This window comes from Massilia rubra (assembly GCF_011682065.1).
GTDB classification, from domain to species: domain Bacteria; phylum Pseudomonadota; class Gammaproteobacteria; order Burkholderiales; family Burkholderiaceae_D; genus Telluria_A; species Telluria_A rubra.
On record NZ_VUYU01000032.1, the window covers coordinates 1 to 55013 of the forward strand.

Annotated in this window: 56 protein-coding genes (1 of these 56 running past the window's edge); 29 read left to right on the forward strand and 27 right to left on the reverse strand. The window is 64.7% G+C overall.

Annotated features, from left to right (window positions below; all coding sequences use genetic code 11):
- Window positions 1–172 precede the first annotated feature (172 nt).
- Window positions 173–838, reverse strand: coding sequence for a transposase (locus F0185_RS29385; protein ID WP_229477260.1), 666 nt, complete (start codon window positions 836–838; stop codon window positions 173–175).
- 276 nt (window positions 839–1114) lie between these two features.
- Here F0185_RS29385 and F0185_RS29390 point away from each other — a divergent pair, with 276 nt between their 5' ends.
- The 8 genes from F0185_RS29390 to F0185_RS29425 all read left to right on the forward strand — a co-directional run bounded on the left by F0185_RS29390 (window position 1115) and on the right by F0185_RS29425 (window position 11779).
- Window positions 1115–2794 carry an amidohydrolase gene (locus F0185_RS29390; RefSeq protein WP_167231209.1) on the forward strand — a complete coding sequence of 560 codons (1680 nt, stop codon included), beginning with the start codon at window positions 1115–1117 and terminating at the stop codon, window positions 2792–2794.
- Window positions 2795–2926: 132 nt separating this feature from the next.
- Window positions 2927–4639: a urocanate hydratase gene (hutU, locus tag F0185_RS29395; protein WP_167231212.1), complete on the forward strand. Its 1713-nt coding sequence runs from the start codon at window positions 2927–2929 to the stop codon at window positions 4637–4639.
- Between the two features lie 41 nt (window positions 4640–4680).
- A complete protein-coding gene (gene hutH, locus F0185_RS29400; protein ID WP_167231215.1) occupies window positions 4681–6231 on the forward strand; it encodes a histidine ammonia-lyase in 1551 nt (516 codons plus the stop codon).
- 58 nt (window positions 6232–6289) lie between these two features.
- Window positions 6290–7078: an N-formylglutamate deformylase gene (hutG, locus tag F0185_RS29405; RefSeq protein WP_167231218.1), complete on the forward strand. Its 789-nt coding sequence runs from the start codon at window positions 6290–6292 to the stop codon at window positions 7076–7078.
- Window positions 7079–7086: 8 nt separating this feature from the next.
- Complete coding sequence (locus tag F0185_RS29410) at window positions 7087–8460, forward strand: formimidoylglutamate deiminase (RefSeq protein WP_166887487.1); 1374 nt, start codon at window positions 7087–7089, stop codon at window positions 8458–8460.
- Complete coding sequence (locus F0185_RS29415) at window positions 8457–9041, forward strand: HutD/Ves family protein (RefSeq protein ID WP_167231221.1); 585 nt, start codon at window positions 8457–8459, stop codon at window positions 9039–9041. The genes F0185_RS29410 and F0185_RS29415 overlap by 4 nt, the downstream gene beginning before the upstream one ends.
- 3 nt (window positions 9042–9044) lie before the next feature.
- A complete protein-coding gene (gene hutI / locus F0185_RS29420) occupies window positions 9045–10268 on the forward strand; it encodes an imidazolonepropionase (RefSeq protein ID WP_167231224.1) in 1224 nt (407 codons plus the stop codon).
- Between the two features lie 17 nt (window positions 10269–10285).
- Window positions 10286–11779, forward strand: a complete 1494-nt coding sequence (locus F0185_RS29425) for an ABC transporter permease/substrate-binding protein (protein ID WP_167231227.1) — start codon at window positions 10286–10288, stop codon at window positions 11777–11779.
- 240 nt (window positions 11780–12019) lie between these two features.
- On the opposite strand, the gene F0185_RS29430 is transcribed toward F0185_RS29425, so the two are convergent.
- From F0185_RS29430 to F0185_RS29440, 3 genes are read right to left on the reverse strand one after another with little or no spacing between them, the layout of a single operon-like run.
- Window positions 12020–12511 carry a GNAT family N-acetyltransferase gene (locus tag F0185_RS29430; protein WP_166887478.1) on the reverse strand — a complete coding sequence of 164 codons (492 nt, stop codon included), beginning with the start codon at window positions 12509–12511 and terminating at the stop codon, window positions 12020–12022.
- Entirely contained in the window at window positions 12508–13476 is a 969-nt protein-coding gene (locus F0185_RS29435; protein ID WP_167231230.1) for a DMT family transporter, read from the reverse strand. The genes F0185_RS29430 and F0185_RS29435 overlap by 4 nt, the downstream gene beginning before the upstream one ends.
- Before the next feature lie 50 nt (window positions 13477–13526).
- Window positions 13527–13973, reverse strand: coding sequence for an Mpo1 family 2-hydroxy fatty acid dioxygenase (locus F0185_RS29440; RefSeq protein WP_167231233.1), 447 nt, complete (start codon window positions 13971–13973; stop codon window positions 13527–13529).
- 79 nt (window positions 13974–14052) lie between these two features.
- On the opposite strand from F0185_RS29440, the gene F0185_RS29445 reads away from it, so the two are divergent.
- The 8 genes from F0185_RS29445 to F0185_RS29480 all read left to right on the forward strand — a co-directional run bounded on the left by F0185_RS29445 (window position 14053) and on the right by F0185_RS29480 (window position 20010).
- Window positions 14053–14607, forward strand: a complete 555-nt coding sequence (locus tag F0185_RS29445) for a DNA-deoxyinosine glycosylase (protein WP_167231236.1) — start codon at window positions 14053–14055, stop codon at window positions 14605–14607.
- Between the two features lie 185 nt (window positions 14608–14792).
- Window positions 14793–14951 carry a hypothetical protein gene (locus tag F0185_RS29450; protein ID WP_167231203.1) on the forward strand — a complete coding sequence of 53 codons (159 nt, stop codon included), beginning with the start codon at window positions 14793–14795 and terminating at the stop codon, window positions 14949–14951.
- Between the two features lie 89 nt (window positions 14952–15040).
- Window positions 15041–15217, forward strand: a complete 177-nt coding sequence (locus F0185_RS29455; protein ID WP_166887463.1) for a hypothetical protein — start codon at window positions 15041–15043, stop codon at window positions 15215–15217.
- 69 nt (window positions 15218–15286) lie between these two features.
- On the forward strand, window positions 15287–16285 hold the full coding sequence (locus F0185_RS29460; protein ID WP_167231239.1) for an ATP-grasp domain-containing protein: 999 nt from the start codon (window positions 15287–15289) through the stop codon (window positions 16283–16285).
- Window positions 16282–17166 (forward strand): SDH family Clp fold serine proteinase, encoded by an 885-nt coding sequence (locus F0185_RS29465; RefSeq protein WP_167231242.1) that lies wholly within the window; start codon window positions 16282–16284, stop codon window positions 17164–17166. Before F0185_RS29460 ends, F0185_RS29465 begins: the two co-directional genes overlap by 4 nt.
- Window positions 17163–17684 carry a MauE/DoxX family redox-associated membrane protein gene (locus F0185_RS29470; RefSeq protein ID WP_167231245.1) on the forward strand — a complete coding sequence of 174 codons (522 nt, stop codon included), beginning with the start codon at window positions 17163–17165 and terminating at the stop codon, window positions 17682–17684. The genes F0185_RS29465 and F0185_RS29470 overlap by 4 nt, the downstream gene beginning before the upstream one ends.
- Window positions 17684–18250 (forward strand): TlpA family protein disulfide reductase, encoded by a 567-nt coding sequence (locus F0185_RS29475; RefSeq protein ID WP_167231249.1) that lies wholly within the window; start codon window positions 17684–17686, stop codon window positions 18248–18250. The genes F0185_RS29470 and F0185_RS29475 overlap by 1 nt, the downstream gene beginning before the upstream one ends.
- Complete coding sequence (locus F0185_RS29480; RefSeq protein WP_370664088.1) at window positions 18247–20010, forward strand: ABC transporter ATP-binding protein; 1764 nt, start codon at window positions 18247–18249, stop codon at window positions 20008–20010. The genes F0185_RS29475 and F0185_RS29480 overlap by 4 nt, the downstream gene beginning before the upstream one ends.
- On the opposite strand, the gene F0185_RS29485 is transcribed toward F0185_RS29480, so the two are convergent.
- From F0185_RS29485 to F0185_RS29500, 4 genes are all read right to left on the reverse strand, one after another.
- Window positions 20007–21617, reverse strand: coding sequence for an alkaline phosphatase D family protein (locus tag F0185_RS29485; protein ID WP_167231252.1), 1611 nt, complete (start codon window positions 21615–21617; stop codon window positions 20007–20009). The two genes, F0185_RS29480 and F0185_RS29485, sit on opposite strands and share 4 nt — an antisense overlap.
- 72 nt (window positions 21618–21689) lie before the next feature.
- On the reverse strand, window positions 21690–22256 hold the full coding sequence (locus tag F0185_RS29490; protein ID WP_167231255.1) for a cysteine hydrolase family protein: 567 nt from the start codon (window positions 22254–22256) through the stop codon (window positions 21690–21692).
- A 44-nt stretch (window positions 22257–22300) separates the two neighbouring features.
- Window positions 22301–23488, reverse strand: coding sequence for a tetratricopeptide repeat protein (locus F0185_RS29495; RefSeq protein ID WP_229477261.1), 1188 nt, complete (start codon window positions 23486–23488; stop codon window positions 22301–22303).
- Window positions 23489–23703: 215 nt separating this feature from the next.
- Window positions 23704–24570 (reverse strand): HDOD domain-containing protein, encoded by an 867-nt coding sequence (locus F0185_RS29500; protein ID WP_167231258.1) that lies wholly within the window; start codon window positions 24568–24570, stop codon window positions 23704–23706.
- 343 nt (window positions 24571–24913) lie between these two features.
- On the opposite strand from F0185_RS29500, the gene F0185_RS29505 reads away from it, so the two are divergent.
- Window positions 24914–25492 (forward strand): DNA-3-methyladenine glycosylase, encoded by a 579-nt coding sequence (locus F0185_RS29505; RefSeq protein ID WP_229477262.1) that lies wholly within the window; start codon window positions 24914–24916, stop codon window positions 25490–25492.
- 17 nt (window positions 25493–25509) lie between these two features.
- On the opposite strand, the gene F0185_RS29510 is transcribed toward F0185_RS29505, so the two are convergent.
- Both F0185_RS29510 and F0185_RS29515 read right to left on the reverse strand, forming a co-directional pair.
- A complete protein-coding gene (locus tag F0185_RS29510) occupies window positions 25510–27225 on the reverse strand; it encodes a methyl-accepting chemotaxis protein (protein WP_167231261.1) in 1716 nt (571 codons plus the stop codon).
- A 58-nt stretch (window positions 27226–27283) separates the two neighbouring features.
- Window positions 27284–27739 (reverse strand): cache domain-containing protein, encoded by a 456-nt coding sequence (locus tag F0185_RS29515; RefSeq protein WP_167231264.1) that lies wholly within the window; start codon window positions 27737–27739, stop codon window positions 27284–27286.
- 243 nt (window positions 27740–27982) lie between these two features.
- Between F0185_RS29515 and F0185_RS29520 the strand changes: the two genes are divergently transcribed.
- Window positions 27983–29410 carry a KamA family radical SAM protein gene (locus F0185_RS29520; RefSeq protein ID WP_167231267.1) on the forward strand — a complete coding sequence of 476 codons (1428 nt, stop codon included), beginning with the start codon at window positions 27983–27985 and terminating at the stop codon, window positions 29408–29410.
- 226 nt (window positions 29411–29636) lie between these two features.
- On the opposite strand, the gene F0185_RS29525 is transcribed toward F0185_RS29520, so the two are convergent.
- Window positions 29637–30092: a cache domain-containing protein gene (locus F0185_RS29525; RefSeq protein ID WP_167231270.1), complete on the reverse strand. Its 456-nt coding sequence runs from the start codon at window positions 30090–30092 to the stop codon at window positions 29637–29639.
- A 308-nt stretch (window positions 30093–30400) separates the two neighbouring features.
- On the opposite strand from F0185_RS29525, the gene F0185_RS29530 reads away from it, so the two are divergent.
- The gene (locus tag F0185_RS29530; protein WP_167231272.1) at window positions 30401–31780 is read left to right on the forward strand and encodes an MFS transporter; all 1380 of its coding nucleotides are present in this window, start codon (window positions 30401–30403) and stop codon (window positions 31778–31780) included.
- A gap of 96 nt (window positions 31781–31876) precedes the next feature.
- On the forward strand, window positions 31877–33220 hold the full coding sequence (locus F0185_RS29535) for a PQQ-dependent sugar dehydrogenase (RefSeq protein WP_167231275.1): 1344 nt from the start codon (window positions 31877–31879) through the stop codon (window positions 33218–33220).
- Here F0185_RS29535 and F0185_RS29540 read toward each other — a convergent pair.
- Genes F0185_RS29540 through F0185_RS29555 form a run of 4 tightly spaced genes read right to left on the reverse strand, consistent with a single transcriptional unit; the run spans window position 33217 to window position 37386 of the window.
- Window positions 33217–33567, reverse strand: coding sequence for a hypothetical protein (locus F0185_RS29540; RefSeq protein WP_223164602.1), 351 nt, complete (start codon window positions 33565–33567; stop codon window positions 33217–33219). The genes F0185_RS29535 and F0185_RS29540 overlap by 4 nt on opposite strands.
- On the reverse strand, window positions 33552–36059 hold the full coding sequence (ctaD, locus tag F0185_RS29545) for a cytochrome c oxidase subunit I (RefSeq protein ID WP_167231281.1): 2508 nt from the start codon (window positions 36057–36059) through the stop codon (window positions 33552–33554). Before ctaD ends, F0185_RS29540 begins: the two co-directional genes overlap by 16 nt.
- A complete protein-coding gene (locus tag F0185_RS29550) occupies window positions 36056–36994 on the reverse strand; it encodes a cytochrome c oxidase subunit II (protein ID WP_370664089.1) in 939 nt (312 codons plus the stop codon). Before F0185_RS29550 ends, ctaD begins: the two co-directional genes overlap by 4 nt.
- Window positions 36995–37005: 11 nt before the next feature.
- Entirely contained in the window at window positions 37006–37386 is a 381-nt protein-coding gene (locus F0185_RS29555; protein WP_370664090.1) for a c-type cytochrome, read from the reverse strand.
- A 93-nt stretch (window positions 37387–37479) separates the two neighbouring features.
- Between F0185_RS29555 and F0185_RS29560 the strand changes: the two genes are divergently transcribed.
- The 3 genes from F0185_RS29560 to F0185_RS29570 all read left to right on the forward strand — a co-directional run bounded on the left by F0185_RS29560 (window position 37480) and on the right by F0185_RS29570 (window position 41052).
- Window positions 37480–38331: a c-type cytochrome gene (locus F0185_RS29560; protein WP_167231289.1), complete on the forward strand. Its 852-nt coding sequence runs from the start codon at window positions 37480–37482 to the stop codon at window positions 38329–38331.
- Between the two features lie 75 nt (window positions 38332–38406).
- Window positions 38407–39258 (forward strand): fumarylacetoacetate hydrolase family protein, encoded by an 852-nt coding sequence (locus tag F0185_RS29565; protein WP_167231292.1) that lies wholly within the window; start codon window positions 38407–38409, stop codon window positions 39256–39258.
- Between the two features lie 204 nt (window positions 39259–39462).
- Window positions 39463–41052, forward strand: coding sequence for a hypothetical protein (locus F0185_RS29570; RefSeq protein ID WP_167231295.1), 1590 nt, complete (start codon window positions 39463–39465; stop codon window positions 41050–41052).
- A 17-nt stretch (window positions 41053–41069) separates the two neighbouring features.
- Here the strand turns inward: F0185_RS29570 and F0185_RS29575 are convergent, their stop codons facing one another.
- Entirely contained in the window at window positions 41070–42392 is a 1323-nt protein-coding gene (locus F0185_RS29575) for an aspartate aminotransferase family protein (protein ID WP_167231298.1), read from the reverse strand.
- A 271-nt stretch (window positions 42393–42663) separates the two neighbouring features.
- Here F0185_RS29575 and F0185_RS29580 point away from each other — a divergent pair, with 271 nt between their 5' ends.
- Window positions 42664–43077 (forward strand): carboxymuconolactone decarboxylase family protein, encoded by a 414-nt coding sequence (locus F0185_RS29580; protein WP_441295232.1) that lies wholly within the window; start codon window positions 42664–42666, stop codon window positions 43075–43077.
- 49 nt (window positions 43078–43126) lie between these two features.
- Window positions 43127–43894: a hypothetical protein gene (locus F0185_RS29585; RefSeq protein ID WP_167231301.1), complete on the forward strand. Its 768-nt coding sequence runs from the start codon at window positions 43127–43129 to the stop codon at window positions 43892–43894.
- 67 nt (window positions 43895–43961) lie between these two features.
- On the opposite strand, the gene F0185_RS29590 is transcribed toward F0185_RS29585, so the two are convergent.
- Window positions 43962–44213 carry a hypothetical protein gene (locus tag F0185_RS29590; protein ID WP_167231304.1) on the reverse strand — a complete coding sequence of 84 codons (252 nt, stop codon included), beginning with the start codon at window positions 44211–44213 and terminating at the stop codon, window positions 43962–43964.
- A gap of 46 nt (window positions 44214–44259) precedes the next feature.
- A complete protein-coding gene (locus F0185_RS29595; protein WP_167231307.1) occupies window positions 44260–45021 on the reverse strand; it encodes a hypothetical protein in 762 nt (253 codons plus the stop codon).
- A 375-nt stretch (window positions 45022–45396) separates the two neighbouring features.
- Between F0185_RS29595 and F0185_RS29600 the strand changes: the two genes are divergently transcribed.
- Window positions 45397–45855: a hypothetical protein gene (locus tag F0185_RS29600; protein ID WP_167231310.1), complete on the forward strand. Its 459-nt coding sequence runs from the start codon at window positions 45397–45399 to the stop codon at window positions 45853–45855.
- Between the two features lie 220 nt (window positions 45856–46075).
- Here F0185_RS29600 and F0185_RS29605 read toward each other — a convergent pair whose 3' ends face one another.
- The 8 genes from F0185_RS29605 to yjgA all read right to left on the reverse strand — a co-directional run bounded on the left by F0185_RS29605 (window position 46076) and on the right by yjgA (window position 51056).
- A complete protein-coding gene (locus F0185_RS29605; RefSeq protein ID WP_167231314.1) occupies window positions 46076–46345 on the reverse strand; it encodes a hypothetical protein in 270 nt (89 codons plus the stop codon).
- A gap of 54 nt (window positions 46346–46399) precedes the next feature.
- Window positions 46400–47161: a hypothetical protein gene (locus F0185_RS29610; protein ID WP_167231317.1), complete on the reverse strand. Its 762-nt coding sequence runs from the start codon at window positions 47159–47161 to the stop codon at window positions 46400–46402.
- Window positions 47162–47426: 265 nt separating this feature from the next.
- Entirely contained in the window at window positions 47427–47624 is a 198-nt protein-coding gene (locus F0185_RS29615) for a hypothetical protein (RefSeq protein WP_054268373.1), read from the reverse strand.
- A gap of 48 nt (window positions 47625–47672) precedes the next feature.
- Window positions 47673–48773 carry a saccharopine dehydrogenase family protein gene (locus F0185_RS29620; RefSeq protein ID WP_223164601.1) on the reverse strand — a complete coding sequence of 367 codons (1101 nt, stop codon included), beginning with the start codon at window positions 48771–48773 and terminating at the stop codon, window positions 47673–47675.
- A 10-nt stretch (window positions 48774–48783) separates the two neighbouring features.
- A complete protein-coding gene (locus tag F0185_RS29625; protein ID WP_166887388.1) occupies window positions 48784–49050 on the reverse strand; it encodes a hypothetical protein in 267 nt (88 codons plus the stop codon).
- An 80-nt stretch (window positions 49051–49130) separates the two neighbouring features.
- A complete protein-coding gene (locus F0185_RS29630) occupies window positions 49131–49799 on the reverse strand; it encodes an alpha/beta hydrolase (protein ID WP_167231323.1) in 669 nt (222 codons plus the stop codon).
- On the reverse strand, window positions 49796–50458 hold the full coding sequence (gene mog / locus F0185_RS29635) for a molybdopterin adenylyltransferase (RefSeq protein ID WP_167231326.1): 663 nt from the start codon (window positions 50456–50458) through the stop codon (window positions 49796–49798). The genes F0185_RS29630 and mog overlap by 4 nt, the downstream gene beginning before the upstream one ends.
- Window positions 50436–51056, reverse strand: a complete 621-nt coding sequence (gene yjgA, locus F0185_RS29640) for a ribosome biogenesis factor YjgA (RefSeq protein ID WP_167231329.1) — start codon at window positions 51054–51056, stop codon at window positions 50436–50438. Before yjgA ends, mog begins: the two co-directional genes overlap by 23 nt.
- Before the next feature lie 92 nt (window positions 51057–51148).
- Here yjgA and pmbA point away from each other — a divergent pair, with 92 nt between their 5' ends.
- The 3 genes from pmbA to F0185_RS29655 all read left to right on the forward strand — a co-directional run bounded on the left by pmbA (window position 51149) and on the right by F0185_RS29655 (window position 54667).
- Window positions 51149–52501, forward strand: a complete 1353-nt coding sequence (gene pmbA, locus F0185_RS29645; protein WP_167231332.1) for a metalloprotease PmbA — start codon at window positions 51149–51151, stop codon at window positions 52499–52501.
- A gap of 354 nt (window positions 52502–52855) precedes the next feature.
- Complete coding sequence (locus F0185_RS29650) at window positions 52856–53941, forward strand: TRAP transporter substrate-binding protein (RefSeq protein WP_166887374.1); 1086 nt, start codon at window positions 52856–52858, stop codon at window positions 53939–53941.
- A gap of 78 nt (window positions 53942–54019) precedes the next feature.
- Window positions 54020–54667 (forward strand): glutaredoxin family protein, encoded by a 648-nt coding sequence (locus F0185_RS29655; protein ID WP_167231335.1) that lies wholly within the window; start codon window positions 54020–54022, stop codon window positions 54665–54667.
- A 67-nt stretch (window positions 54668–54734) separates the two neighbouring features.
- Here F0185_RS29655 and F0185_RS29660 read toward each other — a convergent pair whose 3' ends face one another.
- On the reverse strand, window positions 54735–55013 hold the final stretch of the coding sequence (locus F0185_RS29660) for an OmpW/AlkL family protein (protein WP_167231338.1). It continues 336 nt past the right edge of the window; 279 of the gene's 615 nt are visible here — the last part of the coding sequence; its start codon lies off the right edge, out of view — the gene reads right to left on this strand; it ends in the stop codon at window positions 54735–54737.

The window sequence follows — 55013 nt, forward strand, 5'->3', positions numbered from 1 at the left end:
GTGCCGGCGACGGTGAGCCCGGCGTCAAGACGATTTGGAAAGGGCTAAATCAAGTGCACGCCTCGGCAGAAACACTGCGCGCCCTACGCGATGGCTTGGGCTGACGGACTTATGTATAAGGGAATGCTTATAACCGGGGTCAGAGCATTTATTGGAAATGATTGTCCGCAGACTAGTCCTGACGCGGTCCTCTTCGCCGTGGCATTACATCGTTTTCGCTGGCAATCGCCATCTGATCAATGAACTCCTCGCTTCCAAAAACGGCGTTCTGATGAGTCGCATGGCGTAGCTGCTCGACCATTTCCCACGGCATTTCTTCCTCGAACAGTGCGCGATACCTGAGTTCGCGTTCGAGCCGCTCGGCTCCGAGGGCATCATAGAGGATGTGTGGTTCGATAATATTGTTTCTTTCTCCGTACGCGTTCGCTTGATAACTCGACCACCGATAGTCCAGCGGGTGAGTCGCCATGCCAGCCCGCACTGGGTTCAATTCGATGTAGCGTTGACATACAAACAAATATTGAGCGTCCTGGACCAGGCACGACCGATATCGTCCCTCCCACAGCGTCCCGGTGCGGCTACGACGCCGATTGACATACGGAACGTAGCGCTCCCCCAGCGCCTTCATCATGATGGCGGGCGATGAGCATGACTGCGGAGATACCAGTAAATGCACATGGTTGGTCATCAGTACATATGCATGCACACGACATCCTGCCTGCTGCGCGGAAAGACGGAGCATGTCGAGATACACAAGATAGTCCGCTTCAGTAAAAAAGCAGGGCAGGCGATTATTGCCTCGTTGAATGATGTGAAGCGGGATGTCGGGGACGGTCAAGCGGGGTCTGCGCGGCATAAGGCACTCATGAAAGAAGGTTGGGCATAAACGGGCTCAATCAGCGTATCGCTTGAGGCGGCTCGACTATGGTGTTGCATCAATTGGGTGCGACTTTATTGCTAGTTAAAGCTCTGACCCCGGTGGAAACAAGTGCATGCAATCGAGAATTTAGTTGCTAATAAAAGCTCTGACCCCGGTGGGAGCGCGGTCAAGCAACAAGTTGACGACCAGGCAAAGCGCGCTACACTTTGGTCTTGCCCACCGAATGGAGAAATGATGCGCCCGATCCCTTTGCAGTGCTGCCTCGCCATCCTCGCCGCCCTCGGGGCGCTCGCGCCGGCGCAGGCGGACACCGTCCTCGATAACGCCAACGGTTATACCCTCAACAGCCGCAATGAGCTGCTGCGCTTCACTTCCCTGGCGTTCGACGACAAGGGCCGCATCCTGGCCGTCGGCAGCGCCGCCCATACCCGCGCCAAGGCGCCCAAGGCGCGTCATATCGACCTGCAGGGCAAAACCGTCCTCCCCGGCCTGATCGACGCCCACGGCCATGTATTCGGCCTCGGCGAGATGCTCACCCAGCTCGACCTGGCCGGCAGCGCCACCCTGGCCGACGCCCTCACCGCGGCCACCGCGTACGCCCGCGCCAATCCCTCGCACGCCTGGCTGCGCGGCCGCGGCTGGAACCAGGAAATCTGGAAGCTGGGCCGCTTCCCCACCGCCGCCGAACTCGATGGCGCCGTCGCCGACCGCCCCATCTGGCTCGAACGGGTCGACGGCCACGCCGGCTGGGCCAACACGCGCGCCCTGCAACTGGCCGGCGTCACCAAAGACACGCCCGACCCGGCCGGCGGAAAAATCGTGCGCGACGCCGACGGCAATGCCACCGGGGTCCTGATCGACGCCGCCCAGGACCTGGTCGCCAAGGTCCTGCCCAGGCAGTCCGACGCCCAGGCCCGGGTGGTCCTCGAGCGCGCCCTCAAGCAGATTGCGCAAATGGGCCTGACCAGCGTGCACGATGCGGGCATCAACGTCAGCCAGGATGCGCTCTACCGCAGCTACGCCGACCAGGGCAAGCTCACCGCCCGCGTGTACGGCATGATCGGCGACGCCGGCGCCGACTTCGACCAGCTCTCGGCCAAAGGCCCGCTCAAGACCTATGCCAACGACCTGTATGCGCTGCGCGCGGTCAAGCTGTATTCGGACGGCGCCCTGGGCAGCCGCGGCGCCGCCCTGATCGCCCCCTACAGCGACGAGCCCAAGTCGCACGGCCTGCTGTTCCGCCAGGACGCGGATATCTACGCAATGATGGACAAGGCCATGCGGCGCGGCTACCAGGTCAACGTGCACGCCATCGGCGACGCCGGCAACCGCCAGATCCTGGATGGCTACCAGCAGCTGATCCCACGCTACAAAGGCAAGGGCGGCGCCGCGCTGCGCCACCGCATCGAGCACGCGCAGGTCGTCGCCCCGGCCGATATCGCGCGCTTCAAGACCATCGGCATCGTGCCGTCGATGCAGCCGACCCACGCCACCTCCGACATGAACATGGCCGAACAGCGCGTCGGCCCCGAACGCATCAAGGGCGCCTACGCCTGGCGCACCTTCCTCAAGCAGGGCTCTCGCATCGCTTGCGGCTCGGACTTCCCGGTCGAGTCGTCCAACCCCTTCTTCGGGATCCACGCGGCCGTCACGCGCCAGGATGCGGCAGGCCAGCCGGCCGCCGGCTGGTACCCCAACGAGGCCATGACGCTCAAGGAAGCGCTGCGCTGCTTCACGCTCGACGCGGCATACGCCGGCCACCAGGAACAATCCACCGGCTCGCTGGAAAAGGGCAAGTGGGCCGATTTCATCGTCGTCGACCAGGACCTGTTCGCCATGCCGGCAGCCGATATCCACAAGGTCGGCGTGCTGCAAACCTGGGTCGCAGGGCGCCAGGTGTTCAAGAAAGAGTAAGCCTGGAAGGGGGCGTTCGCAAGCGCGCATAAATGATTTGACTTGGTTGTATATACAACTTAGACTTTGAAGCTGCACGGGGCGCGTGGCGCTTGCGCACGCGCCTGCCCCTAAACTCTTGAAGGAGATGCCATGACCACCGATCCGACCAGTTTCGATGATGATCCCCGCTTCGACGCCAGCCGCACGATCCGCGCCCCGCGCGGCACCGAACTGGCTTGCAAAAGCTGGCTGACGGAGGCGGCCTACCGCATGATCCAGAATAATCTGGATGCGGAGGTGGCGGAAAATCCCAAGCACCTGGTGGTCTACGGCGGCATCGGCCGCGCGGCCCGCAACTGGGCCTGCTACGACCAGATCCTGGCGTCCCTGCGCGAACTGGAAGACGACCAGACCTTGCTGATCCAGTCCGGCAAACCGGTCGGCGTGTTCCAGACCCACCCCGACGCGCCGCGCGTGCTGATCGCGAACTCGAACCTGGTGCCCAAGTGGGCCAACTGGGAGCACTTCAATGAACTCGACCGCAAGGGCCTGTTCATGTACGGGCAGATGACCGCCGGCAGCTGGATCTATATCGGCACCCAGGGCATCGTGCAGGGCACGTACGAAACGTTCGCCGAGGCAGGCCGCCAGCATTTCGGCGGCGACTGGGGCGGACGCTGGATTCTCACCGCAGGCCTGGGCGGCATGGGCGGCGCGCAGCCGCTGGCGGCCACCTTCGCCGGCGCGGTCTCGCTCAATATCGAGTGCCAGCAAAGCAGCATCGACTTCCGCCTGCGCACCGGCTACCTCGACAAGCAGGCCACCGATATCGACCACGCCATGTCGCTGATCGCCCAACACACGGCGGCGCGCGAAGCGGTGTCGATCGGCTTGCTGGGCAACGCGGCCGATGTGCTGCCGGAGCTGGTGCGGCGCGCCAAAGCGGGCGGCCTGGTGCCCGACATGGTGACCGACCAGACCTCGGCGCATGACCTGATCAACGGTTACCTGCCGCGCGGCTGGACGGTGGAACAGTGGAAGGCCGCCCAGAAGGACCCGGCGCAGCACGCGCGCCTGACCGCCGAGGCGGCGTCGTCGTGCGCAGTGCACGTGCAGGCCATCCTCGACTTCCACGCCATGGGCGTGAAGGCGGTCGATTACGGTAACAACATCCGCCAGGTTGCCAAGGACCAGGGCGTGGCGAACGCCTTCGACTTCCCCGGCTTCGTGCCGGCCTACATCCGCCCGCAGTTCTGCGAAGGGCGCGGTCCGTTCCGCTGGGTGGCGCTGTCGGGCGATCCGGAAGATATCTACAAGACCGATGCCAAGATCAAGGAGCTGTTCCCGGAACAGAAACAGGTGCACCACTGGCTCGACATGGCGCGCGAGCGCATCGCCTTCCAGGGCCTGCCGGCGCGCATCTGCTGGCTGGGCCTGGGCGAACGCCACATCGCCGGCCTGGCGTTTAATGAAATGGTGCGCACGGGCGAGCTGAAAGCGCCTATCGTCATCGGTCGCGACCACCTCGATACCGGCTCGGTCGCCAGCCCGAATCGCGAAACGGAAGCCATGCGCGACGGCACCGACGCCGTCTCCGACTGGCCGCTCCTGAACGCGCTGCTCAATACCGCCGGCGGCGCCACCTGGGTCTCGCTGCATCACGGCGGCGGGGTCGGCATGGGCTACTCGCAGCATTCGGGCGTGGTCATCGTGGCCGACGGCACCGACGCCGCCGCCAAGCGGCTGGCGCGGGTGCTGGTCAACGACAGCGGCTCGGGTGTCATGCGCCACGCCGACGCCGGCTACGAGACGGCGGTGGCCTGCGCCAAGCGCAATGGCCTGAACCTGCCGATGCTTCCGTAACGGGCAACATTCCGACCCACGCATATCTGACCAGAGCAAACATGAACACGACTTCGAACCAAGGCTGGACCCTCACTCCCGGCGCCATGAGCATGGCCGACCTGCGCGCCGTCTGGGCCGCACCGGGCGCGCTGACGCTGGCGCCATCGGCTTACCCGGCCATCCTGGCCTCGGCCGCGGCGGTCGACGCCATCGTCGCCAAGGGCGACGCCGCCTACGGCATCAACACCGGTTTCGGCATCCTGGCCAAGACCCGCATTCCCGACGAAAAGCTGGAAGAACTGCAGCGCAACCTGATCCTGTCGCACTCGGTCGGCACCGGCGCGCTGTTGTCGGACGCGGTGGTGCGCCTGATCGTGCTGATGAAAATCGGCAGCCTGGCGCGCGGCTTTTCGGGCGTGCGCCCGCTCATCATCGACACCCTGATCGCGCTGTACAACGCCGGCATCATGCCCGCCATTCCGGCCAAGGGCTCGGTCGGCGCCTCGGGCGACCTGGCGCCGCTGGCGCACATGACGCTCGCCATGCTGGGCGTGGGCCAGGTGCGCGTCAATGGTGAGTTGATGGAAGCGGCGGATGCCCTCAAGGCGGCCGGCATCGCGCCGGTGGTGCTCGGCCCCAAGGAAGGCCTGGCGCTGATCAACGGCACCCAGGTCTCGACCGCGCTGGCGCTGCATGGCTTGTTCATGACCGAGCGCTTGCTGGAAGCGGCCATGGTGGCCGGTTCCCTGTCGCTGGACGCGGCCAAGGGCAGCGATGCGCCGTTCGACGCGCGCGTGCACGCAGTGCGCGGCCAGCCGGGCCAGATCGCGGCCGCCGCCATCTATCGCCAGCTGGTGGCGTCGAGCGCGATCCGCGCTTCGCACCTGGTCGGCGACGAGCGCGTGCAGGATCCGTATAGCCTGCGCTGCCAGCCGCAGGTCATGGGCGCGATCATGGACTTGATCGCGAACGTATCGCGCACCCTTTTGATCGAGGCGAATGCCGTGACCGACAATCCGCTCATTTTCGCCGACACCGGCGAGATCATCTCGGGCGGCAATTTCCACGCCGAGCCGGTCGCCTTTGCGGCCGACACGCTGGCGCTGGCGATCGCCGAAATCGGCGGCCTGGCCGAGCGCCGCATCGCGCTGCTGATCGACGCCACTTTATCGGGCCTGCCGCCATTCCTGGTGCGCGAGCCGGGCGTCAATTCGGGCTTCATGATCGCCCACGTCACCGCCGCCGCGCTGGCGTCGGAAAACAAGTCGCTGGCGCATCCGGCCAGCGTCGACAGCCTGCCCACCTCGGCCAACCAGGAAGACCACGTCAGCATGGCGACCTTCGCGGCGCGCCGCCTGGACGAGATGGCGCACAATACGGCGGTGATTGTCGCCATCGAGCTGCTGGCGGCGGCGCAGGGAATCGATTTCCATCGGCCGCTCACCTCCTCGCCGCACCTGGAGCACGTGCACCAGCAATTGCGCCGGAAGGTGCCGTTTTTCGATGCCGACCGCTTCTTCGCGCCCGATATCGAGGCGGCGCGCCAGATGGTGCTGGGCGGCGAATTGAGTGCGTCCTGCAAGGCGCTGTTCGCGGGGCTGTACGCTTGACTTGGTAATCAGGCCAACTAAGCAGGCCAACATGCAAAAAAAGTAAAGGTGGGCGATCATGGATTTTGACTTCAAGGCGGGCAGTATTCCTTTGCTGGTGTCGATGCCGCACGTGGGCACCGATATCCCGGACGACATCGCCGCGCGCCTGTCGCCCGACGCGCTGGCCCGTCCCGACACCGACTGGCACCTGGCCCGCTTGTACGGCTTCCTGGGGGAGATGGGCGCCTCGACCCTGGCGGCGCGCTGGTCGCGCTACGTGATCGACCTCAATCGCCCGCCCGAAGACACCAACCTGTATCCGGGGCTGGACACGACCGGGCTTTGTCCGGTCGATACCTTCGCCAACACGGCGCTGTACCAGGATGGCCGCGAGCCCGACGAGCACGACGTGCGCGGACGGCTGGTGCGCTACTGGCAGCCGTATCACCGCCAGCTGCGCGGCGAAATCGACCGCCTGCTGGCGCTGCACGGCAAGGTGGTGCTGTGGGATGCGCATTCGATCGCATCAAGGGTGCCGCGCTTTTTCCAGGGCCGCCTGCCGGACCTCAATTTCGGCAGCGCCCAGGGCACTTCCTGCGCGCCCGGACTCGAACATGCCGTGGTCGGCGTGGCGCAGGCGCAGGACCGTTTTTCGGTCGCCGTCAACGGCCGCTTCAAGGGCGGCTACATCACGCGCCACTACGGCCAGCCCGACGTCAACGTGCACGCAATCCAGCTGGAGATGTGCCAGGTGCTGTACATGGATGAAAGCGCGCCGTTCGCCTACCGGCCGGAGGTCGCGGCCGAGGTCCAGCCGCTGCTGCGCAAGCTGGCCGAAGCGGCCGTGGGATGGGTGCGCGAATGAGCGAGCCGATGAGTGAGCCGTCCGCCCTGTTCGCGCGCCACGCCTTGCTGGCGCACGGCTGGGAGAGCAACGTCCTGCTCGAATGGGATGCGGGCGGCACCTTGTTGACGGTCGCGCCGGGCGCCGTGCACGCCGGCCAGCCCTTGGCCGACATCGTCTTGCCCGGCATGGTCAACCTGCATTCGCACGCTTTCCAGCGCGCCCTCGGCGGCCTGACCGAAACCGCCGGCGACGGGCCGGACAGCTTCTGGACCTGGCGCCAGCTGATGTACCGCTTCGCGCACAACATCACGCCCGAGCATATCGAGGCCATCGCCGCGCAGCTGTTCTCGGAATGCCTGCGTCATGGTTACACGTCGGTGTGCGAATTTCATTACGTGCAGCGCGACCAGGCCGGGGCGCTGTACGCGCGCCCGGCGCAAACGGCCGAACGCGTGGTCGCCGCCGCGCACATGACCGGCATCGGCGTGACCATGCTGCCGGTCCTGTACAGCTACGCCGGCTTCGGCGACAAGCCGCTCGCGCCCGAGCAGCAGCGTTTTCGCAGCGATACCGCCGACGTGCTGCGCATCGTCGAGGCGCTCGAACCTTTGCGCGGCAGGCAGGTCGAAGTTGGCGTGGCGCCGCATTCGCTGCGCGCCGCGTCGCTGGGCCAGATCGGCGAGCTGCTGGCGGCGCTGCCGGCGGGCCGTCCGCTGCACATCCACATCGCCGAGCAGCAGGGCGAAGTCGAACAATGCCTGGCGGCGACCGGCCAGCGCCCCGTGCGCTATTTGATGGATAACGTCGCGCTGGACGCGCGCTGGTGCCTGGTGCACGCCACCCACCTGGACGATGGCGAAGTCGCGGCGCTGGCCGCCAGCGGCGCCGTGGCCGGCCTGTGCCCGACCACCGAGGCCAACCTGGGCGACGGCCTGTTCCCGCTCGCGCCGTTCCTGGCCGCCGGCGGGCGCATCGGCATCGGCAGCGACAGCCACGTGTCGCAGTCGCCGGTGGAGGAGTTACGCTGGCTCGAATACGGCCAGCGCCTGCTGCACCAGAAGCGCAACGTGGCGGCCTCGCCAGCGCAGCGCCGCGTGGGCGACTTTTTGTGGCAAAGTGCCTTGCAGGGCGGCGCGCTGGCCAGCGGACGCCCGGTGGGCGTGCTGGCGGCGGGCAAACGGGCCGACCTGCTGGTGCTCGACAGCGAGCATCCGAATCTGGCCGGTATCGGCGCGGACGATGTGCTGGGTAGTTTTATCTTCTGCGGGAACGACAATCTGGTCAGGGATGTGATGGTGGGCGGCCGCTGGGTCGTGCGCCATCGCGAGCACATTGCGCAAACGGCGATTGCGCAGCGCTACAAACAGACCATCGCCCAACTGCGCAAGCTACGACCATGACGATCCTGATTCCCTACGCCAGCCTGGTGGCGTCCCCGTGGAAAAACGGCGGCGGCAGCACCACCGAAATCGCGCTCTCGCCGCCGCACGCGGGGCTCGACTCTTTCGATTGGCGCATCAGCCTGGCCACCATCGCCAGCAGCGGGCCGTTCTCGGTCTTCGAGGGCATCGACCGCACCCTGGCGCTGGTCGACGGCCCGGGCGTGACGTTCGATATCGAGGGCGACGGCCGCTTTGTGCTCAGCGACGAGGAGCCGGTGCTCGAATTTGCCGGTGAAGCGCAGGTTGTCGCCACCGTCGGCGCGCAGCCGACCACGGACTTTAACGTCATGACGCGCCGCTTGCGTTGCTCCCACCAGCTGGGCAGGCGCAGCCTGTCGGGCATGTCCGGTTTTGCCACGCGCGCCGACCTGACCATCCTGTTCCTGGCCGAAGGCGACAGCCTGGAGGTGAGCAGCGACGATGAACGGTTCGGCATGGTGCGCTACGATGCGGTGCTGTTCGATAGCGACGCCACCTGGACGCTGGAAGCGGGCCAGGCGACGATCTTCATCGTCGATATCTACTTTCACCAGGACTAGCCGATGTTCGTCTACGACACGCTGTTTACCAATGTGCACCTGGCCACCATGGAGCAGGGTTACGGCGAATTGCGCGACAGCGCGGTCGCGGTGCATGAAGGCCGCATCGCTTGGCTCGGGCCGCGCGCCAAAGCGCCGCCGGCGAAAACCGTGCACGATGGCGGCGGCTGCTGGCTCACGCCCGGCCTGGTCGACTGCCACACCCACATCGTCCACGCCGGCAACCGCAGCGACGAATTCGAGGCGCGCCTGAACGGCGCCACCTATGAAGACATCGCCAACGCCGGCGGCGGCATCATGTCCACCGTGCGCGCCACCCGCGCCGCGTCCGAAGACGAGCTGCTGCGCCAGAGCCTTCCGCGCGTGGCCAGCCTGCTGGCCGAAGGCGTGACCACGCTCGAAATCAAGTCCGGCTACGGCCTGACGTTGGACGACGAAGCCAAGATGCTGCGCGCGGCGCGCCGCGTGGCGCACATGCTGCCGGTCGCCGTGTCGGCCACCTTCCTGGGCGCGCACGCGCTGCCGCCCGAATTTGCCGGCCGCGCCGACGACTATGTGGACGAGATCTGCCAGCGCATGCTGCCGCAACTGGCGGCCCTTGGCCTGGCCGACGCGGTCGACGCCTTTTGCGAGCGGATCGGCTTTACCAATGCCCAGACCGAGCGCATTTTCGAGGCCGCGCGGCGCCACGGCATGCCGGTCAAGCTGCATGCGGAGCAGTTGTCGGACCAGGGCGGGGCCGAGCTGGTGGCGCGCTTCGGCGGACTGTCGGCCGATCACCTCGAACATCTGAGCCTGGCCGGCATCGACGCCATGGCGGCGGCCGGCACGGTGGCGGTGCTGCTGCCGGGGGCGTACTACTTCCTGCGCGATACCGTGCAGCCGCCGGTTGCCGCCCTGCGCGCAGCGGGCGTGCCGATGGCGGTGGCCACCGACTGCAATCCCGGCACCTCGCCGCTGACATCGATCCTGCTGGCGATGAACATGGCCTGCACCCTGTGGCGCCTGACGCCGCAGGAGGCGCTGGCCGGCGCCACCATCCACGCCGCGCGCGCGCTCGGCATGGCGACCGAGATCGGCTCGCTGGCGGTGGGCAAGCGCGCCGATTTCGCGCTGTGGGACATCGCGCGCCCGGCCGACCTGTCGTACGCGATGGGCTTGAACCCCTGCCGCGCTGTCGTCAATGCGGGCGTGCTGCGCAAACCGGTGGTAAGCTTGCCCGATTAATTTGTCGGGAGAGTGCCGTGCGCACCTTTTTTGCCACGGCCTTGCGCTGGCTATCTGTCTTTACGCTGCTTCTCGGGGGCGCCGCCACGGCGGCCGGCGGCGACACCCTGCGCGTCGGTTCCAAGCGCTTCACCGAGTCGTACATCCTGGGCGAAGTGCTGACCCAGACCGCAGCGACCCAAGGCAAGGCCGAACACCGCCAGGGCCTGGGCAATACCGCCATCGTGCTGGCCGCGCTGCAGGCCGGCAGCATCGACGTGTATCCCGAATATCGGGGCACGATCGAGCTCGAAATCCTCAAGAACAGCAGCCCCGGTTCGCTCGAGCAGATGCGCGCCGCCTTGAAACCCATGGGCCTGGGCGTGGCCGTGCCGCTCGGCTTCAACAATACCTACGCGCTGGCCATGCGCGCCGACAGCAAGGATATGGCGAGCCTGTCGGACCTGGCGCGCCAGCCGGGGCTCCAGCTCGGCCTGTCGCACGAATTCATCGGCCGTGCCGACGGCTGGCCGGGCCTCAGGCAGCGCTACGGGCTGCCGCACACGCCGCGCGGGCTCGATCACGGCATCGCCTACGAGGCCCTGGCGCAGCGCCAGGTCGACCTGATCGACATCTATTCGACCGACGCCAAGATCCGGCAATATGGCCTGCGCGTGCTCAAGGACGACCTGGGGTATTTTCCGCGCTACGACGCCATGCTGTTGTACCGGCTCGACGCGCCGCAGCGCTTTCCCGGGCAGTGGGCCGCCATCGCCAAACTGGAAGGGCGCATCACGGCCGAGCAGATGATCGCCATGAACGCGCAAGTCGAACTGGAAGGCAAGACCTTTGCCGCCGTGGCCAAGAACTGGCTGGTCCCGGCCAGTGCTGCGCACGGTCCCGCGCGCGGGGGCCTGATGAGCAAGATGTTCGACGCCGGCCTGTGGACCCTGACGCGCCAGCACGTGCTGCTGGTGCTGGCGTCGGTGATCCTGGCCTGCCTGGTCGGCATTCCGCTCGGGATCGTGGCCGCTTTCGCGCCACGGCTGCGGCAAACGGTGCTGGCGCTGGCCGGCATGCTGCAAACGGTGCCCTCGCTGGCCTTGCTGGCGATATTGATTCCGCTGTTGGGCATGATCGGCACCGTGCCGGCGTTAGTCGCCCTGTTCGTCTACGCGCTGCTGCCGATCGTGCGCAATACCTGCACCGGCCTGTTGGGCGTGCCGCAGGGCTTGCGCACGGCGGCGCAGGCGCTGGGCCTGGGCCGGCGCGCTATCTTGATCGATGTCGAACTGCCGCTGGCGCTGCCGGTGATCCTGGCCGGCATCAAGACGGCGGCGGTGATGAGCGTGGGCACCGCGACGATCGCGGCCTTTATCGGCGCGGGCGGCTTTGGCGAGCGCATCACGATCGGCCTTGCGCTCAACGATAACGATATGCTCCTGGCCGGCGCGATTCCGGCGGCGCTGCTGGCTTTGCTGACGCAGGGTTTGTTTGAAGCGGGAGAACGCTTGATCGCGCGCCGCAATTAGTGTTGCGCGCTTGATCCGCCAGCGCTGTGGTTTGCGCCGCGTCAAAGGCGCCGTTTCGGAGAAGGTAATAATTGCTTACAACAAGTTACGTAACTAAACAGAGGTAAGCAATTGTAAAGCCCGGCCAGTTCGCTGCAAGCGGCAACTATAGTGAAGCCGTAGATTGTCTCCAGTCTCCCCTCCCCATTCTAAAAAAATGGGTTTGCCCACGGTGATGTTATCCCGTGGGCTTTTTCTTTTTCAGGCCGCCGCAAGCTTGCCCAGCGCCTCGCCGTCGACGCGGCAGATACGCCAGTCCGGCAAGATCTGCGCACCCACGCTCTTGTAAAAGTTGATGGCGTTCTCGTTCCAGTCCAGCACCGACCATTCGAACCGTCCGCACTCGCGTTGCAGCGCCAGCTGCGCCAGCGCGGCCAGCATCTGCTTGCCGTAGCCCTTGCCGCGATGAACTTGTTTGACGTACAAGTCTTCCAGATACAGGCCCTTGCGCGTGAGGAAGGTGGAAAAATTGTGGAAGAACAAGGCGAAACAGGCGACTTCCTCACCCTCGACCCCGACCAGCGCTTCGCACGATGGACGCGGGCCGAACAGGGCGTCGTGCAACTGCGCTTCGGTGGCCACCACCAGGTGTTCGAGTTTTTCGAACACGGCCAGCTCGACGATCATGCCGTAAATGTGGGCGACGTCGGACGGCTGCGCCGGGCGGATGCTGAAATTGTTATCGGTAGTCATGGAACCTCGGGAATGGCGGCCAGGCTCGCTGCTGGCGCGGGTTGGGTTGAAGCGGAAGAGGGCGCGGACGCCGATACGGCCGGCGCGCGCAGTGCCCAGGCGACACTGGCCAGGCACACGGCCATGCCCAGCCATTCGACCGGGCCGGGCCGGTAATGTTCGAGCTGGATCGACAGCAGCACGGAAATGACGGGTGTTACCACGCCGATGTACACGGCTTTTGCCGAGCCGATGCGGTTGATCAGGGTGAAGTAGGCGTTGAAGGCGATCACCGAGCCGAACAGCGACAGGTACAGCAACGCCATCCAGTAGCGCGGCGCGGCCGGCAGCACGAATGGCTGGCCGCTGGCGAGCGCCCAGGCGGCTACCATCGAGGTGCCCCAGAACATCGACCAGGCCATGGTCAGCATCAGGTTCGACGATTGCTCGCGCACCTTGGCTACCACCACCGTGCCGGCCGAGCTGGCAATGGTGGCGACCAGGGCCAGTACCAGGCCGAGCAGGAAGTGGCCGCTGCCGCCGCCGGCGATTTCTTTCCAGGCGCCGGCAATCGAGTTGAAGAACAGCATCGTCACGCCGACGATGGCGATCAGGCCGGCGGCCCAGGTGCGCCAGGAAATCGGCGTGCCGAAGGCGATGCGGCTGCAGATCGGGGTCCAGAACACCATCAGCGCGAACAGCACCGCCACCAGGCCCGACACCAGGTATTGCTCGGAACCGTAAGTGCACACGTACGACAGGGCAAAGGTGAAAAATCCTTGCAACATCACCCAGCGCTGGGCGCGCCATGGCAGGCGCAGCTTGTCGCCGCGCACCAGGCACCAGGCGAACAGGGTGGCCGAGGCCAGCCCGAAGCGGTACACCACCGACACTGCGGGCGCGACTTCGCCCAGCTGCAAGGTGATGGCAAAAAAGGTGGAGCCCCAGATCAGGGCCGCGATCGCGAAGAGGAGTGGAGATGACATCCGGAAAGTATACGGTGATTCGCAACTTTCTGCCCGCCAGCCTCAATCGGCTACCAGGCCAGGTTGAGGCGCCGGTACAGGAAGCTCAGCACGAACAGCGGGCCGATCAGCAGGAAGCGCAGGTCGTCAAAGAACGATGGCTTTTTGCCCTCGATCTTGTGGCCGATGAACTGCCCGATCCAGGCCAGCACGAAAATGGCCAGCGACAGCGGCAACACGGTGGCCGGCGGCATCAGGCTGAGCAGGCCGAGCATCAGGGCCGACATGGCCAGCATGCCGGCCGCAAACGGTTTTGATAACTGGAAGTAATAGCACAGCGACAGCACGGTGACGGCCACGGCCGCGAACGGGTGGATCCACCAGATAATGCCGAGCAGGGTGAACACGATCACCGGCACGCAGACGAAGTGAATCAACTCGTTGGTGTGGTTCAGGTGGCTTTCGCTGTATTTGGCGAGCAAGGTGTCGATGGCGCGCGGCTGGTTAGCTTGGTCCATGGGAGTCTCCGGATTTTGTTGTTGTGGTTGGCTTGCCGGACGATTCTACACCTCTCTCGCGGGCTGCTAGAATCGCGGCATGAACGATTTTCAGCTTGCCAATGTCGAAGCGGACGAGGCCACGCTCAAGCACTGTTTTGCGCCGGTGGTCGATGCGCACACCCGCATTCTTGTGCTCGGCAGCCTGCCGGGCGAGCGCTCGCTCGCGCAGCAGCAATATTATGGCAACCGCCAGAACCGCTTCTGGGCGCTGATGTCGGAAGTCACCGGTGTCGACCTGGTGGCGTTCGATTACGAGGCGCGCCTGGCGGCTTTGCTAACGCACGGCATCGGCCTGTGGGATGTGGTGGCGCAGGCCCGCCGCGAGGGCAGTCTGGACAGCCAGATTCGCGGCCATGTCGGCAACGACCTGGCGGGGCTGGTGCAGAGCCTGCCGCAGCTGGCAACGATTGCATTCAATGGCGGCACGGCGGCGCGGCTGGGAATGAAGGCGCTGGGCGAACTGGCGCGGCGCTATCGCATCGTCAACCTGCCGTCGAGCAGCCCGGCCTACACGGCGCCGTATGCCGATAAATTGCTGGTGTGGCGGACCTTGGGGGATGAGGTCAGTCCCCAGGCGAGCAGCCCGGCATAGTCCATGCCCGCGCGCTCGCAGCAACGAGCGTCACCGATGATGCGATTTGCATTAACCATAGAATAATATTTATCTTGACGCAAGTTTGGCATGCGACTAGGATTTCCTTGCCGCTCTAAGCGGTACACCGTTGGATTGAATTTCGCTATTTTTAGAGAGATACGAAAATGAAAAATCAAAATGGAATGAAAACGTTCGCGTTCAAGCTGGCCGAGAAAAAAACCAAAGAAGCAAAACCGGCGCCGCAGTGGCAAGCGCGCGAAGGCGTCTCCACTGCCGGCTGCTCCGGTCCCGATGCACGCGGCGACCGCCGTCCGGGCCGCGACAACGGCATCTATTGCTGACAACGTCGCTGGATAACAAGCCTTGCTCGTCGCAGGGCTTTTTTTATCCATATCGCTGTCCTCCACGTCACTTTTTGAAAGATCGGTCCATGGAAAAGCAAGAGAACACCAAGTTGTTTGCCTTCAAACTGGCTGAAAAGAAAGCCAAACAAGCCAAGCCAGCCCCGCAATGGAAACTGCGCGACGGCGTCGCCAGCGCCGGCTGCTCCGGCGAAGACCAGCGTGCAGATGGGTACTGGGGCCGCGATCTCGGCGTATGGTGCTGAGCGCCTGACACCCGGGCAAGCCCTGCTCTTTCGGGCAGGGCGTTTTCCGTTACATCTTCAAAGCGGCATATGGCGAAAAAGGTTCTGATTGTCAGTAACAGCGCCGACCTGCACGTCGACCTGCTCATCCCCATCCTGCAAGCGAAAGGATGCGCGGCCTTCCGCATCGACCTCGATGCTTTCCCGCGCGATTACCAGAGCGCCCAATGGTTTGCCGCGGGTAGCCTGCGCCAGTGGATCCGCCACCTGCCCTCGGGCGTGTCGCTCGACCTGGCCGAAGTAGGCGCGATCTGGAGCCGCAAGCCGGCCGAATTCGGTTTTCTCAGCCCCGACCTCGGGGTCCAGGAACGCCTCTTCGCCAGGGCCGAAACCGAGCAGGCGCTGTTCGGCATGCTCTACACGCTCGACTGCTTCTGGATGAGCCATCCATTAGCCCTGCGCGGCGCCATGTGGAAGGGCGAGCAATTGCAGCGCGCCGCGCGCATGGGCTTTCGCATTCCCGCGTCGCTGACGACCAATTCACCCGCCGAAGTGAAAGCCTTCCGCGCCAGTTTTGATGGCCCGATGATCTTCAAGGCCCTGTCCAGCCCCAATCTCGGGGGCGAGGACCTGGCCGACGATGAGCGCGTGGCGCAGGGCATCGGCACCACCGTGGTCGACGATGCCATGTTCGATCAACTGGACTCGGTCGGCGAACTGGCCTGCCATTTTCAGGAGTACATTCCCAAACGGTACGAACTGCGCGTGACGATCATCGGCGAGCGCGTGTTCGCGGCCAGGATCCATTCGCAGGACGACCAACGCACCGCCATCGATTCGCGCGACATGTCGGCCGATATCCTGTACGAGGCGACTGTCTTGCCGGACGCGCTGCGCGAGCGCTGCCTGGCGTTCGTGCGCAGCTACGGACTGGCCTACGGCGCGCTGGACCTGATCGTCACGCCCGATGACGAGATCGTTTTCCTGGAAAATAATCCGGTCGGCCAGTTCCTCTACATCGAGCAGTTGATTCCCGCATTGGCCATGCTCGACGCGCTGGCCGACCGACTTGTCGAGGAGTGCGCATGACCCAGTCACACCGTTTCCCAGTGCGTGAGCAGATCAAGGAGATCGAAGCGCTGCGCGACAGCCGCGTGCTGGTGTTGGCCGCCTCCAACCTGGACATGGAGATCCTGCCGACTCTATATGAACAGTGCCGCGCAATCGGCCGGGTGGCGCGCCTGGACGTGGTGCTGCAATGCCGCGGCGGCATCGTCAACGCGGCGCGCCGCATCGCGCTGCTGCTGCGCCAGTTCAGCGAGCACTTGGCGTTCATCGTGCCGTATCACTGCGAATCCTCGGCCACCATCCTGGCGCTGGCGGCCGATGAAATCATCGCCGGCGACCTGGCCATGTTCTCGCCGATCGATCCGCACCTGCATGGCGGGGCCGACGACGACAGCGCCGCCTCATCGTTCTCGTGCCAGGACATCAAGATGTTCGGCGCCATGAGCGAGGAGTGGTTCGGCGTCAGTTCCGACGAAGCGCGCCTGCAGTCGCTCGGTCTTCTGTGCAACAGCATCTTTCCGCCGACCCTCACCGCGTTTTACCGCAGCACCGAGGAAGTGATGCGGATCGGCGAAGAACTGCTGCGCTTTCACATGCCCGACAAACCCGAGGCCACGCGCCAGGACGTGGTCAAGGAACTGATGTTCGGCCATTACTCGCATAACTACGCGCTCACCGGCGAGGAGCTGGCAAAACTGGGGTTGAACATCCGGCGCGAAGCGCAGGTCGAGGAATGCGCCTGGCGCATATCGCGCGTGCTGCAAACGATTGTCGGCGGCGGCCTGCGCGAATCGGCCGAGGCGCCGTGGAACGATGTGCTGCTGGCCACGCGCGACGGCGGCATGCTGCGCGAACATCGCAGCGGCGGCTTCCTGCCGCGCTGGAGCAAGCTGGCCGTATGAGCGCCGCAGCCTACCTCGCGGAGATCATCCGCTTCTTCACTGCCTTTTTGCTCGTGTGCGCCGCCATCGGCAAATTGCGCACGCTGTCCGCATTCACGCATAACCTGGTCGAGTCGTTCGGCGTGAAGCGGCAGGCGTCGGCGCTGCTGGCGCCCGCCGTCATCGCGGCCGAGGCGCTGCTGGCGGGCCTGATCCTGGCCGGCGGCGGCATCGGCCGCATCGGCATGGCGGCCGCCCTCGTGCTGTTCGTCGTGCTGACGGCGCTCGTCGGCTACCGCTACGTGGTCGAAGGCAGCGTCAAATGCAGCTGCTTCGGCGAGAGCGAACGGCCGGTATCGGGCTACGACTTGCTGCGCAACGGCTTGGTCATCGCCGCCATCGGCGCCTGCCTTGCATTGCCCGGCGGGGCCGTTTTCGGCAAAAAGGAAAGCGTGCTGGCCGCCGCGCTGGCGACGATTGCCACGATCGGCGCCATCGGCTTCCACGATCTTGCCCGTACCCTGAAGCGGAGCGCGTGATGGATAGCGACGTCCTGGCCGTCATCCTGCTGCTGCTGGCGTTGAGCGTGGCGCTGAACCTCAAGCTGTCGTTGCAGCTCTTGAAAGTCGTGCATCATCTCAGCGCGGCCGCAAAGGCGGCATCGATCCTGCCGCTGGGCGAAGCGCTTGACGCCTTTAGCGGCAAACGCCTGGCCGACGGCGCGCCTCTCACGGTGGGCGATGACGGCCAGCCGGCGGTGCTGCTGTTCCTCTCCAGCGCTTGCCCCAAATGCCGCCACAAGCTGCCCGAGATCGAACACCTGGCGCCGCTGGCGCGCGAAGCCGGCGTGGCGCTCTGGCTGGTCAGCCTGGAGCCGGGCTGGCGCCTGCGCCGCTTCCTGCAAGCGACCACGCTGGAAGGCAGCACCGTGCGCGTCTCCGGCGCCGACTACGGCATGCTCAACCCGCTCATGTCTTCACCTTCGTACCTGTTCGTCAGCCAGGCCGGCACCCTGGACGCGCGCGGCATGATCGGCGACGACGACTGGCGCAGTTTTTGCGAACAGATGGACGAGATGCCGACGGCGCAAGAGGCAGGCGCGTGAGCCGGGCGTCGCCCCATCTCGACCGCCTGCGCCTGCTGCGCCCCTTCGCCGGCCGCCTGTGCGCGGGCCTGGTGTGCATGGCGGTGACGGTGCTGATCCAGCTGGCCTATCCCAAGGCGCTGTCGTACTTCATCGATAACATCAACGTGAGGAACGACATGGCGTGGTTCAGCTCACTGGCGCTGATCATGCTGGCCGTGCTCGCGCTGCAGGCAGTGGCGGCCACCGCGCGCTATTACATTTTCGAGTCGACCGGCTACATGATCGTCACGCGCATCCGGCGTCAGTTGTACGCGGCGCTGATCGGGCAGCCAATCGGCTTCTACGACAAGCACCACGTCGGCGAACTGACTAACCGCCTCACGGCCGATGTCGAAATCCTGCACGACACGCTGACCATGGGGATGGCCGTCTCGCTGCGCTGCCTGTGCGTGTTCATCGGCGGCGTGGCGATGCTGCTGGCAATTTCGCCGGTCCTCTGCCTGATGCTGGTGATCTTTTTGCCGGCGACGCTATTCATCGGCAAAATGACGGGCAAGGTGTACCGCAAGCGCGCCAGCCTGATGCAGGACGGCCAGGCCGAATGCGGCAAGGTCGCGCAGGAGCATTTTTCGAATATCCGCCTGGTGCATGCCTTCAGCCAGCAGCGCACCGCGCGCGCGCGTTACGCCGGCGCGACCGGGCATGCCTTGTCGCTGTCGGTGTCGAGCAGCGCGCTGTTTGCGCTGTTTCGCGGCGGCTCGTCGTTCCTGGTGTACCTGGCGCTGCTGGGGACTTTATGGTTCGGCGCGCGCCTGATCGGACAGGGCGCGCTGTCGGTGGGCGACCTGACCGCCTTTATCCTGTACGCCAGCATGGTGACCGAAGCGGCCGGCGCCATCGGCGAATTCTGGAACGCGTGGATGCGCACCATCGGCGCCACCGAATGGATCTTCAACGTCATCAACAGCGAACGCGCGCAGCAAGCCGCGCCGGGTGGCGAGGTGCGCTTGCAGGGCAAGCTGGCATTCGAGAACGTGGCGTTTGCGTATCCCGAACGGCCGGATACGCCGGCGTTGAACGGCATCGATTTTTCGATTGCCGCCGGCGAGACGATTGCGCTGGTCGGCGCATCCGGCGCCGGCAAGTCGACCATCGCCAGCCTGATCCTGGGTTTCTACCAGCCCGACAGCGGCAGCATTTTGTTCGACGGTGCTCACGCCAGCGCCATGACGCTGGCGGGCATCCGCAGCAAGCTGGCGATCGTGGAGCAGGAGCCATCGCTTTTTTCGGGAAGCATATTCGAGAACATCGCGTTCGCGGTGGCCGAACGCGACGTGACCCTGGATGAAGTGAAGGCGGCGGCCAGCCTGGCCTATGCCCACGATTTCATCAGCGCCTTCCCGGATGGCTATGACACCGTGGTCGGCGAGCGTGGCGCGCAACTGTCGGGCGGGCAGAAACAGCGCATCGCGATTGCGCGCGCCCTGCTGCGCGATCCGCGCATCCTGATCCTCGACGAAGCGACCAGCGCGCTCGATTCCTCCAGCGAACTGCAGGTGCAGCGCGCGCTCGACACCTTGATGCAAGGGCGCACCACGATCATCATCGCGCACCGCTTTTCCACCATCGTCAAAGCCGACCGCATCTTGGTGCTGGAGCAGGGCAGGCTGGCGCAGCAGGGCACGCACGCGCAACTGGTGGCGCAGCAGGAGGGCTTGTACTTCCACCTGATGCGCCACCAGTTGGCACGGGCCGGCGACGATCTGGTTCCGGCTTAAGCCCCGGCTGCCGTCAGCGTTTTGCTGAACTGCGATACGCCATTGAGATCGAACAGCTCGACCTTCATCGCCTTCGACTGCGGGTCGATATTGACTTCGCCGAAGAACTGGTAGCCGGCGAACGGCGACGAATTCTGGATCGGCGGCGCCTTGGCAAACACCTCGGTCGGGCCGAACGTCATATCGAGCTTGCCCGGACCGAAGGCGCCGGCATTCATCGGGCCGGCCACGAATTCCCAGAACGGCGCAAAATCGGTGAAGTGCGCCTTGGCCGGGTCGTAGTAATGGGCCGCGCAGTAATGCACGTCGGTCGTGATCCAGACCACGTTCGGCACCGCCTTGATGCCCTTGAGCAGGCGCGCCATTTCCAGCTCGCGTCCCGAGGCCGGCCCGCTCACGCCATTGGCCACCGCTTCCCACATCGCCACGCCTTTGGCGTCCTTGCCGTCGGCGACTTCCAGCCCGATCGGCATGTCCGACGAGATGACTTTCCAGGTCGCTTTCGAGGCGCTCAGTTCGGCGATCAGCCAGTCCACCTGGGCCGAGCCGAGGATGGCCGAAGCGGCGTTTTCCTCGGTCTGCAGGTTGGTGCTGTTGGGACCACGATAGCTGCGCATGTCGATCACGAACACGTCGAGCAGCGGGCCGTAAGCGATGCTGCGGTAGATGCGCTGGGGTTCGGCCTGTTTGTAAAAGCGCATCGGCGCGTATTCCAGGAAGGCGCGCCGGCCACGCTCGGCCAGGGTGGCGACGTTCTTTTCCTTGTAGCGCGCATCGGCCGCCAGGTCCTTGGCGCCGCTGTAGTTGTTGGTCACTTCGTGGTCGTCCCACTGCCAGATCTGCGGCACTTGCGCGGCGAATTTGCGAAAGTTCAGGTCGAGCGTGTTGTAAGAGTGGCGGCCACGGAATTCCTTGAGCGTTTCGGCGACCTTGCTCACCTCTTCGGTCACGATGCTTTTCCAGATCTGGCCATTTTCGGCCTTCGCTTCGGCCGCGATCGGGCCGTCGGCGTAGACCGTGTCGCCGTTATGGATGAAGAAATCCGGATCGCGCTTGCGCATCGATTCGTACATGCGCACGCCGCCGAAATCCGTATTGATGCCCCAGCCCTGGCCGGCCTGGTCGCCGCTCCAGTGGAAGCGGATGGCGCGCTTGCCGTCCGCCTGCGGCATGGTGCGGAACTGGCCCGCGACGGGCTCGCTCTCGATGCGGCCATTGGCCGGGTCGACGTACTTCACGCGCACGAACACGGTCTGGCCGGCCGGGAGGCCCGACAAGTCGACGCGCGAGGTGAAGTCGGTGGCCTCGGTGGCGGTCGGGCCGGCAATGCGGCTGGCGTTGGTGAAGCGCTCGCTGGTGTCGTATTCGACAATCATTTGCGCAGTGCGGTCGCTGCGGCTCCAGATCACGGCGCGTTCGCCGGTCACGTCGCCGAACTGGATCCCCGAGGGCAGCTTGGGCCGTTCGGCGTCGCTGGTGACGATGGCCGGAGCAGGGGAGTCGGAACCGCCGCAGGCCGACAGCAGCAGCGACCCGTTGAGCGCCGTGCCGCCGGCGATGATGCCGCCGCGCGTGAGGAAACCGCGGCGTGAAAGTGTTGAGGTCATGAAGGCTCCAGTGAAGAATGGCTGGAAGTCTAGAGCCTGTTTATGACCTATTCATGAATTGCTAAAGGGAAATCATGTTGCGCCGGCCAGGGCGCGCAGCACGCCGGCGCTGTCGCCGATGGTGGCGTATTCGCCGTCCAGGTTGGCCAGCGCCATCGCGTGCACGTCGGCGGCGCTGCGCGCCTGGCCGGCGTAGTCGGTGCAGGCAAAGGCGAAGCAGGCGTCGGCCACCACGGTGGTGTCGAAGCCCAGGTTACCGGCGCTGCGCGCGCTGCCTTCGACTGAATTGTTGGTGCTCACGCCGGCCATGACGATGCGCGTGATGCCGCGCACGCGCAGCCAGCGTTCGAGGCCCGAATGGATGAACGCATCGGGCACGTTTTTCTCGACCACGTGTTCCCGCGCCAGCGGCAGCAGCGCATCCTGAAATTCGGCGCCCGGCTGGCCGGGCCAGAACAAGCTGCCCGGCGTGCGCGACATGTGGCGCACGTGGACCACGGGCGCATCGACGGCGCGCCACGCCGCCAGCAGGTCGGCGATGCGCGAGCCGGCCTGCGGGTTGTTACGCTCTCCCGCGGCCGGATTGGCCATGGCTTTTTGCATGTCGATGATGATCAAGGCTGGCAGGTCGGTGCGCATGCGGGCTCGCTGAAGAAGGGACGAGCGTCGATTATAGTGGCGCCTTAATAAGCGCGCTGGCGCTTGCCGATCTGCGAGCGCAGGAAGGCCAGCTTGGCCGAATAGCGCTCGCTGGCCGCGTGCGTGGTGCTGTTGTCGAGCGCCAGCGCCAGCTCGTCGCGCGCGGCGTTCGCTTCGCCCAGGCGCCAGTGCGTCATCGCCAGCCAGAAGTGGAATTCGTGGTTGAAGGGCGCGCGCCGCACTTCCTTGTTGAGCAGCTCGCGCGCCTCGCCGTAGCGCAGCTCTTCCAGGGCCTTCATCGCCAGGTGGAAGTAGTGGTAGGGCGGGGTCGGCTCCAGGGTGGCCAGGCGCGCCGCCAGCGCCTTCGACTCCGCTTCCTTGCCCAGTTTCGACAACACCGGCACCAGGTTGTGCATGGCGATCGTGCTTTCGGGCTCCAGGGTCAGGGTGGCCTTGAAGGCGCGTTCGGCCAGCGCATTGTCGCCGTGGCGCTGGTAGACAACGCCCAGGGTGTTGTAGGGCGTCGAGTAGGTCGGCAGGTGCATCACCGCCGCGCGCGCCCACCAGTAGGCCTGGTCGAGATTGTTCTCGGCCAGCGCTTCGGCCGCGCGGTTATTCATGAACATCGCTTCGATCATGCGCTCTTCGATCACGTGCGTGTTGTAGCGCGCGCTGTCTTCGGGCGGCAGGAAGTCGATGGTGATCATGCGCTCCTCGCCGCCCAGGGTGCGCGCCTGCACCGTGCGCCGCTTGCCCATCGAGAGGTTGACGTGGGTGCTGGCGAAATACAGGCCGCCGCTGCGGGTCCAGGTTTCGTCGATCATCACGTCCTGGTACTGCACTTCCAGCCCCAGGTGCTTGGCGAAAGCGGCCGTCATGACCACCAGCGACAGGCAGTTGCCCATGCGCGCATCGAACGTTTCGGCGGCGTTGCGGGTGACGCTGGCGTCGTATTCGAGTTTCAGCTCGCCCTTGGTGTAGAGCGCCTCGACCAGGCCGCGCTCCGGCCCGAGCCGGCGCAGCACGCTGTGGAACTCGGGGCTGTCGAGATAGGCGCGCATGGCGGGACCGAGCACGAACAGCTGGTCCGGGCCGACCGCCGCCGGCGCCGGCGTGAAGGTGGCGTCGCTCAAGACCGCCGGCAGCGGCAGCGGGGGCGGCACGCGCACGCTGGCGCAGCCGCCGCCCAGCAGGGACAAGGTCAAGATGGCCAAGCTGGCAAGGTGTCGCATCGATGCCTCCTCAAGTCTGACTTTCAGTATCGTCGCCGAAACGCCGAAAGTCTAGCAGCCTGTCGGACTTGGGATCGTCGGCTGCAAAAATACCTGGGACGGTCCATATTTCGCCGCTTTCTCGGCCAATAGCACGCTATTGGCACTGCGAAATCGTCAAAATCTGGCCTCGCCCAGCCATTTTTTCGCTTCGACTCCCCAAGTCCGACAGGCTGCTAGCCCTCGTGCTCGCCGTGGAAGGAGTCGTGCAGCTCGTCGAGCAGGTCGGTGATGTCGTCGTCGGACAGGCCGAGGTAGGCGCTGGCGCGGGCGCCGCCCTTGTCCCATTCGAGCGAGCCGCCGTGGCCCTGGTACTGCTGGATGGCGCTTTCGGCCAGCAGCGACAGCGCCACCAGGGCGCGCACGGCGTCGTCGGTGGCCTCGTCTTCGAGCACGCTGTAATCCTGGTGGTGCAGGATGGCCCACGCCACTTCGCTCGACAGGCCCCAGTTGCGCGCCAGCAGGCAGCCGATGGCGGCGTGGTTGGTGCTGTGGCGTTCATCTTCGAGCGCGGTGAAGGGGCGCAGCGGGTCGTTGGCCGCTTCGGCGAAGGTGGAGGCGTAGGCGGGAAAGCGCTGCATCAGCAGCGGCACGCCGGTGTCGCAGAACAGGCCGAAAGTGTGCGCCACGTCGGCTTCGCCGATGCGCAAGCGGCGCGACAGGTACACCATGGCCTGGGCGCGCCGGGTCGACAGGTCCCAGAAACTGGCCAGCGAGGCGTGGTCGGTGCCGATGCTGCGGCGTGCCAGCAGGCCCGTCATCAGGGCCGCGACCTGGTTGATCCCCAGGAAAAGAATCGCCTGCTCGATCGACTTGGCCTTGCGCTTGCCGCCGTAAAAGGAGGAATTGGCCAGTTTGAGCAGCGCCCCGGACATGCCGACATCGCTGGCGATAATGCGTCCGATGGTGGCCGGCGACGGATCTTCCGACATCAGTTCGCGCTGCAGGTCGGCCAACAGGCTCGGACGTGGCGGTATCCGGATCGACTTGATCAGGGCATCGACCGGGTCGTCGGCAGTGGTGGCTAGGGCTGGGTTGCTCATATGATATCGAAGATTAGTTTCCGTGTGGAATCTCTTGCAATGCGTCACTATAAACCAGTCTGCCTCGCAGCGGCTCATCTTGTCTCAATCAAAAAAGAATCTTTCTTCAGTGTTGGCCCGCCGTCACACATGGCATGGCCACACTGGCAGGTTTGCCTCAAAACCACCCCCAACCTCTGGTGTCAGGTCTGACATTCGGACACGAGCTCAGCATTACCAGTGACGAGTCCGTGTCCGAATGTCAGACCTGGCACCGGGGGAAGGCCCTGGCAGGCTTGCCGTAAAACCAAGCCGCGCTGTGCGGCAAACGGACAGCGGGCGAGTTTAGGTAGAATTGTTTCCTATGAAAATGCAGACAACAAGGCAGTTGGCGGGTATCGATTTTGGCGCGCCGTCGCACGAGGTGGCGCGCCAGCTGATCGGCGTGGCGCTGCTGGTCGATGGCGTGGGCGGGCGCATCGTCGAAACCGAAGCCTATGACCGCGACGATCCGGCTTCGCACAGCTTTTCCGGTCCCAGCGAACGCAACCTGGCCATGTTCGGCCCGCCCGGGCACGCCTATGTGTACCGCTCCTACGGCATCCACTGGTGCCTGAACTTCGTCTGCCGCGAGGAGGGCCACGGCGCCGCGGTGCTGATCCGCGCCATCGAGCCGCTCGACGGCATCGAGCTGATGCGCGAGCGGCGCGGCGTGGACGATGTGCGCCTGCTGTGCTCCGGACCCGGCAAGCTGTGCCAGGCGCTGGGCGTGACCCGCTCCCACAATGCGCTGGCGCTGGACGCGCCGCCGTTCGCGTTGCTCGCCCCCGCCACGCCGGCCGTGGTGGTGGCCGGCCCGCGCATCGGCATTTCCAAGGCCATGGACGTGCCCTGGCGCTTCGGCCTGGCCGGGTCGCGCTTCGTGAGCCGGCCGTTCCGCTAGGACTCTGCGCCAGCGCTTTACACGGCGCGCCGACCGGCCGCCGCGCGCGCCGCCGGCGACAGCCCGCGCGCACCCACCGCCCGCATCCGGCTGGCCGCCGCGCGCCGCTCGGCCGGTTCGCGGTAAGCGGCGTCCGGGTCGCCGTGCAGCCCGGCGTGGGCGCCCGATCCCGTTTCGTCGTCGCCATCGGTATCGATCTGGAACACCGATACCGCCTGCGACAGGTTGACCGTCTGCTCGTGCAGGCTTTCGGCCGCCGCTGCGGCCTGCTCGACCAGCGCCGCGTTCTGCTGGGTCATGGCATCCATCTGGCCGACCGCCATATTCACTTCGGCGATGCCGTCGGCCTGCTCGGAACTGGCCAGGCTGATGCGCTCGATGATCTCGTTGACTTGCCTGACCGAGGCCACGATCTCGCCCATGCTGCTGCCCGCTTCGTTGACCGAGGCGCCGCCGCCGTCGATGATGGCGACCGAGGCGGCGATCAGGACCTTGATTTCCTTGGCCGCCGCCGCCGAGCGCTGCGCCAGGGTGCGTACTTCGGACGCCACGACCGCGAAACCGCGCCCCTGTTCGCCGGCGCGCGCCGCTTCCACCGCCGCGTTCAACGCCAATATATTGGTCTGGAACGAAATGGCGTCGATCACGCCGATGATGTCGACCATCTTGGCCGAGCTGGCCTTGATCTGGGCCATGCTCGACACCGCCCGGTCCACCGCTTTGCCGCCACTGGCGGCCAGGGTGGCGGCGTTGGCCGCCAGCTCGTTGGCGCGGCGCGCGTTGCTGGCGTTTTCTTTCACCGCCAGGGTCAGGGTTTCCATCGCGCTGGCGGTTTGTTCGAGCGAGCCGGCCTGCATTTCGGTGCGGTTCGACAGGTCCATGTTGCCGGTGGCGATTTCGTGCGAGGCGGTGTCGATCGAGCGCACCGAGCACAGGACCGCACGCAAGGTCTGGTTCAGGGTGCCGATGGTCTGGTCCAGCGCGCGCGAGGTGTCGGCGATTTCGTCGCGGCCGCGGTTGGGCGCGCCGACCGTCAGGCGCCCGTCCGAGAGCGCGCCCACCACCCCGGCAATGGCGCGGATGTCGGTCACCATGGCGCGCCGCACCAGCATCGTGGCCAGCAGCGACAGGCCGATCGAGAGCAGCACCAGCGCCCCCATCGCCCCCACCAGCGCGCGAAATTCTTCGCGTGCGTCGGCATAGGCGCGCTCGCCCAACTGCTTTTCCACGTTGGCCAGCTGGTCCAGGGCCGCGCTTAAGGCGACGAATTCCTTTTCCGCCTTTTGCATCGAGTTGGTGGCGATCGACTGGTCCATCTGCGCCATTTCGATGGTCTCGAGCACGCCCTTGCGGTAGGCGCCCAGCGCCGCCGTGGAAGCGTCGATCAGTTTCTTCTCGGACGGGTGCGCCATGCGCGCCAGCGCGCCCAGCTGGGCGGCGATGGCGCCGTGCTTCTTGCCGATGTCCTTCGCGAGCGCATCGACGCGCGACTGGGCGAAGCTGCCGTTGATCCAGGCCAGCAATTGGTAGATGTTGGCGTGCGCATGCTTGGTGTCGCCGGCCACGTCGGCCGCCACTTTCTGGCGCGTGGCGTGCACCTGCACCATTTTTTCCAGTGAATCGTTCTGGCGCACCATGCCGTACCAGGCGCCGGCGGCCACCAGCATCAGCAAGATCAGTACCAGCCCGGGGGCCAGCAACAGCTTGGGCCCAATACGCAGTTTGTTCAGCATGCCTTACTCCCGACAGAACGTTCAGCGAACGGCAGGCGCCGCCCGCATTCCAGACGCTTCAGTTTTTATAGATGCCCGCTTCCAGGATCACGTCATCGACGCGCTGGATGTAGGTGGTTTTCGGCTCGATCTTGCCATTGGTGGGGTTTTTGTACTGGTAGTCGATCCAGCCCTTGCCCTTGGACTGGCCCAGGTTGATGATGTCGCGGCGGTATTTCTTGCCGCTGGCGTCGGGCACGTCGATCAGGTCCTTGCCGACGATCGAGGGGTTGATCGGGTGCGCCAGCACGATCCCGGTTTGCAGGTCGCGCATGTCCAGATACAGTTCGCCCTGGACGAAGTCCTTGTCCTTGGCGTTGATTTTTTTCACCAATTCATCCTTGCCCTTGGCCATGATCAGCGCCGCGCCGCGCTCGACCATGGCGATGGCATCCTTGTCGGTGGGGCCGGTGGCGCAGGCCTGGCCGGCAGTGAAGGCGAGGCACACGGCGGCGGCACTCATCAGTAGTTTCATACATATCCTTTCGGGAACGCGGGGCGATTGTTGCTTGGGTACATTGCGTAATTTATGCCGTCCCTCATGGCGTCGATTGCGCCATGTCAAAGTCGGGGTAAAGGATGCGTACACGCCACACTCGGCCGCGCCGCCAGCGCCCCCGCCGCAGAGACGATCTCTCATCTTGATCTACGACAATTTAATTCCAAAATGCAAGCATATGATGGCTTCCTGCCTGCCATTCCTTTTGGGAAAGTGCTGATGGCATTCCCTTCCGACTTTCTCTGGAGCTCCGCCGTGACCGATTCCCCGCTACCCACATTCAAGCCCTACACGCGCCAGTCGATCGCCCAGGCGCGCCAGTGGCAATTCATGTCGCCCGAGCTGCAAGAGGCGGTGCAAGTGGTGGCGCGCGTGCTGCCGTTTCGCACCAATGAATACGTGATGGACCAACTGATCGACTGGAGCAATATTCCAGACGATCCGATCTACCGCCTTGTGTTTCCGCACCGCGACATGCTGCAGCCCCAGGAGTACGCCCGGCTGCGCGAGCTGGTGCTGTTCAAGAAGGATGAGGCGGCCATCAACCGGCTGGTGCACGCGATCCGCATGCGCATGAATCCGCATCCGGCCGGCCAGATGACCCATAACGTACCGCGCGTCAACGACGCTCCCTTGCGCGGCCTCCAGCACAAGTACAAGGAAACGGTGTTGTTTTTCCCCAGCGCGGGCCAGACCTGCCACGCCTACTGCACCTTTTGCTTCCGCTGGCCGCAGTTCGTCGGCATGGACGACATGAAGTTCGATGCGCGCGAAACGTCCGAACTGGTGGCCTACCTGGCAAGCCAGCCGCAGGTCACCGACGTGCTCATCACCGGGGGCGACCCGATGGTCATGAATACCCGTTCGCTGGCCGTGTTCCTCGAATCGCTGCTGGTGCCCGAGCTGGCGCATATCCAGAACATCCGCATCGGCACCAAGGCGGTGGCCTACTGGCCGCAGCGTTTCGTCAGCGACCGCGATGCCGACGACCTGATGCGCCTGTTCGAAAAAGTGGTCGCCGCCGGCAAGAATCTGGCCATCATGGGCCACTACAGCCACGCGGTCGAACTGCGCAACGAGACGGCGCAAAAGGCGGTCAAGCGCATTGTGTCGACCGGCGCCACCCTGCGCATGCAAGGTCCGCTGATCCGCCATATCAACGACAACCCCGCCAGCTGGGCCGAGCTGTGGACCACCGGCGTGCGCCTGGGCGCGATTCCGTACTATATGTTCGTCGAGCGCGATACCGGGCCGAGCGAGTATTTTGCGCTGCCGCTGGCGCGCGCCCACGACATCTTCCAGGCGGCGTTCCAGATGGTGTCGGGGCTCTCGCGCACGGTGCGCGGGCCGTCCATGAGCGCATTCCCCGGCAAGATCGTGATCGATGGCGTGGTCACCATCAATGGCGAGAAACTGTTCGCGTTGCAATTTTTGCAGGCCCGCAATCCCGACTGGGTGCGCAAACCTTTCTTCGCTAAATACGATGACAAGGCGACCTGGATGGATCACCTGGTGCCCGCTTTTGGCAAGAGCAAGTTCTTCTTCGAAAGCGAGGACGATCGCGCCGCGCCGCCGCCGGCGCCGGCCGGCAAGGTGATTCCGATCACGTCGACGCGGCGCACCGACGCCGGTCGTTGCAGCCAGTAAACGCACGCCAACGCCGCCGCCATGGGGGCGGCTGCACGGCGTACGAGGCGAGTTGGAGAGGGGTTTTTCCGGCTATGGCGCGACACCCGGTCAAGCGGGCGGATCGCCGCCACCGCTGCCGCCAGTTGCGGCGGCAAGAAACCAGGGTGTCGTATGAGCCCGGCTTGCCGGCATCGGGCCGGACACGGCGCCGTGGCGCGCGCGTCCTGCGATCGCTGTCTTGTGATTACTTCTTGTAGATGCCGGCTTGCAGGATGACGTCGTCGACGCGCATCAGATAGGTCGTCTTCGGCTCGATCTTGCCGGAGGCGGGGTTCTTGTAGGTGTAGTCGATCCAGCCCTTGCCTTGCTTGGCCACCATGTCGACGCCCTGGCGCCGGAAGGGCTTGCCGTTGGTGTCGGGCACGTCGATCAAGTCCTTGCCCACCAGCGCCGGGTTCATCGGGTGCGCCAGGATCACGCCCGTCTTGGCATCGGACATATACAGATAGATCGCGCTTTGCACAAACAAGGGGTCCTTGGCGTTGATGCGCTTGATCATCTCGGCCTTGCCATCCGACTTGACCAGGGCGGCGCCTTTCTCGACCAGGGCGATGGCATCTTTTTCGGCCGGTTCGGCAGCGCAGGCATGACCTGCCGCAATGGCCAGGCCCAAGGTGGCAACGGTGAACAGCATTTTCATGGCGACTTCCTTGTATAAAAATTCATTGGGTAAATGTTGCTTCGACGCATTTCCAATGTACGCCCGCGTGCGCGACGCAAGTTGCGCTACCTCAAGCACTTGCCAGTCGTCGGGCCGGTGCGGCCGCACTGCAACACTAGCTATGTCTATGGAGGATTGATGCTCTGTGGGAAGTTTTTTGGGCTCAGTTGACGCACCACAATCTGGCCCTGGCGCAGGCTTTTACTATTAATTCCTGTCGGCAATTTTGTAGGTAAGAATCTTTGACGGCGACCCAGCATCCTTTTCACCGTTTACCGGAGTCCGCAATGCGCACTGACATCATCCACAGCACATTCCTGCGCGCCACGGACGCGCACGCGTGCCCGGCCGACAACCCGGCGCCGGACGTGGCGCGTGCTGCCAGCGGCGCACCGAAAAGCGCGTGGCAACCGCGCGCTGCCCTGTTTTTCACCGTGTTCCTGCCGTTCGCGCTCGGTCAATACATGCATGCGCTGCTGCGCAACGTGAATGCGGTGCTGGTGCCGGACCTGGTCGCGTCCCTGTCGCTCAATCCCGGCCAGCTGGGCCTGCTCACCAGCACCTTCTTCTTTTCCGTGGTCCTGGCCCAGCTCCCCACCGCCTATGCCCTTGAGCGCCACGGCCCCCACAAGGTGCAACTGGCGATGCTGCTGCTGGCGGCCTTGGGCGCCCTGATGTTTTCTTACGGAGAAACCCTGACCCAGCTGGTGTTGGCCCGTGCCGTGATCGGCTTTGGCGTCGGCGGCACCATGATGGTGGCTGTGAAGGCCATCTCGGCCGGGGTGGTGGCAGAACGCCTGCCATCGTCGGTCGGCTTCCTGATCGCCTTCGGCGGCCTGGGCTCGGCGTCCGCCACCCTGCCGCTGCGCCGCGTGCTTGAAGTGACCGACTGGCGCGGCCTGTTCATCGGGCTGGCCGCGCTGACCGCCGCGATCGCCCTGTTCGCCTGGCTGGTCAGGCCGCGCCAGGGCGGCGCCCCGGCGACCAAGGCGCCGAGCGCGCGCGCGCTGCTCGAGGTGTGGCGCAACCGCGCCTTTCGCAAGACCATCATGCTGGTGCTCTTGTCGCATACCATTTATTGGGGCATACAGGGACTGTGGATCGGCCGCTGGCTGTCCGACGTCGCCCGTTTTTCCGAGGGCACCGTGGCTTACCTGTTATACCTGAGCATGGCCGCCGTCATCTTCGGCGCCATTGCGGTAGGGATGATTACCGAATGGGCCAAGCGGCGCGGGATCGCCCCGCTCGACGTGGCCGCGATCGGGGTGGCCGGCTTCGTGCTGGTGCAGTGCGCGATCGTGCTGAACCATGCGCCGACGTTCCCGCAACTGGCCGTGTTGTTCACGCTGGTGGGCACCATCACCGGCATCGAATACACGATCGTGCAGCAAAGCCTGCCGCGCGAGCTGGCCGGCCCGGCCTCGTCCTGCCTGAACATGCTGATCTTCATCGGCGCCTTCCTGGTGCAGGCCGGCTTCGGCCAGCTGATCGGCTTGTGGGCGCCGGACGCGCTCGGCCACTATCCGGCCATCGCCTACCGGGTCGGGTTCGGCGTGCTGGTGCTGGTGCAACTGCCGGGCCTGGTGATGTACGCGCTGGGGCGGCGCTCGGCCAGCCGCATGGCGCCGCTCCTGGTTGCCGAAGAGGATTTCGCCAAGCCCGCCTGAGCGGCGCGTGCGCGCTGGCCTAACGGGCGAGCGGGATTGGACGATTCGACTAAAATCGCCGGGACCGCTTCCCGTCCAATCCAAGGAGATTTTCCCATGCGCGACCATCCGTCCGTTCGCCTGCTCGCAGGCTGCATGCTGCTGGGCCTTGCGGCCTGCGGCGAAAAGTCCACCTTGCCGGCCAGCGCCGATGTCGGCCCGGCCCCGCTCATTCCCGCGCCGAACAAGACCCTCATCCCGACTGTCAATATCGCGCCCGCCAAAAGCTGGCCGGCGGGCGTGACCCCGCGCGCCGCGACCGGCATGGCCGTCAAGGCCCTGGCCAGCGGGCTGGACCATCCGCGCTGGCTGTACGTGCTGCCCAATGGCGACGTGCTGGTGGCCGAGACCAATGCCCCGCCCAAGCCCGAAGATGGCAAGGGCATCAAGGGCTTCGTGATGAAAAAGGTGATGGCCAAGGCCGGCGCCGGCGTGCCCAGCGCCAACCGCATCACCCTGCTGCGCGACCTTGATGGCGACGGCGTGGCCGAAGTGCGTACCGAATTCCTCAAGGGCCTCAATTCGCCATTCGGCATGGCGCTGGTCGGCGACGTGCTGTACATCGCCAATGCCGACGCCATCGTGAAGTTCCCGTATCGCAGCGGCGAAACGGCGATCGGCGCCGCGCCCGAGACGGTGGCCGCCTTGCCGGGCGGGCCGATCAACCACCACTGGACCAAGAACATCATCGCCAGCAAGGATGGCGGCAAGCTGTACGCGACGGTCGGGTCGAACAGCAATGTGGCCGAAAATGGCATGGAGAACGAGGTCAACCGCGCCGCGATCCTCGAAGTCGACCTGGCCAGCAAGGCCACGCGCCTGTTCGCCTCGGGCCTGCGCAATCCGAACGGCATGGGCTGGCAGCCGCAGAGCGGCGTTTTGTGGACGGTGGTCAATGAACGAGACGAGCTGGGCAGCGATCTGGTGCCCGATTACCTGACCTCGGTGAAGGAGGGCGGCTTTTACGGCTGGCCGTACAGCTATTACGGCAAGCATGTCGACGAGCGGGTCAAGCCGCCCAAGCCGGAGCTGGTGGCCAAGGCGATCGCGCCCGACTACGCGCTGGGCAGCCATGTGGCGCCGCTGGGCATGGTGTTCTATGAGGGGAGCCTGTTCCCGGCGCAGTACGCGGGCGGCGCGTTCATCGGCCAGCACGGTTCGTGGAATCGCGAGCCGCTGAGCGGGTATAACGTGGTGTTCGTACCGTTTGAAAAGGGTATGCCGAAAGGCAAACCGATCGAGATCCTGACCGGGTTTGTGAACCAGGCGGGCGACGCCTACGGGCGCCCGGTTGGGGTGGCGGTCGACAAGGCCGGTGCGCTGCTGGTGGCCGACGATGTGGGTAATGTGATTTGGCGGGTGACGCCGGCGGTGGCGAGCGCGCCGGTCGCGGCCAACTAGCCGCAACCATCGAGCATCAAGGCCGGCAGGCTGGTCCAGGCCACGCCGGCGACGGCCAGCACCGCACTGCCGGCGCTGGCCCAGTCCGACAAGCGCGTCGCCTCCGACGCCTTGGCCAGCACATGGCGCGCGCGCCACGCCAGCCACAGGCACAGCCCCAGCGCCAGCACCGACACCAGTCCCACCACCGACCGTCGCGGCGCTTCGCCATCGATCAGCCCCGGCGCGCACAGCGCCGCCACCCACACATAGCAAAAGAAAAAATGCAGCGCCCACACCAGCAGCGGCGCGCAGGCGTGCAGCAGTTTGCTCAATAGACGTTCGCGCATCATCAGTTCATCACCCATGGCACCAGGTGGATCGCCGCTGCGGCGGCGATGCCCTGCAGGCTGGTGTAATGCCACATCAGCGCCGTGTTATCCAGGGTCGCCCGGCTGGCGCTGGTAAGAATCCCGCGCCACGCGCGCACACATAAATACAGCGCCGCCAGCACCAGCGTGATCACATGCAGCCCCTGGTAGGCGAGCAGGGTCGCCACCGTCGCGCTCCAGGCCTGCGCGGTCGGCTCCAGCCCCGCCAGGCGCTGCCCGTTGAAGTCGCACGCAAACGCGGCCAGCATGCACGCCAGCGCCGCCAGCACCAGCGGCGCCAGGCGACGCCGCTCCAGCGCGCGGCCGGCCAGCCAGACCAGCGCCGAACTGGCGATCAGCAGGGCGCAGGATAGCAGCGGCCACAAAGGCGCGGCCAGCGCGGCCTGTGGCGGCGGGCACACGGTCAGGCGCATCGAAATATGAATGTAGGCGAACACGAAGGACGCGAAGATGGTCGCATCGACCACCAGCATGATCAGGGTCGCCCACCACGAATGCGAGGCCGTGCCGCGCGCGCCCACCGGCAGGGTCAGGTCCGCGCCCACCCTGGCATGCGCCAGCGGCGGCGGGCGGTCCGACTGCCACAGCCACGCCACAATGCCGACAATCGCCGCGATGCCGCAAGCCCACGCGGTCCAGGTGAGTTTGACCGTCAGCAGCAGGAAAAAGCCAGCCGTGCCGGCGGCGGCGATCAAGGGCCACCAGCTGTCGCCGGGCAGGATCATCAGGTAGCGCGGCACGGCGCCGAGCGCGCTGGTGGCGATGGTCTCGCGCCGTCCGCTGACGCTGCCCGGCAGGTAGTGCTGGCCCGCCGCCACCTCGCGCGCCAGGGTCGGCTGCTCCCACAGCGGATCGCTCGAGGTGATGCGCGCGATGCTGCGGTTGCTGTAGTCTTCCGACGGCAGCCATTCGAGTGTGGCCGCGTTCCACGGGTTGCCGACCTCTTTGTCGGCCATGCGCAGGGTGCGCGCCAGGTCGAACAGGAACAGCAGCACTCCGAAGGCGAAGACAAAGGCGCCCACGCTCGAGAGCATGTTCAGTCCATCCCAGCCCATTTCGCTGTTGTAGGTGTACACCCGGCGCGGCATGCCCAAGAGGCCGGTGACATGCATCGGGAAGAAGGCCACGTTAAAGCCGCCGAACATCAGGGCGAACACCCAGCGCGCCAGGCGCTCCGAGAGCTGGTTGCCGTTGATCAGCGGGATCCAGTAATACAGCGCCGCGAACACCGGAAACAGCATGCCGCCAATGAGCACGTAGTGCAGGTGGGCGACGATGAAGTAGGTGTCGTGCACCTGCCAGTCGAACGGCAGCACGGCGACCATCACGCCGGTCAGCCCGCCGAGCACAAAAATGAACATGAAGCCGAGCAGGAACAGCGCCGGCGCCGTCATGCTCACGCGCCCGCGCCACATGGTGGCGATCCAGGCGAACACCTGGATCGCGGTCGGCACCGCGACGGCCATGCTGGCGGCCGACACGAAGCTCATTTTCATCACGCCCAGGCCGGCCGTGAACATGTGGTGGGCCCACAGCGCAAAACTGAAAAAGCCCACCGCCACCAGCGCCACGATGATCGCGCGCCGTCCCACCAGCGGCACGCCGGCAATGCTTGGGATCATGGTCGAGACCATGCCGGCGGCCGGCAGGAAGATGATGTATACCTCGGGATGGCCGAAGAACCAGAACAGGTGCTGCCACAGGATCGGGTCGCCGCCCCGGTCGGCAATGAAGAACGGCCAGTCGTAGGCGCGTTCGAGTTCGAGCAGCGCGGTGCCGGCGATGATGGCCGGGAAGGCGAACACGATCATCACGCCGACCACCAGCATGGCCCATGCGTAGACCGGCATGCGGCCCAGGGTCATGCCGGGCGCGCGCGTGAACAGGATGCCGACGATCAGTTCGATCGCCCCGGCGATGGCCGAGATTTCGATGAAGCCGATCCCGAGCAGCCAGAAGTCGGCGTTCAGGCCGGGCGAATAGGCCTTGCCGGTCAGCGGCGGATACATGAACCAGCCGCCGTCGGGTGCCAGTCCGACGAACAGGGTGCAGAAAAACGCCAGCCCGCCGATGGCGTAGGCCCAGAAGGCATACGCCGACAGGCGCGGGAAGGGCAGGTCGCGCGCGCCCAGCATATTGGGCAGCAGGTAGACCGCGATCGCTTCGACCACGGGAATGGCGAACAGGAACATCATCACCGTGCCGTGCATGGTGAATACCTGGTTGTAGGTCGAGGCACTCAAAAAGGTGTTTTCGGGGATTGCCAGCTGCATGCGCATCATCAGGCCAAGTACGCCGGCCAGCAGGAAGAACAGCAGCGAGGTGCCGATGTACAGCAGGCCGATATTGGTGTTGTTGACGGTGGTCAGATAGCGCCAGCCGGTCGGCGTCTTCCACGCCGCTTGCAGGCGTTCGAATTCGCCGGGAGGGCGCGGCAGCGTGTTGGGAAGAGGTGCGGTGCTGGTCATTTGAGCTGTTCCAGGTAGGCCGCCAGCGCGTTGAGGGTATCGCCGTCCATGCCGGCCGGCGGCATGCGCGCGCCCGGCTTGATGCTTTGCGGGTCGGCGATCCAGCCGGCCAGGGTGCCGCGATGGGTGCGCAGGGTGCCTGCGGCGATATGCAGGCGTCCACCGACGTGGGTCAGGTCCGGTCCCAGGCGCGTTACCTCGCTCACGCCGCGAATGGTGTGGCAGGCCACGCAGCGCTGGTCGATGAAGGCTTGCCGCCCGCGCGCAAGCAGCGCGTTGGCGGGCGCGGCGGCCGGCCCGGCCTGGCGCGCCAGCCAGGCCGCGTAATCGGCCGGCGCATGGGCGATCACGTGCAGCGCCATGCGCGCATGCTGCTCGCCGCAGTATTCGGCGCACTGGCCGCGATAGACGCCCGCTTGATCCGCCTGCAGGGTCAATCCGGTAACGCGCCCCGGCACCATGTCCATCTTGCCGCCCAGCGCCGGCACCCACAGGCTGTGAATCACGTCGCCGGAGCTCAAGCCCAGGTACACCGGGGTCCCCGTGGGAATATGGATTTCATTGGCGCTGACGATGTCCGCGCCGCCATCGGGGTGCGGGTAGCGTACCTCCCACCACCACATGTTGGCGCCGACCGCGATCCGCGTTGCGTGCTGCGAGCTCTGGGCCGCCATCTGGCCGCTGCGCCAGGTGCTCCACGCCAGCAGCACGCTCAGCACCGCCACCGGAAAGGCCACGCCGGCGCCGGCGATCCACGCCATCGGCCGCACCGTGCGCGCGCGCCGCCCGAGGCCCAGCGCGGCGAGCGCCATCACCAGCGCGAACACCAGCGCGCCGCCGCCGAACAGCACCCACGCGAACTGGCTGATGATGGCCGCGTCGGGGCCGGCGGGGTGCAGCACGGATTGCAGCACAGGCGGCAGCGCGGCTTGCACGGATGTCCCCTTCATCGCAAGGTGTACAGGTAGGCCGCCATGTGGCGCGCTTCGGCTTTGGAGACGCCGACGTTGGGCATCGTGGTGCCGGGTTTCATGGCGGGAGGATCGACCAGCCAGTCGGCCAGCGGCCCTGGCAAATTGGGAATGCGTCCGGCGATGTAGCTGCGGCGGCCGAATTTGTCGAGCGGCGGGCCGGCGCTGCCGGTGGCCGCGCCCACGCCGGGAATGGCGTGGCAGGCGCCGCACTGGTACTGCTCCATCAGGCGCTTGCCCAGCACCGCATCGCCGCCGGCCACCGCCAGGGGCGCGGGTTCGGCGTGCTTGTCGCAGCCTGCCAGCGCCGCGCACAGCACGGCCGCCACGGCGATCGGAAGAGGAAATACGCGCACGTTACGATCCTGTGAAAGCGATTTTGATCGATATAATACAAGAAAAATTGCTATCATTTTTTCAATAGAGCGCGCCTCCCGGCGGTGCCGACCATGCCTTCCAACCGCGTCCGCCTGATCCTGAAAACCGCTGCCGCCACCCTCGCCGTCGCCGCCGTGACAGTGGCCATCGGCGCCGCGCTGGTGCTCAAAAGCGGCTGGTACAACGTGGCCTCGACCGAGCAGCATTTCCAGTTCGTCCACACCCTGCTCGAGCAGGGCATGCGCGACTCGGTGCGCTTCCACGCGCGCGCCGTGGCGGCGCCGAAGCTCGACAGCGCCGCCCGCATCGGCCGGGGCGCGCTGGTGTACCGCGACCACTGCGTGCAATGCCACGGCGCGCCCGGCGTGGCGCAACAGGACTTCGGCAAGAGCATGCAGCCGGTGCCTGGCCCGCTGGTCGACGCGGCGCGCCGCTGGCAGCCGGCGCAGCTGTACTGGATTACCAAAAACGGCATCAAGATGAGCGGCATGCCGGCCTGGGAATATCACCTGGCCGACGACGATATCTGGTCGCTGGTGGCCTTCATGGTCAAGCTGCCGGAACTGGCGCCGCCCGCGTATGCCGCCATGAGCGCGCCGTCCGCGCCGGCGTCCGCCGCACCGGCGCTGCCGGCGCGCTGGCCGGGCAATCCGCGGCGCGGGCGCGTCGCGTTGACCCAGTACGCCTGCAACGCCTGCCACGTGGTGCCCGGCGTGACCGGTCCCGACACCTATGTCGGGCGGCCGCTGGCCGGCCTTGGCAAGCGCCGCTTCATCGCCGGGCACCTGCCCAACACGCAGGAAAACCTGGTGCGCTGGATCCGCGATCCGCACGCCATCGACCCGCTCACCGCCATGCCGGTGCAGGATGTGAGCGAGGCCGACGCGGTCGACATCAGCGCTTATCTGCTGACGTTGCGCTGACCTTGCGCCGATGGGCAGCGCCGCCTGCGCTACAATCGCGGGCGACTTTACGCTGTCCCCATTTAAGGAATACAAATGAAACTGGTTCGTTACGGCCGTCCCGGCAAGGAAAAACCCGGCTTGTTCGATGAAGAAGGACGCCTGCGCGACCTGTCCGGCGTCGTCGCCGATATCGATGCCTCGCTGCTGTCTGACAAGGCGCTGCGCAAGCTGGCCAAGATCGACTACAAAACGCTGCCGCTGGTGCGTGGCACGCCGCGCCTGGGCGTGCCGCTTCGCGGCGTGGGCAAATTCATCGGCATCGGCCTCAATTACGCCGACCATGCCGCCGAAACCGGCGCCACGCCGCCGACTGAACCGATCGTGTTCATGAAGGCGATCACCTGCCTGTCCGGCCCGGACGATCCGCTGATGCTGCCGCAGGGTTCCAAAAAAACCGACTGGGAAGTCGAACTCGGGGTGGTGATCGGCACCCGCGCGCAGTATGTGAGCGAAGAAGACGCGCTCAATTACGTGGCCGGCTACTGCGTCGTCAACGATGTGTCGGAACGCTCGTTCCAGCTCGAACGCGGCCCCCAGTGGGACAAGGGCAAGGGTTGCGACACCTTCGGCCCGGTCGGCCCGTGGCTGGTCACGCGCGATGAAGTGATCGACGTGCAGCGCCTCGACCTGTACCTGGAACTGAACGGCAAGCGCATGCAGACCGGCTGCACCGAGACCATGATTTTCAGCGTGGCGCAGATCGTCAGCTACCTGTCGCGCTTCATGACGCTCGAGCCGGGCGACATCATCGCCACCGGCACCCCGCCGGGCGTGGGCGTGGCGCGCAGCCCGCAGCGTTTCCTGAAAAAAGGCGACACCTTGCGCTTGGGCATCGCCGGCCTCGGCGAGCAGCAGCAAGACGTTATTGCCTACACGAAAACCTGATCCGGGCGGGCGCGTCCCCGCCAGCGCGATGCTTCTTTTATGTCAATACCCAGCTTGCCGCTGCGGTGACTTTTCGTAAGATTGCAATGCGAATATGGGAACACCATGCAGTCCAGCATGCCGAGATTCGGCGTGCGCGGCCTGCATGGACGGCTTGTTCCGGCCATGCCGGTCTTTCTCCTGTCAACCCGGAAGAAAGCGACCATGACCAGCTATCGCACCCCTTTCCTGCTCGCCCTCGCGAGCTGGGCGCTACCTCTGTACGCCACTGCCCAGACGATTCCCCACGGTAGTTATCAACTTTCCTGCAGCAATATTTCGGTCAACGGCGACAAGCTCAGGGCCAATTGCAAGAAGCTCAGCGGGGTCCAGCAAACCACCACGCTGGAAAAGATGGATGCCTGCGTGAACGCGATCCGCCAGTACGGCGACATCGGCAACATCGACGGCAACCTGATCTGCCTGCCGGACCTGCCGCGCCCGAACCCGGCGTTTGTGTTTCCCAAGGCCGAGACCCAGCTGAACCAGTGGATTTTCGGCGGCGTGGAAAACCAGATCCACCAGCATGGCTGGGGACTGTGGGCCGGACTGACCCAGCCGGTCGGCAGCGTCGACGGCACCGTGGTGCGCGCGTTCGAAACCTGGACTTCGCCGGGCAACATCATTTTCCGCAGCGCGCCCGAGCGCAAGGCCGACGATGGCAAGAGCGGGCCGCTCGCGCGCCCCACGCTCGACCTGCACCTGCCGCGCCAGTTCCAGCACGGCCACCGGCCGGCGGAGCGCGGCGCGAGCCTGGTATCGGCCGCAGCGCCCGCCCCCGGCAGGCCGGACACGGCGATCCTGGTGTCGGTGGCCTACAATCCGCCGGCCGCGCAGCACGCGATCAGCAACCGCCTGTTTTATGAGTCCACCCTCAAGCAACTGATGGCGCAAGGCTACACCGAGGTGCCGAATTTTCCCGCGAACGCGATCGTGATCAAGCCGGTATTCAAGATCATTCCCAAGAATGTGGAGCGTGGCATCTACGTCTTTCCGGGCTGGCCGGGACCGGGCGCCGCCAAGCCGAACAGCGGATTTCCCGAAGCGGCCTGGAACAGTTGCGTGTATGTCGACATCAACCGTCCGATCGGCCTCGGTGGCAACAGCAACGATGCGGGATGCGACCGGCGCACGCCGGCCAACACCTTCTATTTGAGCGACTTCATCCATACGCGCATCACGGCCGAGAACGCGCCCTTCCTGTCAGCCCAGCTCAACAAGCCGGTGGCGGCCGGCGACATCGCGATTTTGATCGGCATGCACATCACCTCGCGCGAAAACAAGATGTGGACCTGGCAAACCTTCTGGTGGGTGGCCGACCCCGACCGTCCGCTCTCGCCCAGTTCGCCCGCCATCGCCGGCGCGCGCCCCATGGCCTACCTGGACGGCGCGGCGCGCCACTATGCGATGTCGCTGGCCTACTCCACCGTCACCCCGGCGCAACCGATCACCAAGGGCAAGAACGTGGGCGCGCCGGTGTACGGCTACAACCCCTACCTGGAAGCCGGTTTCGGGCCGGATGTGTTCGCCGGCATCAGCCGCCCGATCAATGGCACGATCAACGCCAATACCGGAATCCAGTCGAACTGCATGACCTGCCACAACCTGGCGGCCTACGCGCCGGCGCCGAAACCGATCATGCCGTACGCCACCGACTTTTACATGAGCATTACCGATCCGATCTTCGACAATACGCTGCGCTCCGATTTTTCGTGGACCATTGTCGACCTGATCGTCAAGACGCCGGCTAATTAGGCTGCCGGCCCGGCGACTCAGTCGAGCGCCGCCGCCAGCGAATCGGACAGGCGCGACACGATCTCCGACAGGTCGGCATCGGTGGCGATGAACGGCGGCGCCAGCAAAATATGGTCGCCGCGCACGCCATCGATGGTGCCGCCCATCGGATAGACCATCAAGCCATTGGCCATGGCCTTGTTCCTGACCGACGCGTGCAGCTTGCGGGCCGGGTCGAACGGCGCCTTGCTGGCGCGCTCCTGCACCAGTTCGAGGGCGATGAGCAGGCCGCGCCCGCGAATGTCGCCCACGTTCGGGTGCGCGCCGAATTCGGCCTGCAGCATGCGCCGCAGCGCTTCGCCGCGCAGGCGCACCGCCGCCAGCAGGTCGTCGCGCTCGATCACCTTCTGCACCGCCAGCGCGGCGGCGGCGGCCACCGGATGGCCGATGTAGGTATGCCCGTGCTGGAACGCGCCGCTGCCCTTGCGCAGCTGGTCGACCAGCGCGCGCTGGGCCAGCACCGCGCCGATCGGCTGGTAGCCGGCCCCGAGTCCCTTGCCGATGGTGATGATGTCGGGCGAGACGCCATCCTGCTCGATCGAATACATGGTGCCGGTGCGGCCCATGCCGCACATGACTTCATCGGCGATGAACAGGATGCCGTAGCGGTCGCACAGGTTGCGCACGCCACGGAAGTAGCCGGGCGTGGGCGGAATCGCGCCGCCGGTCGCGCCCACCACCGGCTCGGCCACGAAGGCGACGATGGTGTGCGGGCCGGCCGCGTGGATCTGTTCGTCGAGTTCGCGCAGCAGGGCGTTGGTGTACTGGTCCTGGGTCTGGTCCGGCAGGCGGTCGCGGTATTCGTAGCAGGGCGCCACGCGCGCCACGTCGATCAGGAGCGGCGCGAAGTGGCGGCGGCGCCACTCGTTGCCGCCCACGGCCAGGGCGCCGAGCGTGTTGCCGTGGTAGCTCTGGCGCCGCGCGATGAATTTGGTGCGCTGGGTCTGGCCGGTTTCGACAAAATACTGGCGCGCCAGCTTCATCGCCGTTTCCATCGCTTCCGAGCCGCCCGAGACAAGGTACACTTCAGTCAAGCCTTCGGGCGCGCCGGCGGTGAGGCGGTCGGCCAGTTCCTCGGCCACGTCGGTGGTGAAGAAGGCCGTGTGGGCGTAGGCGTTGCGGTCGATCTGGCGGTGCATCGCGCTGAGGATGTCCGGGTGGCCGTGGCCGAGCGACGACACCGCCGCGCCGCTGCAGGCGTCGATATAGGTCCGGCCCTCGCTGTCGCGCACCAGCATCCCCAGGGCGCTGACGGCAACCCGCGGGGTTTGCCGGAGATTGCGGTGCATCATGTGGCTCATAAGGTCCTCATCATGAAAATTGTTGATGATTGACAATAAGCGGAGAACGTCGCCATTCTGTTGATCTACCCCCGGCTGCGTGCGAATATTTTTGTCTGCGGCAATAAACGCAACACATGAAAGGCAAGCGCATGATCGACCGACTCGGGCCTGTGGCAGTGGAACATCTGACGGCGGCGCAGCGGGCGGCGGCGCAAGCGATCATCGACGGGCCAAGGGGCGCGCTGTACGGCCCGTTCGTGCCGCTGTTGCGCAGCCCGGAGCTGATGGCATGCGCGCAGCGCATGGGCGAATACCTGCGCGTGCCGCAGCGATCGGCACGCGCCTGTCGGAGATCGCCATCCTGGTGACGGCGCGCGAATGGGACCAGCAGGTGGAGTGGGCGATACATGCGCCGATTGCCGAGCGCAGCGGGATCGCGCCGGACGTCGTCAAGGCCATCGGCGAACGGCGCAAGTCGCCGGCCATGGCGGCCGATGAAGCGCTGGTGGTCGATTTTTGCGTGGAGCTGCATCGCAGCAAGCGGGTCAGCGACGCAACCTATGCGCATGCGCTGGCGCTGTTCGGCGAACAAGGCGTGGTCGATTTGATGGGGATCAATGGGTATTACACTTTTTTGGCGATGGTGATGAACGCCGCGCAAACACCGGCGCCGCCATCGACGGCGGCGCCCTTGCCGGCGTAGTCCGGTGTCACGTCGGTAGCGCATCGAACCTGGGATGGAAAGCGACTGTATGAGCATGCGTTGGGATGATCACTTTTTGGCGTGGGAGCGCGTTTATCGCGACCCAGGCCCGGCTTGCTTTAACGGTTTGCAGGCGGCGCGCAAGCGCGTGGCCACCAATACGCGCGAGGATTGGATGTGGTTGGCGGATGCGCTGGGCGATGTGCGGCGCAAATTTTTTGTCGCAATGGTGTTCCGCTTGCAGTCGGTACCGAGGCGCCTGCTGGCGGCGTTGATCTGCGCCGGGGTGAGCGAACTCAATCCCAGCACCAACCAGTACTACATCCGTCCCTGCGTCCGCACCTTTGGCACGAAGGAGGTCGTGACCCGCCTGCTGCGGATTGTCGAGGTGGGCTCGAACGAGGAGCAATGTGGCGCGGTGAGTGCGCTCTACTGGGCATATGGAAACGAGCGCGATGATGACCTGAGCGAACTGCGTGAGCGCCGGCAGCGTCTGTTGCTGATGCGCTTCATCGAGAACGACGATGTCAACCTGCGCCGCCGGATCTTGCCGGCGCTCAGCTTCAATGCCGACAAGTACCCGGCCGAGCTTCAACCGCTTGTTGCGACGGCAATGGCGATCGCCCGCGCCCATCCTGATGCCTACATTCGCCATCGGATCGGCGTTCAGACGGGGGAGGGCGGTCCGCTGATGCCGCTTCCATCGATGAGAGCGGCAGTGGATGGTCGGGCCGGCATGTCCTTCGCCGCGTCATCCGTGCCCAGCAGCGCCTCGCACGACTGGTCGTTGAATTATTCGACACGCGTGCTTGAATAGCCGCCAGCGCCTGTCCTGGGATGTGCCGCCCAGCCTGCAATGGCAGCCAGGGCGGGCAGCGCCGGTTTCAGGTGCCGTCGTCCGCCAATTCCCGCATCACCGCAGGGGAAAATACCGATTCGCCGAACAGGTTTTTTTGCTGCTCGGCATTTAAAGGTCTGCCAGTCAGGGGAAGGTGAATTCTTCCGTTCACAGGAAGGATTTCGCGCTCGTCAGGAACTGCGGCGGCGGCTATTTTTTTTCGTAGTGCCGCCGATGCACGCTTGTATGTAGCAAGCTCATCTGCTTGCTGTTTACCCGGTGTCTTCATGGTATTCACTTTAGTGTCGTTGCAGGAATAGTTGCTTTCATCTTTGTAAAAGCGGCTAACATGCTGCCAGCGTCTTCCAAATATAGTTTAGCAAAATTGACCATGATGGACTGTTCGCGCGCAAATGGAACTGCATTGGCCGCGCGCTCCCGTATGTTTTCCACCACTCGGGACAGCGCGCAAGGACTTCTTGGACCGTGCGCAGGCCGTGCATCGCAGCATCCGGATGCCGGGTCATTTCCGCAACATGGACCGGGGCATCGAAACCGAGCTTGGGCCAGACCCAGTAGCCGATCAGCGCCTCTGGATCGCCGGGCCGTAAAGGCCCGTGTCCGGCGCCATACAGGTGGATGCCGGAGAAGCCGAACCGATAGGCCGTGACCGCCATCAATCCGAACGCAACAGTACAAAACCTGGGCGGCGTTTCCGGGGACAGCATCATGCTGCCGATATGCAGGGCATCACACCAGACGCCCGGCGCTTGTTCCGATCGAAAAGCAATCACACTGTTCTGCTCGCCGTCCTTGACGAACGAGTTGATGAACTGAACGTTCATGCCGGGTGGTGCATTGCCATGTTCGTTCACCCGCAACGCCCATGCCGCCGACCCATCCGGAATCATGAAAAGGTGTGCGCTCTGTTTTTCAGTGAGTTCAAGTATCGTGCCATCGTGTCGCTCCAGCGTGAAGCCATCGGACCGTTGCCCCCGCTTGTCATACAGTTCGCCCTGGAAGTAGTCGCGTGCGATGGGGTGGCCGAGCAGGATGGTCTCGATTTTCCTGATATTGTGTTCGTCGAACCGTGGCTCGATAATCATGATAGGGCCTCTGATGTGGTGTCGATGGGTGAGTTCATCAGCGCAGTACCGTAACGCTCGGGCGCGAATTTCAGAGTGGGAAGGTGAGTTCGCGGCAGCGCGGATTGCAAGGATGAGTTCAGCCAGCGTACTCGCCATTGGCATGGGCGCACAGGGCGCTTTGGGGGAAACGGGCGGTCACTGTATCGTGGTCAATGATTGCCCGATCATATTGAACTTTCGTCGTGCGAGGCCCGATACGCCATCATCCGAACCCGGCAGTGCGGTGGATCCGTGAGAGCAAAAAACCTGCGCATCGAAGGCGCCTGGCGATCCTGTCGGGAGTCGCATTGCCTGGCACGGGAGGCCCATGGGCAAGCTAAAAGAAGGAGATAAATGAGATTGGATCGTCTTCTGACCGTCGACGCATATTACGACGGCGCACTGCTGGGTATCGCGGAACTCGACGGGGTCCCGCACATCTACCAGAATGGATTCATGTACGCGCTCGATGACGACGAAACGGTGTATTTTCTGTCGCCGATTGCGCCCGAGTTGCTGGCGCTGGTGATGGAAGACTGGGCCATCTGGCGCCGCTATCTTGCGGCGAGCGGAACACCGGAGGCGGCCGACGCGCGGCACCCGGCGCTGGCCTGCGACCGCGAACGGCATGACGCTCTTGAACTGGCGATTGGGGACCGTCTCACGACCGACCCGCACAATCGCAAGCGCTTCAAGGCCGATTTCTGGCCGCCGGCATCGCCAGCGGACCCGGGTGCCTTGTGGGACGGCCAGCGCGTCCAGTGGACACCTTGCGACACGCCAGGCATGCCGGAGCGCCCGGCGCCTCGTTAAGCGAGCGCATATTTCGCAGCGTCATCGGACTCAGGGCAACGCAAGCTGATCGGTGAAGCAGTGAGGTATTCGCGCGTGCGCCCTTGATCAGGCATCGTCCTCGCCGCTCTCGCGAACAATTGGAAAGGAATGGTCCGACTTGCCGAACAGGGCATGCGCCTGCTCCAAGGTCAGCGGTTTGCAGTTTTTCGGGAACTTGCCTGGTACAGTGCATCAGCGATTACTCGTCGGATGCGCGTGTCACACGCCACTGGCGAGCGCCGCCTTCGGCAATCTCCCGAAGTATGTTGTTGGAAATCCTCGATTCGCCAAACAGGGCAAGTGCCTGCTCGGGGGTCAGCGGTTTGCAAGGGAGCAAGTGAAAAAAGCCGTTCACCGGCAGAATTTCGTTTTCATCGGGAACCGCAGTGGCAGCATTCTTTTTTCGCAGTTCGTCCGACGCACGCCGGTATTCGGCGAGCTGGTCGGCTTGCGCTTTGCTTAGTGGCATGATATTCACCTCAAAATTGCTTGCTTTGGTGATGGCAACGGGGTGGGGCAGCGGCTAAAAATCCGTTAGCGTCGTCCAAAGATACTTTATCAAAATCGACCACGACTGACTGGTCGGGTATAAGTCAAACTGCATCAAACGTCCGCTACCGCAGGCATCCCACCACTCCGGGGTACGTGCAACGACTTCTTGTACTGTGCACAAGCCATGCATGGATACAGTGGGATGCCTGCTCATTTCGGCAACGTTCACGGGCGCGTCGAAACCAAATTTGGGCCAAATGCAATAGCCGATCATGGCGTCGGAGTCGCGAGGACACAGAGGACCGCGTCCTGCCGCATATACCTGAATATGGTCGAAGCCGAGACGCCAGGCAGTCACTGCCATCAAGCCGAACGCAACAGTGCAAAGTCCGGCTGGCGCATCCGGACGCAGCATCATTGTGTCAATATACAAAGCGTCGCACCAAACGCCCGGCATTTTTTCCATACGAAAGACAATGACACTGTTTTGGTCTCCGTCCGGTACAAAGGAATTGAAGAAATGGATCTTCATGCCTGCCGGCGCATTGCCATGCTCGTTCACGTTGAGTACCCTTGCCGTTGACTTGTCCGGGATCATAAAAAGACGTGCGCTCGTTTCCATATCGAGTTTGACGGGCTGCTTTTCTATAAGTTCCAGAAAAATCCCATCGAACCGGCTTTCCAGCCAGTCATACAGCTCACCCCGGAAGTAACTCCGTGTGATCTCGTGGCCAAGCAAGAGCGATTCGATTTTTCGAATATCGTGTTCGGCGCATCGGAGGTCGCTGGTCATGATGGGGGCTGTCGGCGTTGGCGGCTCACCTGCGTTCCGGCATGGCGCGTGCATGCGGTGCGCGGTGAGAATCCGGACAGCGTACGCGGCGTCATGACGCGCACACAGAGCGCGCGCACGCCAAGTGGCGACGGCTGGAGATGGCTCAACGATTGAGCGGGGATAGTGAACTTATGTGGCTTGCGGGTCGCCGTCTTGCCGTGGAAGGGAACGGACCAAGCGGCCGATGCGTGGCACCGGCCGCGTCAAACAATGAAGCGCCGCTTTAAGCGAGCGCTTCCTTCGCCGCTTCTTCCGGCGTCAAGCCATCGTAGAACTGGTCGGTAAACCACTCGACCTGTTCCTCGATATGGTCCTGCGCCTGCTTCTGGGTTGCGCCGCCGGCGACCAGGAAGCCTTCCACCTCGATGCACCAGTGAATCAGCGCCAGGGTTTCTTCGTCGAGTTCTTCTTTCTTGGCCATGTTGGCACCTCTTTCAGCGTTTGTTGTCCGAGAAAGGATGATAACCGATCACTCGCCCAGGTCGGTGACCATGCCCCACTTGGCGAATTCCGGTTCGAACTCTTCCAGGGTCAGCTGGCCGACGCTGGTATGCGCCCCGACCGCCTCCAGCGTGCCCAGCGCTAGGCGACGCGCCAGCAGCACCGCCGCCATGCACGGAATTTCCGGCCCATGGTCGTTGTCGGCCGCGATATGCCAGGCGCGCCGCGCGGGCGTTCCGGCGGCGTCCACGCCCTGCACGCGCACCACCATCCCGCCCAGCGCCGAGCCGAGGAAATTGAGGCCGTCGGCAGCGCGGTTGAGCAGGCCGGCGAAGCGCTCCGGATGGCGCACCAGCCCGAGCCGGCGCAGGCCCGCCAGCGCCGCCATGCCGCGCTGGCTGATGCCGGTTTCCAGCGCGGCGCGAAACATCACCGTCCGCACGCCCGCGTAATGAGCCGGAAACAGTTCGAGGTCGGGAATATCGCACAGCGACGCCAGGCGCGGGCGTAGCCTCGCGTAAGCCACCATGACCGGCGCCGCCCAGCCCAGCTGGGTGGTCCAGCGCCCGTCCTGCCAGACCTGGATCGGCGCGCCGCAATAGCTGAGCACGGCGGACATGGTGGCCACCCCGCGCGGCGCGGTCTGGGCCGGGGCGATGCACATCTCGATCGAGTCGATGCTGCGCCAGCCCGCCGTCAGATGGTCGACCACGGCCGAGGACATGGCCGGCACGCTGCTCGCGCCGGTGATCGCCGTGCGCTGCTGGCGGCGGAATGCATCGTCCAGCGCGGCCGGAAAGTCGCACACGAAGCGGCGGCCGTCGGCCAGGTCGATGTAATGGGCGCCGGCGGCGGCCGTGGCCAGGGCAGTGCCGTAATCCTGCTGCTGGAACGGGCCGGCGGTATGGATGACGAGCTCGGCCCCGAGGGCGCGCAGCGCTTGTGTCAGTTGGGGATCGTGGATGTCGATGCGGGCGGCGCTCGCGCCGTGTGCGCAGGCGCGGGCCAGGGCGCTGGCCTTGTCCAGGTCGCGCCCGGCGACGATCAGTTCGATGCCCGGGCTGGGCGCCAGGGCACGGCAGATGCGGGTCCCGAAGTTACCGTATCCGCCGAGAACGACCGTTTTCATGCTGGGTGGATCAGGCTGCGAGGGCCTTGGCCAGTAATTCGGCGACGACTTCATTGAGGTCGGCGTCGCGTTCCTTGGCCAGGGTTTGCAGTTGCAGCACCAGGTCGCTGTTGAGCTTGACGGCGAAGGGAACCAGGCCGAGCGCCTGGTCGCGCTTGCGCTGTTCGCGGCGGTCGACGATGGCGTTGTCGGCGTTGCCGAAGCCGGCCGCGCCGGGGGCGACCATCTTGCCCATCAATTTTTTGGCGTCACTCTTTGCCATGCCGGTTTTTTTCATTGTCTGCCTTTGCTATCAAAGAACGCATTCTACGCGCTCTTGGGGGTGCGGACGACGGCGCAGCCGATGGCGCGCGAAAATCAGCCCAGGACTTTCTTGAGCCAAGCGCCGATATGCTCGACTTCTTCCTGGCACAGCGAATGCTGCATCGGGTAATCGTGCCATTCGACCTGGTAGCCCAGCGCGGTGAGCAAGTCGCGCGAGGCCACGGCGCGGGTCATCGGAATCACGCCGTCGTACTGACCATGCACCTGGAAAATCGGGGTCGCCAGGCTCGCTTCCGAACGCTCGGCGGCGATCTTGTCGGCCAGCGGCACATACCCGGACAAGCACATCAGTCCGGCCAGCGTTTCCGGATGGCGCAAGCCGGTCTGGAGCGTCATCGCGCAACCCTGCGAAAAGCCCGCCAGGATGATGCGCGAGGCGGGAATGCCACGCGCTTTTTCACGCGCGATCAGCGCTTCGATCTGCACTTGCGAGGCGCGCAGTCCGGCTTCGTCTTCGCGCCGGCCAATGTCGGCGTGGACGATGTCGTACCACGAGCGCATCACGTAACCGTTGTTGATGGTCACCGGCATCGTGTTGGCATTCGGGAAGACGAAGCGGATACCCGGCAAGCCCGCCAGGTCGAGTTCGTTCGTCATCGACACGAAGTCGTTGCCGTCCGCGCCCAGGCCGTGCATCCAGATAATGGCCACCGTCGGGTTCGGGGCAGTGACGACTTCGATCGTTTCTAACAGTTCGCTCATGCGTTGTTCTCGGTGGGCGGCGCCGGACGCAGCGCCGATTTCGGCCGGAATGCCTTGCACACGGCCGGGTTGGTGTCGATATACGGTCCGCCGATCAGGTCGACGCAGTAAGGCACGGCAGCAAAAATGCCGCCGACCAGTTGCTTGCCGTCAGCATCTTTCAAGCCTTCGAGGGTTTCCTTGATCGCTTTCGGCTGGCCCGGCAGGTTCATCACCAGCGCGCTATGGCCGTCGGTTTCGCGGATCACCGCCGTCTGGCGCGACAAAATCGCGGTCGGCACGAACTGCAGGCTGATCTGGCGCATCTGCTCGCCGAAACCGGGCATTTCTTTGGTGCCGATGGCGAGCGTGGCTTCCGGCGTGACATCGCGCCGCGCCGGGCCGGTGCCGCCGGTGGTCAAGACCAGGTGGCAGCGCGCCACGTCGACCAGCTCGACCAGGGTCGCTTCGATGCGCGCCCGTTCGTCGGGAATGAGGCGCGTTTCGAGGCGGTACGGCGTGGCGAGGGCGGCGGCCAGCCAGTCGGCCAGCGCCGGCAAGCCCTTGTCTTCGTAGACGCCGCCGCTGGCGCGGTCGGAAACCGACACCAGGCCAATGATCAGCTCAGGCGCCAACTCAACCGCCAGCCCAGGCAAATTACTCGTCGTCGGACTCGTCATCGATCGGCTCGCCGTCTTCGTCCTCGTCCTGGCTGGCCGGCTTGGCGGCGGCCTTGCGCTTCTTGTCGATATCCTTGAGGATCTGGTAGATCTCGCGGTAGGCTTTCGGCGGCTTGTTCTCGGCCTGTTCCTTGCGCGCGTTGCGGATCAGGGTGCGCAGGTGCTGCACATCGAGTTCCGGATTTTCTTCGAGCAACACGGTCAGGGCCTTGTCGTCGGCCAGCAACTTGTCGCGGCGGCGTTCGAGCGCGTGCAGGGCCGCGGTATCGGCCTTGGACATGCCTTTCCAGCTGTCGATGGTGCGCTGGATGACGGCCACTTCTTCCTCGTCGAGGGTGCGCATTTTCTTGCCGACGAATTGCATCTGGCGGCGCCGTCCCTCGTGGTTGGTGATCAGCTGGCACGCCAGGATGGCGTCGCGCACGTCTTCCGGCATGGGCACGCGCTTGACGCGGTCGCGCGCTTCGGCGACCAGTTCTTCGCCGAGCTTTTGCAGCTCGCTCATCTGGCGCTTGAGCTCGGACTTGGAAGGGCGTTCGTATTCTTGTTCGAACTCGGAGGATTGGAAGCCGCAGGCGCCCCGGTTTGGATTTGGCATGATATGGTTCCGATAGGCGTAAAGCCGACCAGTAAAAACTGTAAACGACTGCTATCATACCCGTTTAACCGGACAGCCGAAGAAAACCACACATGAACGACTCCGTCTTTATCCACACCCAGGATCAGCTGCAACAGCTGGCGCGCGACGTTTTGGCCTTTGCCAGGGAGATCGGTGGCACCGATGCCGCCGTCGACATCAGCGAGGGAAGCGGGCTGGCGGTGTCGGTCCGGCGTGGCAAAATCGAGACGATCGAGCAAAACAAAGACAAAGGCATGGGCGTGACCGTGTATATCGGTCAAAAACGCGGCAATGCCAGCACGTCCGACTTTTCCCCGGCGGCCCTGCGCGCCACCGTCGACGCGGCCTACAACATCGCCCGCTTCACGGCCGACGACGACTGCGCCGGCCTGGCCGACGCCGACATGCTCGAGACCGAGCCGCGCGACCTGCGCCTGTGCTACCCGTGGATGATCTCGACCGAAGACGCCGTGGTTCTGGCGCAACGCGCCGAAGCGGCCGCGTTCGACGTCGACCCGCGCATCACCAACAGCGAAGGCGCCAGCGTGCACGTGCAGCAGTCGCACTTCGTGTCGGCCAATTCGCGCGGTTTCGCGGGCGGCTATCCGTTTTCGCGCCACACCCTGTCGGTGGCGCCGATCGCCGGCAAGGGCGCCAAAATGCAGCGCGACGACTGGTACACCTCGGTGCGCGATCCGAAAAAGATGGCCCAGCCCGAAACGGTGGGCCGTTACGCGGCCGAGCGCGCGCTGGCGCGCCTGAACGCGCGCACGCTCGATACGCGCACCTGCCCAGTGCTGTTCGAAGCGCCGCTGGCGGCCGGCCTGCTCGGCTCCTTCGTGCAGGCCACCTCGGGCGGCGCGCTGTATCGCAAGTCGACCTTCTTGCTCGATTCGCTGGGGCAGTCGGTCTTTCCCTCGCATATCCAGATCCTGGAAGACCCGCATGTAATCGGCGGGGTCGGTTCGGCCCCGTTCGATGAAGAAGGCGTGCGCACCGTGCGGCGCGATGTGGTCAAGGATGGCGTGGTGCAGGGCTATTTCCTGTCGTCGTATTCGGCGCGCAAGCTGGGCATGAAAACCACGGGTAACGCGGGCGGTTCGCACAACCTGACCATGAGCTCCACGCAAACCAAGCGCGGCGACGACTTCGCCGGCATGATCAAGAAAATGGGGCGCGGCCTGCTGGTGACGGAACTGATGGGCCAGGGCACCAACTACGTTACCGGCGATTATTCGCGCGGCGCGTCGGGTTTCTGGGTTGAAAATGGCGTGATCCAGTACCCGGTCGAGGAAATCACGATTGCCGGCAACATGAAGGATATCTTCCAGCAGATCGTCGCCATCGGCAACGACGTGCTTATCCGTGGCAACAAGCAGACCGGTTCGATCTTGATCGAAAAAATGGTCGTCGCCGGCGGCTGAACGTCCTCATGTTCTTCCCGCGTGGGCCGCAGTGCCCACGCCTAGCCGCCTGTCGGACTTGGGGAGTCGAAGCGAAAAAATAGCTGGGCGAGGCCAGATTTTGACGATTTCGCAGTGCCAATAGCGAGCTATTGGCCGAGAAAGCGGCGAAATAGGGACCGTCCCAGGTATTTTTGCAGCCGACGATCCCAAGTCCGACAGGCGGCTAGCCCCTTCCGCATCCCGCGCCTTCTCCTGTAAGACTGCTGTAAGATAAATTACGTTGCATGCTTGCCTAGACGCAAATACACTAGCCCAGGCACCATGACACCGGTGGTATTTCCGTGACGTAAACCCTTCAGGAGACACAGACATATGGAACGTCGTTCCTTTATTAAAAAAGCGGCAGTCGGCGCTGCCGCCGGCGCAGTCGCCGCACCGGCGCTGGCCCAGTCGCTGCCAACGATCAACTGGCGTCTCGCCAGCAGCTTTCCCAAGTCGCTCGATACCATCTTCGGCGCGTCCGACATCCTGACCAAGCGCGTTTCCCAGCTGACCGGCGGCAAGTTCAACATCCGCTCGTTCGCGGCCGGCGAAATCGTGCCGGGCCTGCAAGTGCTCGACGCGGTCCAGGCCGGCACTGTGGAAATCGGCCACAGCGCGTCTTACTACTATTTCGGCAAGGACGCCACCTTCGCCTTCGACTGCGCGGTCCCGTTCGGCCTCACTTCGCGCCAGCACACCGCCTGGTACCAGGAAGGCGGCGGACGCGAACTGACGCGCAACTTCTTCAAGGGCTATGGCATCGTCAACTTCCTGGGCGGCAATTCCGGTACCCAGATGGGTGGCTGGTTCCGCAAAGAAATCAAGTCGGTGGAAGACCTGAAGGGCACCAAGATGCGCGTCGGCGGTTTCGCCGGCAAGGTGCTCGAGCGCCTCGGGCTGGTGCCGCAGCAATTGGCCGGTGGCGACATTTATCCCGCCCTGGAAAAAGGCACGATCGACGCGGCTGAATGGGTCGGTCCTTACGATGACGAAAAACTGGGCTTCTACAAGGTTGCGCCGTATTACTACGCGCCGGGCTGGTGGGAGGCGGGCGCGAGCTTCTCCTTCTACGTCGGCATCAAGGAGTGGGAAAAGCTGCCCAAGGAATACCAGGCTGCGCTCGAATGCGCCACCTACGAGGCGCACGTCGGCATGCAGGCCGAGTACGACGCCAAGAATCCGGCCGCGCTGGCGCGCCTGATGAAGAACGGCGTCAAGCTGCGCACCTTCTCGAAAGACATCATGGATGGCTGCTACAAGGCGGCGCAGGACGTGATGAACGAAGAAGCGGCCAAGAATGCCAAGTTCAAGACCATCTACGAGCCGTGGAAGCGATTCCGCCAGGACCAGAACATGTGGGCCTCGGTGTCGGAAGCGGCCATGCTTGATTACATGATCAAGGCCGGCAGGAAATAAGTCCAGCGGACTCCTCGTCGTTCCCGCCAAGGGTTGCCTTGGCGCGAGAACGACATCGGCTCACCCAATTCATCAACTATGAAACGAATCCTCTTCCTCGCCCTCATCGCCGGTGGCGCCATATATGCCTGGAAAACCGGGCGCCTCGGTGGCGGCGGTGACGGTGCGTTCGACAAGGACGGCAAGCCGTCCGTGATGCTGTTTACCAGCGCCGAGTGCGGCGACCCGTGCGACAAGGTCCGCAGCGAGCTGAAAAAGCGCGTCGCCAGCTTCGAGGAAGTGATCCTCACTGAGCCGAACAGCAAATACCGCGTCAACGCCATGCCGACCGTCATCGCCGGCAAGCAGCGCAGCGTGGGCGATGATGTGCATAAACTCGCGGGCATGCTTGGCGAGGTGCTGGGCAAGGAGGCGCTGACGCGGCGCGAACGCATCGTGCTGGCCAATCACTTCGACGCGCAGGACAAAGCCAAGGTGGTGTTGTACGGGACCAAATGGTGCGGCTACTGCAAGGCGCAGCGCGAACTGTTCGAGGAAAAGAAGATCCCCTTCGAAGATGTGGACGTCGAGGCGTCCGAAGCGGGCCTGATGGCCTACAACGCACTTGAAGGCAACGGTTATCCGCTCACGTATGTGGGCTACCGGCGCTTCGGGGGATTCAACGAGTCGGAGATCCTGACGGCGGTCAAGGAACTCAGCGACAAGCCGCAGGCCGGTCTGCGCTGAGCGCGAACGCGCCAGAGGAAAGGGCGTCCCTGCAACGGCAGGGACGCCCGTACGGGACGCCGCTCAATCAGAAGCGGTAACCGACACCGACGGCGATCAGCACAGGATCGACTTTCACGGTGCTCACTTTGGCGCCGGCGATCATCACATCGCTGCGGATGTTGATGCGCTTGACATCCAGGTTGAGCGACCAGTTTTTATCGATCTTGAAATCCACGCCGGCTTGCACAGCCAGTCCCACGCTGTCGCTTTCCAGGTCACCGGCGCCGTTCAGCAGTTTGACCTTCGAGATGCGCGTGTAGTTGATACCCGCGCCCAGGTAAGGCTTGAACTGGCCGATCGGGTT

What these genes read in the sequence shown, in the direction of transcription:
- F0185_RS29390 (WP_167231209.1), top strand. Translation starts at nt 1,115, where the DNA reads ATGCGCCCGATCCCTTTGCAGTGCTGCCTCGCCATCCTCGCCGCCCTC.
- hutU (WP_167231212.1), top strand. Translation starts at nt 2,927, where the DNA reads ATGACCACCGATCCGACCAGTTTCGATGATGATCCCCGCTTCGACGCC.
- hutH (WP_167231215.1), top strand. Translation starts at nt 4,681, where the DNA reads ATGAACACGACTTCGAACCAAGGCTGGACCCTCACTCCCGGCGCCATG.
- hutG (WP_167231218.1), top strand. Translation starts at nt 6,290, where the DNA reads ATGGATTTTGACTTCAAGGCGGGCAGTATTCCTTTGCTGGTGTCGATG.
- F0185_RS29410 (WP_166887487.1), top strand. Translation starts at nt 7,087, where the DNA reads ATGAGTGAGCCGTCCGCCCTGTTCGCGCGCCACGCCTTGCTGGCGCAC.
- F0185_RS29415 (WP_167231221.1), top strand. Translation starts at nt 8,457, where the DNA reads ATGACGATCCTGATTCCCTACGCCAGCCTGGTGGCGTCCCCGTGGAAA.
- hutI (WP_167231224.1), top strand. Translation starts at nt 9,045, where the DNA reads ATGTTCGTCTACGACACGCTGTTTACCAATGTGCACCTGGCCACCATG.
- F0185_RS29430 (WP_166887478.1), bottom strand. Translation starts at nt 12,511, where the DNA reads ATGACTACCGATAACAATTTCAGCATCCGCCCGGCGCAGCCGTCCGAC.
- F0185_RS29435 (WP_167231230.1), bottom strand. Translation starts at nt 13,476, where the DNA reads ATGTCATCTCCACTCCTCTTCGCGATCGCGGCCCTGATCTGGGGCTCC.
- F0185_RS29440 (WP_167231233.1), bottom strand. Translation starts at nt 13,973, where the DNA reads ATGGACCAAGCTAACCAGCCGCGCGCCATCGACACCTTGCTCGCCAAA.
- F0185_RS29445 (WP_167231236.1), top strand. Translation starts at nt 14,053, where the DNA reads ATGAACGATTTTCAGCTTGCCAATGTCGAAGCGGACGAGGCCACGCTC.
- F0185_RS29450 (WP_167231203.1), top strand. Translation starts at nt 14,793, where the DNA reads ATGAAAACGTTCGCGTTCAAGCTGGCCGAGAAAAAAACCAAAGAAGCA.
- F0185_RS29455 (WP_166887463.1), top strand. Translation starts at nt 15,041, where the DNA reads ATGGAAAAGCAAGAGAACACCAAGTTGTTTGCCTTCAAACTGGCTGAA.
- F0185_RS29460 (WP_167231239.1), top strand. Translation starts at nt 15,287, where the DNA reads ATGGCGAAAAAGGTTCTGATTGTCAGTAACAGCGCCGACCTGCACGTC.
- F0185_RS29465 (WP_167231242.1), top strand. Translation starts at nt 16,282, where the DNA reads ATGACCCAGTCACACCGTTTCCCAGTGCGTGAGCAGATCAAGGAGATC.
- F0185_RS29470 (WP_167231245.1), top strand. Translation starts at nt 17,163, where the DNA reads ATGAGCGCCGCAGCCTACCTCGCGGAGATCATCCGCTTCTTCACTGCC.
- F0185_RS29475 (WP_167231249.1), top strand. Translation starts at nt 17,684, where the DNA reads ATGGATAGCGACGTCCTGGCCGTCATCCTGCTGCTGCTGGCGTTGAGC.
- F0185_RS29485 (WP_167231252.1), bottom strand. Translation starts at nt 21,617, where the DNA reads ATGACCTCAACACTTTCACGCCGCGGTTTCCTCACGCGCGGCGGCATC.
- F0185_RS29490 (WP_167231255.1), bottom strand. Translation starts at nt 22,256, where the DNA reads ATGCGCACCGACCTGCCAGCCTTGATCATCATCGACATGCAAAAAGCC.
- F0185_RS29495 (WP_229477261.1), bottom strand. Translation starts at nt 23,488, where the DNA reads ATGCGACACCTTGCCAGCTTGGCCATCTTGACCTTGTCCCTGCTGGGC.
- F0185_RS29500 (WP_167231258.1), bottom strand. Translation starts at nt 24,570, where the DNA reads ATGAGCAACCCAGCCCTAGCCACCACTGCCGACGACCCGGTCGATGCC.
- F0185_RS29505 (WP_229477262.1), top strand. Translation starts at nt 24,914, where the DNA reads ATGAAAATGCAGACAACAAGGCAGTTGGCGGGTATCGATTTTGGCGCG.
- F0185_RS29510 (WP_167231261.1), bottom strand. Translation starts at nt 27,225, where the DNA reads ATGCTGAACAAACTGCGTATTGGGCCCAAGCTGTTGCTGGCCCCCGGG.
- F0185_RS29515 (WP_167231264.1), bottom strand. Translation starts at nt 27,739, where the DNA reads ATGAAACTACTGATGAGTGCCGCCGCCGTGTGCCTCGCCTTCACTGCC.
- F0185_RS29520 (WP_167231267.1), top strand. Translation starts at nt 27,983, where the DNA reads ATGGCATTCCCTTCCGACTTTCTCTGGAGCTCCGCCGTGACCGATTCC.
- F0185_RS29525 (WP_167231270.1), bottom strand. Translation starts at nt 30,092, where the DNA reads ATGAAAATGCTGTTCACCGTTGCCACCTTGGGCCTGGCCATTGCGGCA.
- F0185_RS29530 (WP_167231272.1), top strand. Translation starts at nt 30,401, where the DNA reads ATGCGCACTGACATCATCCACAGCACATTCCTGCGCGCCACGGACGCG.
- F0185_RS29535 (WP_167231275.1), top strand. Translation starts at nt 31,877, where the DNA reads ATGCGCGACCATCCGTCCGTTCGCCTGCTCGCAGGCTGCATGCTGCTG.
- F0185_RS29540 (WP_223164602.1), bottom strand. Translation starts at nt 33,567, where the DNA reads ATGGGTGATGAACTGATGATGCGCGAACGTCTATTGAGCAAACTGCTG.
- ctaD (WP_167231281.1), bottom strand. Translation starts at nt 36,059, where the DNA reads ATGACCAGCACCGCACCTCTTCCCAACACGCTGCCGCGCCCTCCCGGC.
- F0185_RS29560 (WP_167231289.1), top strand. Translation starts at nt 37,480, where the DNA reads ATGCCTTCCAACCGCGTCCGCCTGATCCTGAAAACCGCTGCCGCCACC.
- F0185_RS29565 (WP_167231292.1), top strand. Translation starts at nt 38,407, where the DNA reads ATGAAACTGGTTCGTTACGGCCGTCCCGGCAAGGAAAAACCCGGCTTG.
- F0185_RS29570 (WP_167231295.1), top strand. Translation starts at nt 39,463, where the DNA reads ATGACCAGCTATCGCACCCCTTTCCTGCTCGCCCTCGCGAGCTGGGCG.
- F0185_RS29575 (WP_167231298.1), bottom strand. Translation starts at nt 42,392, where the DNA reads ATGAGCCACATGATGCACCGCAATCTCCGGCAAACCCCGCGGGTTGCC.
- F0185_RS29580 (WP_441295232.1), top strand. Translation starts at nt 42,664, where the DNA reads ATGCGCGCAGCGCATGGGCGAATACCTGCGCGTGCCGCAGCGATCGGC.
- F0185_RS29585 (WP_167231301.1), top strand. Translation starts at nt 43,127, where the DNA reads ATGAGCATGCGTTGGGATGATCACTTTTTGGCGTGGGAGCGCGTTTAT.
- F0185_RS29595 (WP_167231307.1), bottom strand. Translation starts at nt 45,021, where the DNA reads ATGATTATCGAGCCACGGTTCGACGAACACAATATCAGGAAAATCGAG.
- F0185_RS29600 (WP_167231310.1), top strand. Translation starts at nt 45,397, where the DNA reads ATGAGATTGGATCGTCTTCTGACCGTCGACGCATATTACGACGGCGCA.
- F0185_RS29605 (WP_167231314.1), bottom strand. Translation starts at nt 46,345, where the DNA reads ATGCCACTAAGCAAAGCGCAAGCCGACCAGCTCGCCGAATACCGGCGT.
- F0185_RS29610 (WP_167231317.1), bottom strand. Translation starts at nt 47,161, where the DNA reads ATGACCAGCGACCTCCGATGCGCCGAACACGATATTCGAAAAATCGAA.
- F0185_RS29615 (WP_054268373.1), bottom strand. Translation starts at nt 47,624, where the DNA reads ATGGCCAAGAAAGAAGAACTCGACGAAGAAACCCTGGCGCTGATTCAC.
- F0185_RS29620 (WP_223164601.1), bottom strand. Translation starts at nt 48,773, where the DNA reads ATGAAAACGGTCGTTCTCGGCGGATACGGTAACTTCGGGACCCGCATC.
- F0185_RS29625 (WP_166887388.1), bottom strand. Translation starts at nt 49,050, where the DNA reads ATGAAAAAAACCGGCATGGCAAAGAGTGACGCCAAAAAATTGATGGGC.
- F0185_RS29630 (WP_167231323.1), bottom strand. Translation starts at nt 49,799, where the DNA reads ATGAGCGAACTGTTAGAAACGATCGAAGTCGTCACTGCCCCGAACCCG.
- mog (WP_167231326.1), bottom strand. Translation starts at nt 50,458, where the DNA reads ATGACGAGTCCGACGACGAGTAATTTGCCTGGGCTGGCGGTTGAGTTG.
- yjgA (WP_167231329.1), bottom strand. Translation starts at nt 51,056, where the DNA reads ATGCCAAATCCAAACCGGGGCGCCTGCGGCTTCCAATCCTCCGAGTTC.
- pmbA (WP_167231332.1), top strand. Translation starts at nt 51,149, where the DNA reads ATGAACGACTCCGTCTTTATCCACACCCAGGATCAGCTGCAACAGCTG.
- F0185_RS29650 (WP_166887374.1), top strand. Translation starts at nt 52,856, where the DNA reads ATGGAACGTCGTTCCTTTATTAAAAAAGCGGCAGTCGGCGCTGCCGCC.
- F0185_RS29655 (WP_167231335.1), top strand. Translation starts at nt 54,020, where the DNA reads ATGAAACGAATCCTCTTCCTCGCCCTCATCGCCGGTGGCGCCATATAT.